The 57,671-nt window shown below is 73.7% G+C and carries 27 protein-coding genes (2 of these 27 only partly in view); 14 read left to right on the top strand and 13 right to left on the bottom strand.

What is annotated here, in order from left to right; translation table 11 throughout:
• The 4 genes from ABZX11_RS10470 to ABZX11_RS10455 all read right to left on the bottom strand — a co-directional run.
• Positions 1-10,907 carry the 5' portion of a non-ribosomal peptide synthase/polyketide synthase gene (locus tag ABZX11_RS10470; protein ID WP_354911773.1) on the bottom strand. 8,740 nt of this gene lie to the left of the window's left edge, so only the first 10,907 of its 19,647 coding nucleotides appear in the window; its start codon is at positions 10,905-10,907; the stop codon falls past the left edge of the window.
• Positions 10,908-11,165: 258 nt separating this feature from the next.
• Entirely contained in the window at positions 11,166-12,509 is a 1,344-nt protein-coding gene (locus ABZX11_RS10465) for a serine hydrolase domain-containing protein (RefSeq protein ID WP_354911770.1), read from the bottom strand.
• Between the two features lie 85 nt (positions 12,510-12,594).
• Entirely contained in the window at positions 12,595-12,795 is a 201-nt protein-coding gene (locus tag ABZX11_RS10460; protein ID WP_176176526.1) for an MbtH family NRPS accessory protein, read from the bottom strand.
• A 46-nt stretch (positions 12,796-12,841) separates the two neighbouring features.
• Complete coding sequence (locus tag ABZX11_RS10455) at positions 12,842-30,487, bottom strand: non-ribosomal peptide synthase/polyketide synthase (protein ID WP_354911766.1); 17,646 nt, start codon at positions 30,485-30,487, stop codon at positions 12,842-12,844.
• 1,452 nt (positions 30,488-31,939) lie between these two features.
• On the opposite strand from ABZX11_RS10455, the gene ABZX11_RS10450 reads away from it, so the two are divergent.
• Positions 31,940-32,338 carry an Lsr2 family protein gene (locus ABZX11_RS10450; protein WP_354911764.1) on the top strand — a complete coding sequence of 133 codons (399 nt, stop codon included), beginning with the start codon at positions 31,940-31,942 and terminating at the stop codon, positions 32,336-32,338.
• 363 nt (positions 32,339-32,701) lie between these two features.
• The gene (locus tag ABZX11_RS10445) at positions 32,702-34,096 is read left to right on the top strand and encodes an alpha/beta hydrolase (protein ID WP_354911761.1); all 1,395 of its coding nucleotides are present in this window, start codon (positions 32,702-32,704) and stop codon (positions 34,094-34,096) included.
• Positions 34,097-34,136: 40 nt separating this feature from the next.
• Here the strand turns inward: ABZX11_RS10445 and ABZX11_RS10440 are convergent, their stop codons facing one another.
• Together ABZX11_RS10440 and ABZX11_RS10435 are read right to left on the bottom strand one after the other, a co-directional pair.
• On the bottom strand, positions 34,137-36,152 hold the full coding sequence (locus ABZX11_RS10440; protein WP_176176522.1) for an AMP-binding protein: 2,016 nt from the start codon (positions 36,150-36,152) through the stop codon (positions 34,137-34,139).
• A gap of 351 nt (positions 36,153-36,503) precedes the next feature.
• Positions 36,504-37,526 carry a LacI family DNA-binding transcriptional regulator gene (locus ABZX11_RS10435; RefSeq protein ID WP_176176521.1) on the bottom strand — a complete coding sequence of 341 codons (1,023 nt, stop codon included), beginning with the start codon at positions 37,524-37,526 and terminating at the stop codon, positions 36,504-36,506.
• 500 nt (positions 37,527-38,026) lie between these two features.
• Here ABZX11_RS10435 and ABZX11_RS10430 point away from each other — a divergent pair, with 500 nt between their 5' ends.
• The 6 genes from ABZX11_RS10430 to ABZX11_RS10405 all read left to right on the top strand — a co-directional run bounded on the left by ABZX11_RS10430 (position 38,027) and on the right by ABZX11_RS10405 (position 43,289).
• Complete coding sequence (locus tag ABZX11_RS10430; protein WP_354911757.1) at positions 38,027-40,273, top strand: glycoside hydrolase family 3 N-terminal domain-containing protein; 2,247 nt, start codon at positions 38,027-38,029, stop codon at positions 40,271-40,273.
• Between the two features lie 77 nt (positions 40,274-40,350).
• Positions 40,351-40,479 carry a hypothetical protein gene (locus ABZX11_RS10425; RefSeq protein ID WP_303247006.1) on the top strand — a complete coding sequence of 43 codons (129 nt, stop codon included), beginning with the start codon at positions 40,351-40,353 and terminating at the stop codon, positions 40,477-40,479.
• A gap of 385 nt (positions 40,480-40,864) precedes the next feature.
• Complete coding sequence (locus ABZX11_RS10420; RefSeq protein WP_354911754.1) at positions 40,865-41,233, top strand: VOC family protein; 369 nt, start codon at positions 40,865-40,867, stop codon at positions 41,231-41,233.
• Positions 41,234-41,308: 75 nt separating this feature from the next.
• Complete coding sequence (locus tag ABZX11_RS10415) at positions 41,309-41,584, top strand: hypothetical protein (protein ID WP_354911751.1); 276 nt, start codon at positions 41,309-41,311, stop codon at positions 41,582-41,584.
• Between the two features lie 46 nt (positions 41,585-41,630).
• Positions 41,631-42,449, top strand: coding sequence for a hypothetical protein (locus tag ABZX11_RS10410; protein ID WP_354911748.1), 819 nt, complete (start codon positions 41,631-41,633; stop codon positions 42,447-42,449).
• A gap of 123 nt (positions 42,450-42,572) precedes the next feature.
• Positions 42,573-43,289, top strand: coding sequence for a FadR/GntR family transcriptional regulator (locus ABZX11_RS10405; RefSeq protein WP_354911745.1), 717 nt, complete (start codon positions 42,573-42,575; stop codon positions 43,287-43,289).
• Between the two features lie 6 nt (positions 43,290-43,295).
• Here the strand turns inward: ABZX11_RS10405 and ABZX11_RS10400 are convergent, their stop codons facing one another.
• Genes ABZX11_RS10400 through ABZX11_RS10370 form a run of 7 tightly spaced genes read right to left on the bottom strand, consistent with a single transcriptional unit; the run spans position 43,296 to position 52,100 of the window.
• The gene (locus tag ABZX11_RS10400) at positions 43,296-45,539 is read right to left on the bottom strand and encodes an alpha-L-fucosidase (RefSeq protein WP_354911742.1); all 2,244 of its coding nucleotides are present in this window, start codon (positions 45,537-45,539) and stop codon (positions 43,296-43,298) included.
• Between the two features lie 26 nt (positions 45,540-45,565).
• Entirely contained in the window at positions 45,566-46,423 is an 858-nt protein-coding gene (locus tag ABZX11_RS10395) for an aldo/keto reductase (protein ID WP_354911739.1), read from the bottom strand.
• Positions 46,423-47,442 carry an ABC transporter permease gene (locus tag ABZX11_RS10390; protein WP_176176514.1) on the bottom strand — a complete coding sequence of 340 codons (1,020 nt, stop codon included), beginning with the start codon at positions 47,440-47,442 and terminating at the stop codon, positions 46,423-46,425. Before ABZX11_RS10390 ends, ABZX11_RS10395 begins: the two co-directional genes overlap by 1 nt.
• A complete protein-coding gene (locus tag ABZX11_RS10385) occupies positions 47,435-48,934 on the bottom strand; it encodes a sugar ABC transporter ATP-binding protein (RefSeq protein ID WP_354911735.1) in 1,500 nt (499 codons plus the stop codon). The genes ABZX11_RS10390 and ABZX11_RS10385 overlap by 8 nt, the downstream gene beginning before the upstream one ends.
• A 24-nt stretch (positions 48,935-48,958) precedes the next feature.
• Positions 48,959-50,026: a sugar ABC transporter substrate-binding protein gene (locus ABZX11_RS10380; RefSeq protein WP_354911732.1), complete on the bottom strand. Its 1,068-nt coding sequence runs from the start codon at positions 50,024-50,026 to the stop codon at positions 48,959-48,961.
• Positions 50,023-50,793 carry an SDR family oxidoreductase gene (locus tag ABZX11_RS10375; protein WP_354911729.1) on the bottom strand — a complete coding sequence of 257 codons (771 nt, stop codon included), beginning with the start codon at positions 50,791-50,793 and terminating at the stop codon, positions 50,023-50,025. The genes ABZX11_RS10380 and ABZX11_RS10375 overlap by 4 nt, the downstream gene beginning before the upstream one ends.
• Positions 50,790-52,100 (bottom strand): enolase C-terminal domain-like protein, encoded by a 1,311-nt coding sequence (locus ABZX11_RS10370; protein ID WP_354911727.1) that lies wholly within the window; start codon positions 52,098-52,100, stop codon positions 50,790-50,792. Before ABZX11_RS10370 ends, ABZX11_RS10375 begins: the two co-directional genes overlap by 4 nt.
• A gap of 192 nt (positions 52,101-52,292) precedes the next feature.
• On the opposite strand from ABZX11_RS10370, the gene ABZX11_RS10365 reads away from it, so the two are divergent.
• The 6 genes in view from ABZX11_RS10365 to larE are tightly spaced (each overlapping or abutting the next) and all read left to right on the top strand, a layout consistent with a single transcriptional unit that may run on beyond the window.
• On the top strand, positions 52,293-53,144 hold the full coding sequence (locus tag ABZX11_RS10365) for a fumarylacetoacetate hydrolase family protein (RefSeq protein WP_176176509.1): 852 nt from the start codon (positions 52,293-52,295) through the stop codon (positions 53,142-53,144).
• On the top strand, positions 53,141-53,986 hold the full coding sequence (locus ABZX11_RS10360; protein ID WP_354911724.1) for an amidohydrolase family protein: 846 nt from the start codon (positions 53,141-53,143) through the stop codon (positions 53,984-53,986). Before ABZX11_RS10365 ends, ABZX11_RS10360 begins: the two co-directional genes overlap by 4 nt.
• Complete coding sequence (larA, locus tag ABZX11_RS10355; protein WP_354911721.1) at positions 53,983-55,257, top strand: nickel-dependent lactate racemase; 1,275 nt, start codon at positions 53,983-53,985, stop codon at positions 55,255-55,257. Before ABZX11_RS10360 ends, larA begins: the two co-directional genes overlap by 4 nt.
• Positions 55,254-55,925 (top strand): nickel pincer cofactor biosynthesis protein LarB, encoded by a 672-nt coding sequence (gene larB / locus ABZX11_RS10350; protein WP_354911718.1) that lies wholly within the window; start codon positions 55,254-55,256, stop codon positions 55,923-55,925. The genes larA and larB overlap by 4 nt, the downstream gene beginning before the upstream one ends.
• The gene (gene larC, locus ABZX11_RS10345) at positions 55,922-57,055 is read left to right on the top strand and encodes a nickel pincer cofactor biosynthesis protein LarC (protein ID WP_354911715.1); all 1,134 of its coding nucleotides are present in this window, start codon (positions 55,922-55,924) and stop codon (positions 57,053-57,055) included. Before larB ends, larC begins: the two co-directional genes overlap by 4 nt.
• Positions 57,055-57,671: the 5' portion of an ATP-dependent sacrificial sulfur transferase LarE gene (larE, locus tag ABZX11_RS10340; RefSeq protein WP_354911712.1), read on the top strand. The gene runs 187 nt beyond the window's last position; 617 of the gene's 804 nt are visible here — the first part of the coding sequence; the start codon lies at positions 57,055-57,057; its stop codon lies off the right edge, out of view. Before larC ends, larE begins: the two co-directional genes overlap by 1 nt.

Here is a 57,671-nt window from a genome sequence, read left to right as displayed (position 1 = left end):
AGGGCGTCGTGGCGGGCCAGCACCGCACCCAACGCGGTTTCGAGTGCGGGGATCGAGACGCACCTGTCGAGCTCGGCGAGCGTGGACATCGTGAAGTGGTCGTGGCCGCCGGTTTCGAAGAACCACCGCTGGATCGGCGTGAGGGGCGCCGAGCCGGTGAAGGCGGCTTCGGGTTCGGCGGACGGCTCCGCGGCGACGAGCGCGAGTTCGGCGATGCTCTGGTGGCGGAAGACGTCACGGGAGGTCAGCCGCAGGCCGCGGCGCCGGGCGCGGGAGACGACCTGGATGCTGAGGATGGAGTCCCCGCCGAGTGCGAAGAAGTTGTCGTCGGTACCCGGCTCTTCGATGCCGAGGACGTCCGCCCAGATCTCCGCGAGCAGCCGTTCGGTGCCGGTCCGCGGCGCGGTCCGGCCCTCGGCGGGCGCCGGGTGGGCGGCGGGCGCGGGCAGCGCCCGGCGGTCCACCTTGCCGCTGGTGGCCAGCGGCAGCCGGTCCAGGGGCACGAACACCGACGGCACCAGGTGGTCGGGCAGGGTTTCCTTCAGCGCGGTCCGCAGCCGCATCGGATCCGCCGCGGCACCGGGGACGACGTAGGCGACCAGGCGGCCGTCCCGGGCGACGACCACCGTGTCGGCGACTTCCGGCAGGGCGCGCAGGGCCGCCTCGACCTCGCCGGGCTCTATGCGGAAGCCGCGGATCTTGACCTGGTCGTCGGCGCGGCCGAGGTACTCCAGGTGCCCTTCGGCGGTCCAGCGGGCGCGGTCGCCGGTGGTGTACATGCGGCTGCCGGGCGGCCCGAACGGGTTGGCGCGGAAGCGATCCGCCGTCAGCCCGGGCCGGTTCAGGTAGCCGCGGGCCAGCTGGACGCCGGCCAGGTACAGCTCGCCCGGCACGCCGATCGGGGCCGGGCGCAGCCGGTCGTCGAGGACGTAGGCCCGCACGTTCCCGAGCGGGCGGCCGATCACTTCGCGCGCGGTCTCCCCGATCCGGCAGAGGGCCGCGTCGACCGTGCACTCGGTCGGGCCGTAGAGGTTGAACGCCGTGACGCCGTCGTGGTCGCTCAGGTCGCGCCACAGTGCCTCGCCGACGGCTTCGCCGCCGAGCAGCAGCACCGACGGCCCGTGGTCGCCGAACCCGGTGTCCAGCAGGTGCCGGACGAACGACGGTGTCGAGTTGACCAGGTCGATCCGGTGCTCGGTGACGTACCGGGCGAGCAGGGCCGGGTCGAGCCGGGTGTCGGCGCCGATCACGTGCAGTTCGTGCCCGGCGGTGAGCGCCAGCAGCACGGCTTCCCAGGACGCGTCGAAGGTGAACGCGGCGGTCAGCGCGACCCGCAACCGGTCCTTCCCGGCCGCGGCGGTGAACCGGTCGGCGTGGTCGACGGCGAAGTTCGCGAGCGCGCGGTGGGTGACGAGGACGCCCTTCGGCGTTCCGGTGGAGCCGGAGGTGTAGATCGCGTAGGCGACCTGGTCCGGGGTGATCGGGGTGCGGAGGTTCGCGTCGGTTCCGTCCGCGGCCACCACCGGTTCGGTGAGCACGAGGACGGGCCGGGCGTCGGCCAGCAGCGCGTCCCGCCGCCGGGCGGGCAGCTCCGGGTCCAGGGGCAGGTAGCCGGCGCCGGCCTTGAGGACGGCGAGCAGGGTGACGACCTGTTCGGCCGAGCGCGGCAGGGCGACGGCGACCAGGCGCTCGGGCCCGGCACCGCGGCCGATCAGGACGCGGGCGATCCGGTTGGCCCGCGTGTTCAGCTCGGCGAAGGTCAGGGTCGTGCCGCCGGAGACCACCGCGGTCGCGTGCGGGGTCCGGGCGGCCTGCGCCTCGAACAGCCCGACGACTCCTGCGGCAGGCTCCGGCCGCTCGGTGGCGTTCCACGCCGTGACGACCCGGTCGTGTTCGGCCGCGGGCAGCGGCAGGGTGTCGACGGGCCGGTCCGGGTCGGCCACGACGGCGGTGAGCAGGACCGTGAGGTGCTCGGCGAACCGCTGCACGGTGGCCGCGTCGAACAGGTCCGTGTTGTAGTTCAGCAGGCCCCGCAGGCCGTCCGCGCGTTCCTCGAACTCGACGCTGAGGTCGAACCCGGCGGTCGTCATCGGCAGCGCCAGCTCGGTCGCGGTGAGCCCGGCGAGCGCGGGCAGGTGGGTGCCGGCGTTCTGCAGCGTGACCATGACCTCGAACAGCGGGGTGCGGCTGGGGTCGCGGTCGGGGCTCAGCTCGTCGACGATCCGCTCGAACGGCACGTCTTGGTGGGCGAAGGCGTCCAGGACGGTCCGGCGGACCGCGCCGAGCAGCTCGCCGAAGCCCCGGCGGCCGTCCACCCGGGACCGGAGGACGACGGTGTTGACGAAGAGGCCGACCAGGTCCTGGACGCCCGCCTGGTCGCGGCCCGAGGTGACCGTGCCGACCGCGACGTCGTCCTGGGCCGACCAGCGGCGCAGCACGAGCTGGCAGGCCGCGACCAGGGCCGTGAACAGCGTGGTGTCCCGGTCGTGGCTCAGCCGGCGCAGGCCCGCGAGGGCTTCCGCGCCGAGGGTGAACTCGTGTTCGGCGCCGTTCGACGTCCGGGTGGCCGGGCGCGGGCGGTCGGTGGGCAGGTCCAGCGGGCGCAGGCCGTCGAGTTCGCGGCGCCAGAAGCCGAGCTGTGCGGCCAGGAAGTCGCCGGTCAGGCGCTCCCGCTGCCAGGCGGCGAAGTCGGCGTACTGGATCGGCAACGCGGGCAGCTCGGCCCGTTCGTCGCCGTAGAGGGTGGCCAGTTCGCCGACCAGGACGCCCATCGACCAGCCGTCGGTGATGATGTGGTGCAGGGCCAGCACCAGCGCGTGCTCGTCCGGGGCCAGGCGGACCAGCCGCGCCCGGAGCAGCGGGCCGCGGGCCAGGTCGAACGGCCGCGCGAGGTCCTCGGCCAGCAGCCGCCGCAGCTCCTCCGGGCCGGAAACCCCGGTGACCGGCAGCGCAAGCTGCCACGGCTCCCCCACGACCTGGCGGGGACGGCCGTCGACGGCCGGGAACGTGGTGCGCAGCGACTCGTGCCGGGCGATCAGCGTGGTGAGCGCCCTGGCGAGCGCGTCCGGGCGCAGGTCGCCGTGCAGCCGCACGCCGAAGACCGTGACGTGGTCGGTGCTGCCGGGGGCGAAGTCGTCGAGGAACCACAGGCGCTGCTGGCCGAACGACAGCGGCAGCTCGCCGTCGCGGGCCACCGGGGTGATCGCCGCGGGCCGCGCGGTCGCGGACGCGGACGGCAGCGCGGCGGCCAGCGCGGCCACCGTCGGGTGGTCGAACACCGTCCGCGGGGACACGTCGACGCCGAACGCCTCGCGCAGCGCCGAGGTGAACCGGATGCTGAGGATGGAGTCCCCGCCCAGCTCGAAGAAGTGGCCGTCGGCCCCGACGCGGTCCAGGCCGAGGGTGGCGGCCAGTACCGCCGCGACCGTCCGCTCGGTCTCGGTGCGCGGCTCGGCGAAGCTCCCGGCCTCCGTCGCGGCGGGTGCCGGCAGCGCCCGCTGGTCGAGCTTGCCGTTGCGGGTCAACGGGAGCTCGTCGAGCAGGACGAACGCCGAAGGCACCATGTACTCCGGCAGCGACCGGCCCAGGTGCTCGCGCAGCCGGGCCGGGCTCGGCGGGGCGTCCGGGCCGGCCGGGACGACGTAGGCGACCAGCCGCTTGCGGCCGGGTTCGTCCTCGCGGGCCAGCACCGCCGCCGAGCCGACGTCCGGCAGGGCGAGCAGGCCGGCCTCGATCTCGCCCGGTTCGATCCGGAAGCCGCGGATCTTGACCTGCTGGTCGGCGCGGCCGTGGTAGCGCAGGCCGCCGTCGCGCGTGCGGGACACCCGGTCACCCGACCGGTACATCCGGGAGCCGGGCGGGCCGAAGGGATCGGCGACGAACCGGGCCGCGGTCAGCCCGGGACGGCCCAGGTAGCCGCGCGCCAGGCCGTCGCCGGCCACGTACAGCTCGCCGGGCACCCCGGCCGGGACCGGGTTCAGGTCGGTGTCGAGGACGTACCCGGCCAGGTCGGGCAGCACGGTGCCGATGCCACCAGGACTGTCTCCATCGGACTCAAGATCGAACTCGGTGACGTGCACGGTGGTTTCGGTGATGCCGTACATGTTCACCAGCCGCGGCGCGCGGTCGCCGTGGCGGGCGAACCAGCCGGCGAGCCGGCGCGTGTCCAGTGCCTCGCCGCCGAAGACCACATACCGCAGCGCAAGCTGGGCGCCGGGGTCGTCCTCGTCGGCCCGGACGAGCTGGTAGAACGCCGACGGCGTCTGGTTGAGCACGGTGACGCGCTCTTCGGCCAGCAGGCGCAGGAACTCCCGCGGCGAGCGGGACACCGCGTGCGGCACGACGACGAGCCGGCCGCCGTGCAGCAGCGGGCCCCAGATCTCCCACACGGAGAAGTCGAAGGCGTAGGAGTGGAACAGCGTCCAGACGTCGCCGGAGCCGAAGCCGAAGCGCGCGGTGGCGGCGAACAGGCGGGTGACGTTGCGGTGCGGGATCACCACGCCCTTGGGCAGCCCGGTGGAACCCGAGGTGTAGATGACGTAGGCCGGGTGGTCCGGGGTGCAGCGCAGCGGCGGATCGGTGTCCGGGCCGGTGGGCACGTCGACGTCTTCGGGGCCGAGGACGGCGACGGGATCGGTGTCGGCGAGCATCCGCTCGACGCGTCCGTCCGGGGTGGCCGGGTCGATCGGCAGGTAGGCGGCCCCGGCCTTGAGCACGGCGAGCACGGCGACGACCTGCTCGGGTGAGCGCGGCAGGCGCAGCGCGACGAACCGTTCGGGCCCGGCGCCGAGCGCGATCAGCCGGTGGGCCAGGCGGTTCGCCCGCGCGTTCAGCTCCGCGTAGGTGAGCCCGGTGCCATCGGCGGTGAGCGCGACCGCGTCCGGGCGCGCGGCCACCTGGGCGGCGAACAGCTCGGTGATGGTCGGCGCGGGCAGCGACACCGGAGGCGCCGCGACCAGCCGCGCGCGGTCCTCTGTGGACAGCCAGGGCAGCCGGGCGATCGGGCGGTCCGGGTTTTCGGCCAGCCCGAGCAGCAGGGTCTCCAGCCGGGCGGCCAGCGCGGCGGCGGTGTCCTCGTCGAACAGCGCCGGGTCGGTGCCCAGCTCGAAGCCGAGGCGGCGATCGACGTAGGCGCGCAGGGTGACCGGGAACGTGGTGGCGTCGAGCGCGGTCACCTCCCGCAGGGTGACCCCCGCCTGGGCGGCGGCGTTCTCGTCGAACGGGTAGTTCTCGAACGCGACCATGCTGTCGAACAGGTTCTCCCCGGCCGGGACGGCGCTGAGGGCGCGCAGCCTGCCGAGCGCGAGGAAGTCGTGGCGGCGGGCCTGGTTCTGCTCGTCTTGCAGCCGCCGCAGCCACGGCAGCAGCGCCTCTGCCGTGTCGACCTGCACGCGCGTCGGGACGGTGTTGATGAACATCCCGATCATGGTTTCCACGCCCGGCAGGTCGTCGGGGCGGCCGGACACGGTGGTGCCGAACACGACGTCGGACTCGCCGCTGGAGTGGGCCAGCAGCAGCGCCCACGCGCCCTGCACGAGGGTGTTGACGGTCAGGCCGTGCCGCCGGGCCACCTCCCGCAGCCGGTCGGTGTCCCCCGTGGACAGTGCCACCCGGATCGTCCGCGACGAGCGGGTCCGGTGCGCGCTGGCCGGCGGCCGGTCCCACGGCAGCGGGGTCGGAGCGGCGAAACCGGAAAGCACGCTGCGCCAGTGGTCTTCGGCCGCGGCGAGGTCCTGGGCGGCGAGCCAGCCGAGGTAGTCGCGGAAGGGCCGGTGGGCGGGCACCCGCGGGACCCGGTGCTCGGTGAGGGCGGCGTACTGCTCGCACACCTCGGTGAAGAGCTGGGCCAGGCTCCAGCCGTCGAGCACGATGTGGTGCGAGGTCCACATCAGCAGCACGCGGTCGTGGGTGAGCGCGACGATCGCGAGCCGCATCAGCGGCGCGGTGGTGAGGTCCAGGCCGGTGGCCGCGTCCTCGGCCGAAAGCCGCTCCAGCTGTTCGGCCTGCTCGGCCTCGGACAGGCCACGCCAGTCGTGGCGGGCGACCGGGACGACCGCCCGGTGCCGCACGAGCTGCAGTGGTTCTTCGACACCCTCCCAGACCAGTTCGGTGCGCAGCACCGGGGTGCGGTCGGCGACCTGCTGCCAGGCGACCGCGAACGCGTCCGGGTCGCGGACGCCGTCCAGGAGCATCCGGGCCTGGTCGACGTAGGCGTCGGTGTTCCCGGCGTCCAGCAGGCTGTGGAACAGCATGCCCGCCTGCAGCGGCGTCAGCGGGTAGACGTCGTCGACGTCCCGGCCGTCGCCGACCAGGCGGTCCACCCCGGCCTGGTCGAGGCGGGCCAGCGGGAAGTCCGACGGCGTGCGGCCGCCGCTGCCCGGGTGCGCGCAGTGGGCGACGATCTCGCGCAGCGCCGTCAGCATCGCCTCGGCCAGCTCGCGGACCGTGGTTTCGTCGTTGACCTGGTCGGAGTAGGACCAGGTGAGCGACAGCGCGCCGGCTTCGACGACGCCGGTCACGTCCAGCTGGTAGGTGCTCGCCTCGCCGGGGGCGATGTCGGCGCCCGGGCTGTCGTGCCGTCCCCGGAACAGGCTGGCCGCGCCGGCCTGGGCGTCCCAGCGGCCGTGGTAGTTGAAGCAGATCTGCGGCAGCGGGAACGCCTGCAGCGCGTGGCCCGGCGCGCCGGGCTCGCCGAGGTAGCGCAGGGCCTCGTAGCTCAGGCCGCGGCGCGGGACGGCCCGCAGCTGTTCCTTGACCGCCTTGAGGGTGGCACCCCAGTCCCCCGACGGCGGCAGGTCGAGCGCCACCGGGAACTGCGTGGTGAACCAGCCGGCCGTGCGCGAGAGGTCGACACCGTCGAGGACGTCCTCGCGGCCGTGCCCTTCCAGCGCGACCAGGACGCCGTCGTCCCCCGTGCGGTCGGCCAGCGCGCGCCCGAGCGCGCTCAGCAGCACGTCGTTGACCTGGGTGCGGTAGGCCGCGGGAACGCGGTGCAGCAGCGCGTCGGTGTCTTCGGCGCCGAGGGTGACGGTCAGGGTGCGGGTCGAGCCGGTGGTGCCCGCGCCGGTGCGGTCGGCGGCCAGCGCCGCCGGGACCCGGCGGGCCACCCGCGTCCAGTGCTCGAGGTCGTCGTCGAAACCGCCCGCGCGGACGTGCTGCTCCAGCAGGTGCGCCCACTGGGTGAACGGCGTGGCGGTGGCCGCGAGCCGGACCGGAGCACCGGCCACGACCTGGCCGTAGGCGGTTTCGAGGTCGCCGAGCAGCAGCCGCAGGGACACGCCGTCGGCGACCAGGTGGTGCACGGCCAGGAACAGCAGCGGCGGGCGGGTGCCGCGCAGCAGCAGCGCGGCCCCGGCGAGGGTGCCGGTGGTCAGGTCGAGGCCGGCGCGGACCTGCGCGGCCGCGGCTTCGACGCCGGCGCGCTGCCCGGCGTCGCCGAGCGAGGAGAGGTCCCGGATCCGCAGGACGCCGGTCGGCGCCGTGGGCGTGACCTCCTGCCGCCACCGGCCGTCGACGGTGAAGAACCGGGTGCGCAGGGCGTCGTGGTGCGCGACGACCGCGTCGAGGGCGGTCCGCAACGCCTGCTGGTCGACGTCGGCGGGCAGCTCCAGCAGCTGCGACATGGTGAAGTGGGCCAGCGGCCCGTGGGTGGCGAAGAACCAGTGCTGGATCGGGGTGAGCGGCGCGGGGCCGGCGACCGGCCCGGCGGCCGGGGCGTGCACCGCGGCCGTCTGCACCGCGGTCGCGAGCCCGGCGATGGTCTGGTGCAGGAAGATGTCCCGCGAGGTCAGCCGCAGGCCTGCCTGGCGGGCCTGGGCGACCACCTGGATGGACAGGATCGAGTCGCCGCCGAGGCCGAAGAAGTTGTCCTCGACGCCGATGCGGTCGTTGCCGAGCACCTCGGACCAGATCGCCACCAGCTGGTGTTCGATCGCGGTCCGCGCGGGGACGTAGGCCGGGCCGCCGCCGGCCGGGACGTCAGGCGCCGGGAGGGCGCGGCGGTCGACCTTGCCCTGCGGGGTCAGCGGGATCGCGTCGACCGGGACGAACGCCGAGGGCACCAGGTAGTCCGGCAGGGTGGCCCGCAGGGCGGTCCGCAGCCCGTCCGGGGTGGCTTCCCCGACGACGTAGGCGACCAGCCGGGCGTGCCCGCCGTCGGGCCGGTGGGCCACGACGACGGCCGCGGTGACGCCGGGCAAGCGGACCAGCGCGGCCTCGACCTCGCCCGGTTCGACGCGGAAACCGCGGATCTTCACCTGGTCGTCGAGCCGGCCCAGGTACTCCAGCTGCCCGTCGGCGGTCCAGCGGACCCGGTCGCCGGTGCGGTACATCCGCTCGCCCGGCGCGCCGAAGGGGTTCGCGACGAAGCTGCCGGCGGTCCGGCCCGGCCGGCCGAGGTAGCCGCGGGCGAGCTGGGCCCCGGCGAGGCACAGCTCGCCGGGCACGCCGGCGGGCACCGGCCGCAGGTCCTGGTCGACGACGTGGGCGCGGGTGTTGGCCAGCGGGCGGCCCAGCACCGGCCGGGCCGTCTCGCCGACCCGGCACGACACGGCGTCCACTGTGTACTCGGTGGGGCCGTAGAAGTTGTGCGCCACGGTGACTTCGGCGGCGGCGAGGTCGCGCCACAGCGTGTCGTCCAGTGCCTCGCCGCCGAGCATGAGGATCTTCGGCCGGTGCCGCGGGTCGGTCAGCAGCCCGGCGGGGATCAGGCGGCGCAGGTAGGTCGGGGTGAGGTCGAGGAAGTCGATCCGGCGCTCGGCGATGTGGTCGACGAGCGCGTGGGCGTCGAGCCGGACGTCGTCGCCGACCAGGTGCAGCTCGTGGCCGTCGGCCATGAGCAGCGGCCCCTCCAGGGACGTGTCGAACGACAGGGTGGCGGTCAGGGCGACCCGCAGCCGCCGCCCGGGCGGAGCGAAGTCGTTGCGGTGGTTGAAGAGCAGGTTGGTGAGGTTGCGGTGCGGGACCGCCACGCCCTTCGGGCGGCCGGTCGACCCGGAGGTGTAGATGACGTAGGCGGTGTTGTCCGGCCGCAGCGGCGCGATCCGGTCGGCGTCGGTGAGGTCGGCGGCCGAGTGGTCCGGGTCCGCCGCGGCGATGTCCGCCGGGCCGAGGACCAGTTCCGCCCCGGAGTCGCGCAGCAGCAGCTCTTTCCGGTCGGCGGGCAGCGCCGGGTCGATCGGCAGGTACACCGCACCGGCCTTCAGCACGGCGAGGAAGGCGATGATCGCCTCGGCGGTGCGCGGGAGGGCGAGCGCCACGACCCGCTCGGGGCCGGCGCCCAGCGTCACGAGGTGACGGGCCAGGCGGTTGGCGAGCGCGTTCAGCTCGGCGAAGCTCAGCGCAACTTCGCCGGCGACGAGCGCGGTCTCGTCCGGGCTGCGCTGGGCCTGCGACTCGAACAGCTCGGTGACGGTGGCCGCGGGGACGTCGAGCGCGGTGTCGTTCCACTCGGTGCGCAGCCGGCGTTCTTCCCCGGCGGTGAGCAGCGGCAGCTCGCCGACCGGGCGGCGGGCGTCGGCGGCGATCGCGGTGAGCAGCACGGTGAGGTGCTCGCCGAGCGCGACGGCGGTCCGCGTGTCGAACAGGTCGGTGTTGTACTCCAGCGAGCCTTCGAGCGCGTCCGCGGCGGGCTGGAATTCGACGGTCAGGTCGAAGTTGGCGGCGCGGCGGGCCACCTCGACCGGCTCGGCGGTCAGCCCGCCGAAGTCGGCGGGCCCGCCCTGGCTGCCGTGCAGCAGGACCATCGCGTCGAACAGCGGCGTGCGGCTGGCGTCGCGGTCGAGGCGCAGGGCTTCGACGAGCTTCTCGAACGGCGCTTCGGCGTGCTCGAAGGACTCCAGCACGGTCGTGCGGACGGCGTCGAGGAAGGCGGTGAACGGCGTTCTTCGGTCCACAGTGGACCTGATGACGACGGTGTCGACGAAGAACCCGACGGTCCGCTGCAGCTCGGGCCGGTTCCGGCCGGAGACGACGGTGCCGACGGCGATGTCGGTGCGGCCGGTGTAGCGGGCGAAGAGCACCTGGCAGGCGGCGACCAGCACGGTGTAGAGCGTGGTGTCGTGGACGCGGGCCAGCTCGGCCAGTCCGGCGGCGGCCTCGGCCGGGACGCGGAAGTGGTGCACGGCACCGGCGGTGGTGCGCACCGCGGGCCGCGGCCGGTCGGACGGCAGGTCGAGGGGTTCGACGCCGGCCAGCTGCGTGGTCCAGTAGGCGAGGTGCCGGTCGAGGGCAGGCCCGGTGAGCCGGTTCCGCTGCCACACGGCGAAATCCGCGTACTGCACGGCCGGTTCGGGCAGGGCGGCGGCCTCCCCGCGGACGGCGGCCGCGTAGAGCGTGCCGAGCTCGCCGACGAGGATGCCCATCGACTCCCCGTCGGTGACGACGTGGTGGGCGGTGACGAGCAGGACGTGGTGTTCCGCGTCGACCCGCACCAGCAGCAGCCGCACCAGCGGCCCGCGGCGCAGGTCGAAGGCCCGGCCGTACTCCGCTTCGAGGACCTCGTCGAGATCGCCGGGCCGCAGCGCGGGATCGGCGGCGAGGTCGACGACCCGCACCGGGATGTCCGGCGCGGGGTGCACGACCTGCACCGGGGTGCCACCGGCATCGTCGATGGTGGTGCGCAGGGCCTCGTGCCGGCTGATGAGCTGCTGCAGCGCCCCGGTGAGCGCGCCGGTGTCCAGCGGCCCGGTCAGCCGCAGCGCGACGGCGCTGTTGTATTCGGCATCCCCCGGCCGGAACTCGTCGAGGAACCACAGCCGCTGCTGCGCGAAGGAGAGAGGCAGGGCCGCCTCCCGCGACGCCCGGCCGATGACATCGGACCGCTCCGCCCGCCCGGCCAGTCGGCGCTTGAGCGTCTCCCGCAGCTCGGCGGGCAACGCATCGATGCGGCTCTTCCTCGAGGTGGTCATGCTTTCGTTCCTCACACGCAAGTCGGAATGGCTGGGTGGCCGGAGGGGTGCGCCGGCCGGGCGGAGCGGGGGTTCAGGAAGCGCGGCGCCGTCGCCGGGCGACGCGGCCGGGCGACAAGCTCGCCTCCGGCCGCACTCGGGCCCGGCGCCCGAGCGCCTCCCGCCGCTCGGCGGGCAACGCGTCGATACGGCTCTTCCTCGAGGTGGTCATCGCTTTCGTTTCCTCACGACACAAGTAGGGCCGGGCAGAGCGGCAGCTCAGGAAGCGCGGCGCCGTCGGCGGGCGACGCGGCCGCCGGCCTGCATTGCGCTGATCGCTCCCGTTGCCGGGTCGGTCAGGAAGCGGCCGCCGATGATGCGGCGGCCCGTGGCCGGCTCGCGGACCGAGAACGCGCCGTCGCGCAGCAAGGCCAGCTCCGGGTAGACCTCGCCGTCCACGACCAGGACCGCGTCGCCGTCCGGGCGGACGTCCACTTCGTACTCCAGGTCGCCGTTGGTGTAGTGGCCGGTCAGGTCGGCCGCCGGGCGGGCCGCGCGGTCGAGGTCGGCCGGCAGCTCGTAGTCGCCCACCGGGAGACCTTCGAGCCGCAGGGCCGCCACCAGGTCCGTCCACAGCGCCGAACCCGTGCTCCCATTGGTCGTCAGCGCGACCACCCGGCCGTGCGCCGCGTCGATCCGCAGGTGGCAGGACGTGCCGTCCGCCGTGCCGTCGTGGCCGGTCCAGTCCGCGTCGGCGCCGCGGTAGCCGGCCAGGCCGAGGCCCCAGGTGTCGGCCAGGCCGAACGGCTCCGCCCCCGGCACCGGCCGCCCCATCGCGGCCGCCAGGTCCGGCGGCAGCGGCCCGTCGCCCCCGCAGAACATGCTCCCGAAGGCGGCGAGGTCCCCGGCACTCAGCGCCAGCGCCCCGGCCGCGGCCTCGGCCGGGCTCAGCGTCTGCGCAACGGACCGGGCGCGGCCGGTCGCCGCGTGCACGGCGTGGCCGCTGACGTGTCCCTCGGTCCGGCGCCGGCCGCCCGGCTCCACGACGAACGCGGCGCCGACGCCGAGCTCTTCGAGCAGCAGCGCGTCCACCGCCTCCCACCAGCTCATCCCGGTGACGGCCTCGACCAGGTACCCGGTGAGCACGTACCCGACATTCGAATACGAGAAGCACTGGCCGGGCGGCTGGACGAGCCCGGCCTCGCGGCAGGCCCGCAGGTACCGGCGAGCCGAGCCGGCCCCGTCGGCGGCGGCGCCGAGCGCGGCAGGCAGCCCGCCGGTGTGGCTGAGCACCTGCCCGACGGTCGGTCTGCCGACCAGCGGGCCGAGACCGTCCAGGTGCTCGCCGAGCGGGTCGTCCGGGTCGAGGTCGCCGTCGGCGACCAGCAGCATCGCCAGTGCCGCGGTGAACGCCTTGGTGATGGAACCGACCGGGAACTTCGCTTCGGCGGTGACGTCGCCTGCCGTGGCGGTGTCCGTCCGGCCGCCGTCGGTGACGACCAGCTGGGCGGCCGGGACGCCGTGCTTGTGGGCCAGTCCGGTCAGCAGCCGCTGCAGCCGGCCCTCGGCCGTCGGCAGCGGAACGCGCAGGGAGGACTGGGAAAGCGTCGTAGGAGAGGGCATGGGAGACCTTCCGCGTCGGGTCAAGGGGATGGCCGGTCGTGGTGGGCAAGGCGGGTGCGAGCCCGCCTTGCCCCACGCGACGGGCTCAGCCGTCGGCGGCCATCTGCCGCTGCAGGCTCAGCGGCCGCATGTCGGTCCACACCTCGTCGACGTGGTCCATGCACTCCTGGCGGCCGCCGCGGAAGCCGTCGGTGCGCCAGCCCGCGGGTACCTCGTTCGCGACCGGCCACAGCGAGTACTGGCCCTCGTCGTTGACCAGCACCTGGAATTCGGCGTCGTCCTGCATGGGATGCTTTCCTTTCGAATCAGGGGTATCAGGGGTATCAGGGGTTTCAGCGGTCTTGGCCGGCGGCGAGCCGTTCGAGGTCCTGCAGGACCCGTTCTTCGACGAGCTCGGCCAGCGCCAGCACGGTGCCGGCGGTGAGCACGTCCTTCGGCGTGAGCTCGACGTCGAAGGCGGACTTCGTCATCGACGTGATCCGCAGGCTGCGCAGCGAATCGCCGCCGAGTGCGAAGAAGTTGTCCTCGACGCCGACCCGGTCGAGGTCCAGCGCTTCGGCCCAGATGGCCGCGAGGACCTCTTCGGTCTCGGTTTCCGGGGGCACGTACCCGGTGGTCTCCACCGGGGCCGCCGGCGCCGGCAGCGCCCGCCGGTCGAGCTTTCCGTTGGCGGTCAACGGAAGCGCGTCGAGCCGGACGAACGCGGCGGGCACGTGGTGCGCCGGCAGGGTCGCGGCGACGTGCTCCCGCAATCCGGCACCGGCCTCGCCGACGACGTAGGCGATCAGCCGCTGCCCGTCCGCCACGACGGCGGCGTCCCGGACGTCCGGGTGCCTGCGCAGCACCGCCACGATCTCGCCGGGCTCGATCCGGAAGCCGCGGATCTTGACCTGGTCGTCGGCCCGGCCGAGGAACTCGAGGGTGCCGTCGGCCCGCCACCGGACCAGGTCGCCGGTGCGGTACATCCGCTCCCCCGGCGCCCCGAACGGGTCGGCGAGGAACCGCGACGCGGTGAGCCCCGGCCGGTCCAGGTAGCCGCGGGCGAGCCCGGCCCCGGAGACGTACAGCTCCCCCGCGACGCCGATCGGCACCGGCCGGAGCGCGGGGTCGAGGACGCGGACGCGGGTGTTGCGGATCGGGCGGCCGATCGGCGGGGTGGCCCCCGGCTCGAGGGGGTCGCTCCAGGTCGCCACCACCGTGGTTTCGGTGGGCCCGTAGGCGTTGATCATCCGGCGGCCCGGCGCCCAGCGGGCCACCAGGTCGGCCGGGCAGGCTTCGCCGCCGACCACCAGGGTGCGGAAGGCGGGCAGCTCGACGTCGGGCACGCTCGCCATCGCCACCGGCGGGATCAGCGCGTGCGTGACGCCTTCGTCGCGCAGCACGGCGGCCAGGTGGTCGCCGAGCAGCGGCCCGGGCGGTGGGACGACCAGCGCGGCCCCGGCGGGCAGCGCCATGCACAGCTCCAGCACCGACGCGTCGAAGCTCGGCGAGGAGAACTGCAGCACCCGGTCGCCGGGCCGGACGTCGAAGTGGGCGATCTCGGCGCTCGAGAAGCTCGCCAGGCCGGCGTGGGTGACGACGACACCCTTGGGGGTGCCGGTCGAGCCCGAGGTGTAGATGACGTACGCGGGCGCGGCCGGCGGCACGGACCGCCCCAGCGGGGTGGCCGGGCCGTGGCCTTCCGAGCCGGCGAGGACGAGCACGTTCCCACCCGGCACCGGCGTGCCGGGCAGCGTCACCACGACGACCGGCTGGGCGTCGGCGAGCATGAACGCGATCCGCTCGGCCGGGTAATCGGGGTCGACCGGCAGGTAGGCGGCACCGGTCTTGAGCACCGCCAGCTGTGCGACGACGATGTCCACCGAGCGCGGCAGGGCGAGGGCGACGATCCGCTCCGGCCCGGCTCCGCGCGCGGCCAGCAGCCGCGCCAGCCGGTCGGCGCGGGTGTCGAGCTCGGCGAAGGTGAGCCGTTCCCCGTGCGAGACCACGGCGACGGCGTCGGGCGTGCGGGCCGCCTGGGCCTCGATCAGCTCGGTCAAGGTGACCGGCGGGACGTCGTGGCCGGTGTCGTTGAACGCGACCAGGACCTGCTCGCGTTCGGCGGCGTCGAGGACGTCGAACTCGCGCAACGGCCGGGCCGGGTCTTCGGCGATCGCCTCGAGGAGGTGTTCGAGCTGCCGGGCCAGCCGCTCGACCGTCGGCTCGTCGAACAGCGCCGGGTCGTAGCCGAGGCCGAGCGACAGGCGCGGGCCGGGGGCGGCCACGACGCTGAGCGGGTAGTTGGTCGTCTCCATCGCCTGCAGTTCACGCAGCCGCACGCCGTGGGCCGCGACGTCGTCCGCGGTGACCGGGTAGTTCTCGAACACCACGAGGCTGTCGAACAGGTTCCGGCCGCCCTCGACACCGCTCCAGGCCTGCACCGCGGTCAGCGGCACGTGCTCGAACCGGCGGGACTCGGCCTGCGCGGTCTGCAGACCGCGCAGCCAGGCGGCGACCGGGGCCGCCGGGTCGGCGGTGACCCGCACGGGCAGGGTGTTGATGAAGATGCCGGTGATGTCGTCGACGCCGGCCAGCCCGGCCGGGCGGCCGGACACGGTGGCCCCGAAGCAGACGTCGTCTTCGCCGCTGAGCCGGGCCAGCAGCAGCGCCCAGGCACCCTGCACGACGGCGTTGACGGTGAGCCGCTCGCGCCGGGCGAACGCCGCCAGCCTGCCGGTCGCCGCCTCGCCGAGGTCACGGCCGACCCACGTCGAGGAGCTCGATTCGTGGGTGGCCGCGGGCGGCCGGTCGTAGGGCAGCGGTGTCGGCTCGGTGACACCGGCGAGTTCTCGCCGCCAGTAGTCCTCGGCGCCTTCGGCGGTCTGCTCGCGCAGCCAGGTGACGTAGTCCCCGAAGGGCCGCCGGTGCGGCAGGGCGGGCGGTGTGCCGTCGCGCAGGGCGGCGTAGGCGGTGCAGACGTCGGAGAGCACCTGGAAGACGCTCCAGCCGTCCAGCAGGACGTGGTGGAACGTCCAGACGAGCTGGACGGCGTCGCCGGGCAGCCGGGCCAGTGCGACCCGCAGCAGCGGCGCGGCCGCGAGGTCGAACGGCTTCGCCCGGTCGTCGGCGAGGAGCGCGCTGAGGGCTTCCTCGCGGTCGCGGTCCCGCCAGTCCAGCTGGGTGACCGGCACCCGGGCGGCGCGGTGGACCACGAGCAGCGGCTCCGGCACGTCCTCCCAGACCACGCTGCCGCGCAGCACCGGCGTCCGGTCGACGACGTGCTGCCAGGCCTGCGCCAGCAGCTCCGGCTCGGCCACGCCGTCGAGGACGGTGGTGACCTGTTCGAAGTAGACGCCCTGTGCTTCCTGGGACAGCCCGTGGAAGACCATCCCGGCCTGCATCGGGGTGAGCGGGTGGACGTCGGCCACGCCGCGGCCGTCGCCGGCGATCCGGTCCACCTGCCGCTGGTCCAGCCCGGCCAGCGGGAAGTCGCTCGGGGTCCGGCCGCCCGCTCCGGGCTCGGCGCAGTGCGCGACGGCTTCGCCCAGCGCGGCCACCAGTTCGGCGGCCAGCTTTTCGACGGTGGCGGCGGTGTGCGTGTCACGCGAGTAGTACCAGGTCAGTTCCAGGCTGTCCCGGTCCACCCGGCCGACGACGTCGAGCAGGTGCGCGCGGCCCGCGCCTTCGCCGACCGACGAGTCGAGGCTGCCGGCCGCGCCGTCGAGGCGGCCCAGGTAGTTGAAGCTGATCTGGGGCCGCAGCGCGGGCGCGGTCCCGGTCAGGTAGCGCAGCGCGCCGAAGCCCACCCCGCGGCGGGGCACGGCCCGCAGCTGTTCCTTGACCGACTTGAGCAAGGCGCCCCACTCGTCGCCGATCCGCAGCGCGACCGGGTACAGCGAGGTGAACCAGCCGACCGTGCGGGACAGGTCGACGTCGTCGAACAGGTCCTCGCGGCCGTGGCCCTCCAGGTCGACCAGGACGCCGTCGCGGCCGGTCCAGCGGGCCAGCACCCGGCCGAGTGCGGCCAGCAGCACGTCGTTGACCTGCGTCCGGTACACGCCGGGGACGTCCTGCAGCAGTGCCCGCGTCAGCTGGGCGTCCAGGCGGGTGGTGACCGTGCCGGTGCCCACGCCGCCGTCGGTGTCGTCGACCGGCAGGGCCGGGTCGACGGCGAGGGCACTGCGCCAGTACGGCAGTTCGTCGTCGAAGCCGCCGGCCTCGGCGTGCGCGGCGAGCCGGTTGGCCCAGTCGCGGAACGAGGTCGTCTTCGGCGGCAGCGGGCCGCCGCGGTAGGCGGTTTCCAGGTCCTCCAGGAGGATTCGCCACGAGACGCCGTCGACGACGAGGTGGTTGACGGTCAGCCGCAGGGCCGTGGGGCCGGTGAGTTCGGCGGTCAGCAGCGGCCCGCCGGTCACGTCGATCTCGGCCCCGAGCACCTCGGCCGTCCCTGCCGGGGCGTTCTCCTGGCCGCCGCCGGTGAACCGCATGCGCAGGGCGTCGTGGTGCTCGACCAGCGTCGCCAGTGCCGCGCGCAGCGTCTCGACGTCGAAGGGCTCGGCCCGCTCGACGCGCACCGACTGCGTGAACCCGTCGGGGTCGCCGAAGTCGCCGGCGAAGAACCAGTGCTGGATCGGGGTCAGCGCGGCGGAACCGGTGACCGGGCCCTGTTCGGCCACGGTGACGGCGGCCGAGCCCGCGGCCACGGCCAGCGCGGCGACGGTCTGGTGCGCGAACAGGTCCCGCGGGGTGAGCGCGAGGCCGTGGCGGCGGGCCCGGGAGACCACCTGGATGGACAGGATCGAGTCGCCGCCGAGTTCGAAGAAGTTGTCCTCGGCGCCGACGCCGGGGACGCCGAGCACGTCGGCCCAGACCTCGGCGAGCACGCGTTCGGTCTCCGTGCGCGGCGGCACGTACCCGGTCATCGGCTCCGCGACCGGCTCGGGCAGCGCCTGGCGGTCGACCTTCCCGTTGGCGCTCAACGGAAGCGCGTCCAGCGTCACGAACGCCGAGGGCACCATGTAGTCGGGCAGGTCCCGCCGCAGCCACGCGCGCAGGTCCGGTTTTCCGGTCGTGACGACGTAGGCGACGAGCCGCCGGTCGCGGGCGACGACCACCGCTTCGGTGACGTCGGGGTGCGCGGCCAAGGCTGTTTCGATCTCGCCCGGCTCGATCCGGAACCCCCGGATCTTCACCTGGTCGTCCGCGCGGCCGACGAACTCCAGCACGCCGTCGCCGGACCAGCGGACGACGTCACCGGTGCGGTACATCCGCTCCCCCGGCGCCCCGAACGGGTTGGCCACGAACCGTTCCGCGGTGAGTCCCGGCCGGCCGAGGTAGCCGCGGGACACACCGGCGCCCGCGATGAACAGTTCCCCGCTGACACCCGGCGGGACCGGCCGCAACCCGGCGTCCAGGACGTAGGCGGCCATGTTGTCCAGCGGCCGCCCGATCGGCATCGCCTCCGGGACCGGGTCGCCGGGGGCCAGGAAGAACCGGCTGGCGAAGGTCGTCGTCTCCGTGGGGCCGTAGCCGTCCACGACGGTCAGCCCCGGGCACGCCTCCCGCACCTGGCGGACGGCGGCCGCGGGCACGACGTCGCCGCCGGTCCACACCTCACCGGCACCGCGCAGGCAGGCCGGGTCCTCCTGCGCCAGCAGCCGGAACAGCCCGGCCGTGAGCCACAGCGCCCGCACCCCGCGGCGGCCGACCACCTCACGCAGCACCTCGGCGTCGACGTCCCCCGGCGGCGCGACGACGACCCGGCCGCCGTTGAGCAGCGGCACCCACACCTCGTAGGTCGAGGCGTCGAACGCCTGCGGCGAGTGCAGCAGCACGCTCCGGTGCGCGTCGCCCGCGAACGAGCGGTCCGAGGCCAGTGCCACGATGTCGCGGTGGGTCACCGCGACGCCCTTCGGCTTGCCGGTCGACCCGGAGGTGTACATGACGTACGCCAGGTTCGCCGGGCGCACCGGGACCTCCGGCGCCCCCGCCGGGCCGGTCTCGGCCACCCCGACCACCGGTCCACTGTGGATGTCCTGATAGGACTCCCCGGCGATGACCACCGTGACGCCCGCTTCGGCCAGGACCACGCGCATCCGGCTCGCCGGGGCCCGCAGGTCCACCGGCACGTAGGCGGCACCGGCCAGCAGCACCGCCAGCTCGGCCACGACGAGGTCGGCCGAACGCTCCAGCAGCAGCCCCACCCGGTCCTCGGCCCCGACACCCAGCTCGATCAGCCGCGAGGCGAGTCCGTCGGCGCGGGCGGCCAGCTCCGCGTAGGTCAGGTCGTCGACCGCCGGGGCGTCCGGCGTCCGGCGGACCTGGTCGGCGAACCGGCTCACCACGGTGGCCTCCGGCAGCGGGTGCGCGGTGTCGTTGAACGTCCGCAGCACGCGCTCGCGGTCTTCGCCGGTGAGCAGGTCGAGCTCGCCGACCCGCGTTCCGGGGCTCGCGGCGAGGCGGTCCAGCGCCCGCAGCAGCTGCTGAGCGAGCCGGTCGACGGTGACCCGGTCGAACAGGTCCGGGTCGTGGTCGAACGACACTTCCAGGCGCTCGCCCGGCGTGACGACCACGCTGAGCGGGTAGTTGGTCGGCTGCAGCTCGCCGTCCTCGTGCAGGCCGATCCCGTGCGCGGCCACGGCTTCGGTGTCGAACGGGTAGTTCTCGAACACCAGGATGCTGTCGAACAGCGTGCTGCCGCCCGCCCAGGTCTGCAGCTGGGCCAGTGACACGAAGTCGAACCGGCGCGAGCGCGCCTGGGCCGTCTGCAGCTCGCGCAGCCAGTCCGCCACGGTGAGTCCGTCGTGGACGGTCACCGGTGCGGGCAGGGTGTTGATGAACAGCCCGGCCATCGCCTCCACGCCCGGCAGGTCGGCGGGCCGCCCCGACACCGTGGTGCCGAAGACGACGCCGGTTTCCCCGCTGTAGCGCGACAGCACCAGCGCCCACGCGCCCTGCACGATCGTGTTGAGGGTCAGGCCGGCGCGGCGCGCCAGGTCGCGGAGCCCGTCGGCGGGCGCCGACACCCGGACCGAGGCGGCGGACCGCGCGCGGTGCGCCTCCACCGGACGGCGGTCGTAGGGCAGCGGCGTCGGCGTCCGCAGGCCCGCGAGCTGGTCGCGCCAGTGCGTTTCCGCGTCCGCGGTGTCCTGCTCGCCGAGCCACCGCAGGTACTCGCGGAACGGCGGGCGGTGGCCCGGCACGGCGGCGCCCGCGTACCGGGCGCAGACCTCGCCGAACACCTGCGCGGCGCTCCAGCCGTCGAGCAGCACGTGGTGGAACGTCCACACCAGCAGCACGTCGCCGCCGGGCAGCCGGGCGATCGCCAGGCGCAGCAGCGGGGCGGTCGCGAGGTCGAAGCCCGCGGCCCGGTCCGCCTCGAGGAACCGCTCCTGCTCGCGGGCGCGCTCGTCGTCGCTCAGCGCGGTCCAGTCGAGGTGGACTACCGGGACCGTGACAGCTCGGGCGACCACCTGCACGGGCTCGTCGAGGCCCTCCCAGACGACGCGGGTGCGCAGCACCGGCGTGTCCGCGACGACCTGCTGCCACGCACGGGCCAGTCGCCCGGGGTCGGTGATGCCGGTCAGCCGCAGCCGCACCTGGTTGAGGTAGGTCCCGGCCGCGCCGTCGACGAGGCTGTGGAAGACCATGCCGGCCTGCATCGGGGTGAGCGGGTAGATGTCCTCGACGTCGCGGCCGGTGCCGGCCAATCGGTCTACAGTGGATTGGTCGAGCCGGGCCAGCGGGAAGTCCGAGGGCGTGCGGCCGCCCGCGTCCGGCCGGGCGCAGTGGTCGACGATCCCGGTGAGGGCGTCGAGGAGCGCGCCGGCCAGCCGGCGCACGGTGGCCTCGGTGTGCACGCCGTCCGCGTAGTGCCAGGTCAGTTCCAGTTCGTCGCCGACGACCGCGCCGACGACGTCGAGCTGGTGCGCGCGGACCTGCTCCGGGTGCGCCGCGCCGCCGAGGCCGCCACCGTGGTCGAAGCGGCCCAGGTAGTTGAAGCTGATCCGGGGTTCGACGCGCGGGGCGGTCCCGGCGAGGTAGCGGAGGGCGCCGTAGCCGAGGCCGCGGCGGGGAATCGCGCGTAGCCGCTCCTTCGTCGTCTTCAGCGCCCCGCCCCAGTCCTCGCCGGAGGCGGTCAGCTCGACCGGGAAGATCGAGGTGAACCAGCCGACCGTGCGGGAGAGGTCGATGCCGCCGAACAGGTCTTCCCGGCCGTGGCCTTCGAGGTCGACCAGCACGCGGTCGCGGCCGGTCCAGTCGCCCAGCACCCGGCCGAGCGCGGTCAGCAGGACGTCGTTGACCTGCGTCCGGTAGGCCGCCGGCACGTCGTGCAGCACCGCCCGGGTCGCCGCCGCGGGCAGCCGGACGACCACTTCGCGCGCGGAACCGTAGGTGTTTTCGCCCGTGCCGTCGACCGGCAGGGCCGGGTCGGCGTCGATCGCCGCCCAGTGGGCGAGTTCGTCGTCGAAGAAGCCGTCGGCGGTGTGCCGGGCCAGTGCGCGGGCCCAGTCGCGGAAGGACGTCGTCCGGGCCGGGAGCTCACCGCCGTCGAGGAGGGTTCGCAGGTCCTCCAGCAGGATCCGCCACGAGACGCCGTCGACGACCAGGTGGTGCGCGGAGAGCGTCAGCGTCGTGCCGGACAGTTCGGCGCTCAGCAGCGGCCCGTTCTGCAGGTCGATGGTGGCGCCGAGGACGTCCGGGGCGTCGGGCGCGTGGTGGGCGCCGTCGGCGGTGAAGCGCAGCCGCAGGGCGTCGTGGTGCAGCTGGAGGTCGCGAAGCGCGCGAGGCAGCGCCGCGGCGTCCGCCACCTCGACCGTGACGGTCTGGACGAACCGCTCCGGGTGCACCGGCCGCGGGTCGAGGTACCAGTGCTGCACCGGCGTCAGCGGCAGGTCGCCGGTCACCGGCCCGGCGGCGGCCGCGGCGGGCGCGGCCGGGGTGGCGGCGAGGGCGAGGGCGGCGACGGTCGGGTGGTCGAAGACCTGGCCGGGCATCAGGTTCAGCCCGGCCCGGCGGGCACGGGAGACCACCTGGATGGACAGGATCGAGTCGCCGCCGAGCTCGAAGAAGTTGTCGTCGGCGCCGACGCGGTCCACGCGCAGCACCTCGGCCCAGATCCCGGCGAGCAGCCGCTCGGCGTCCGTCGCGGGCTCGCGGTAGCCGAGCCCGGAGACGAAGTCCGGTGCGGGCAGGGCCCGGCGGTCGACCTTGCCGTTGTCGTTGAGCGGCAAGGCGTCCAGGGGCACGAAGACGGCCGGGACCAGGTAGTCCGGCAGCGTCCGCAGCAGGAACTCCCGCAGGTCCGGCGTCCCGGTCGCGACCACGTAGGCGACGAGCCGCTTGGCCCCGCCGTGCTCGGCCGCCACGACGACGGCTTCGGTCACCTCGGGGTGGGCGGTCAGCGCCGTTTCGATCTCGCCGAGTTCGACGCGGAAACCGCGGATCTTCACCTGGTCGTCGGCCCGGCCCGCGAACTCCAGCACGCCGTCGTCGATCCAGCGGACCAGGTCACCGGTCCGGTACATCCGGGCGCCCGGCGCGCCGAAGGGATCGGCGAGGAACCGTTCGGCGGTCAGCGCGGGCTGCCCGAGGTAGCCGCGGGCGAGCCCGGTGCCGGCCAGGTACAGCTCGCCGACGGCGCCCGGTGGCACCGGCCGCAGCCCGTGGTCGAGGACGTAAGCGGCCATGGCGTCCAGTGGCCGCCCGATCGGCACCGCTGCGGGCACCGGCTCGTCCGGCCCGACCACGAACCGGGTGGCGAACGTCGTGGTCTCGGTGGGGCCGTAGCCGTCGACGACGGTGAGGTCCGGGCACGCGGCCCGCACCTGGCGGACGGCTTCGGCGGGCACGACGTCCCCGCCGGTCCACACCTCGGCAACGCCGGCCAGGCAGCCCGGGTCTTCCTGGGCCAGCAGGCGGAACAGCCCGGCGGTGAGCCACACCGCGGTGACGCCGTGCGCGCCGATCAGGCAGCGCAGGACGTCCGCGTCGACGTTCCCCGGCGGGGCGACCACCACGCGGCCGCCGCTCAGCAGCGGCACCCACACCTCGTACGTCGACGCGTCGAAGGCCGGCGGCGAGTGCATGAGCACGGTCCGGTGCGCAGGCCCGGCGAAGGACCCGTCCCGGGCCAGGCCGACGATGTCGCGGTGGCTGACCGCCACGCCCTTGGGCGTGCCCGTCGAGCCGGACGTGTACATGACGTAGGCCAGGTTCCCGGGCCGGAGCGGGATTTCCGGCGCCCCGGCCGGCTCGTCCCCGAGCTCGCGGACCGCGACGATCGGTCCATTGTGGATCTCGGCGGCGAGTGCCCGGCCGGCGTCGTCGGTCACCACCACGCGGACACCGTCGAGCAGCGCGGCCAGCCGGCTGCGGGGCGCGCGGGCGTCCAGCGGCAGGTAGGCACCGCCGGCCTTGAGCACCGCCAGTTCGGCGACGACGACGTCGGCCGAGCGGCCCAGCAGCAGCCCGACCAGGCCGTCCCGCTGCGCGCCGAGGGCGAGCAGGCGGTGCGCCAGCCGGTTCGCCCGTGCGTCCAGTTCCGCGTAGGTCAGGGTTTCTCCGCCGGTGACGGCGATCGCGTCCGGGGTGCGGCGGACCTGCTCGGCGAACAGCGCAGGCACGGTCGTGTCCGGGTGGTCCTGCGCAGTGCCGCGCCCCCGGGCCAGGACGGCCCGCTCGTCGCCGCCGGTGAGCATGCGCAGCCGGGCGAGCGGCTCGTGCGGCCGGGTCGCGAGCTCGGCCAGCAGGGTTTCCAGGTGGCAGGCGAACCCGGCGATCGTCTCGGCGTCGAACAGGCCGGGGTCGTAGCCGAACAGGAACTCCAGGCGCTCCTCGCCGGGGTAGGCGACGACGCTGAGCGGGTAGTTGGTCGTCTCGACCCCGCGCAGGTCGCGCAGCCCGAGCCCGGCGGTCACCGGGTAGTTCTCGAACACGAGCAGGGTGTCGAACTCCCCGCCCCAGCTCTGCAGGCGGGCCAGGGAGAGGTGGTCGAACCGCCGGGCCTCGGCCTGGGCCTCCTGCAGGCCGCGCAGCCAGTCCACCGCCGCCGCCCGCTCGCCGACGTCGGCGACGACCGGCAGCGTGGTGATGAACATGCCGGTGATCTCGTCCGCGCCGGGCAGTTCGGCGGGCCGCCCGGCGACCGTGGTGCCGAAGCAGACCTCCGGACGGCCGGTGTGGCGGGCCAGCAACACCGCCCAGGCGCCCTGGACGAGCGTGTTGAGGGTCAGCCCGTGCCGTTGCGCGGCGGCGCGCAGCGGTCCGGCGGCCAGCTCGATCCGCAGCGAGGCCGTCGACTCGACCGGGTGCCCGCCGTCGGCGCGGTCGGTGCGCAGCCGGGCCGGCTCTTGCCGTCCGGAAAGCCTCTCCCGCCAGTACTTTTCCGCCGCCGGGGTGTCCTGTTCGGACAGCCACCGGAGGTGGTCGCGGAACGGGCGGCGGGTGGGCAGCGGACGTCCCGCGTGCGCCGCGGCGACGTCGGAGAGCACCTGGAAGAGGCTCCAGCCGTCGAGCAGCAGGTGGTGGAACGTCCAGACGACCCGGACCTCGGTCGCCGAGACGCGGGCGAGCAGCAGCCGCATCAGCGGGAGCTCACCCAGGTCCAGGCCGGTGTCCCGGTCGGCGGCCAGCACGGCGTCGAGGTCCTCCGGCGCGGTCGTCCAGTCGCGGTACTCGATCGGCAGCGCGACCTGCCGGTGGACCACCTGCACGGGCTCGTCGAGGCCGTCCCAGACCACCCGGGTGCGCAGCACCGGGGTCCGGTCGACCACCCGCTGCCAGGCGCGGCCCAGCGCCGCGGGATCCGGGACGTCGCTCTGCACGAACGTCACCTGCTGGAGGTAGGCGTGCCGGCCACCGCCGGTGAGCCGGTGGAAGAGCATGCCGGCCTGGGCCGGGGTGAGCGGGTAGACGTCCTCGACGTCGCGGCCGTCGCCGGCCAGCCGGTCCACGGCCGCCTGGTCGAGCCGGGCCAGCGGGAAGTCCGACGGCGTCCGGCCGCCGGCGTCCGGGGCGGTGCAGTGCGCGACGATCCCGGCGAGGCCGCGGACGAGGTCGTCGGCGACGGTCCGGATGGTGGCTTCGGCGTGGAGCCGGTCGGAGTAGAACCAGGTGATCTCCAGCCGGCCGCCCGCGACCCGGGCGACGACCTCGACGGCGTGCGGCCGGATGTCGGCCGGGTTCTGCACCAGCTCCAGTTCCCGCTCGAGGCCCCGGTACAGCTCGCCATCGGCCTCGAAGCGGCCGAGGTAGTTGAAGCCGAGCCGGGGCCTCACCGCGGGAGCGGTCCCGGTGAGGTGGCGCAGCACGCCGTAGGACAGGCCGCGGGCCGGGATGGCGCGCAGCTGCTCCTTGACGGACTTGAGCAGGTTCGCGACGCCGTCGGCCGGCACCTCGAGCCCGACCGGGAACAGCGACGTGAACCAGCCGACCGTGCGCGAGAGGTCGACGTCGTCGAACAGGTCCTCCCGGCCGTGGCCTTCGAGGTCGACGAGCACGCGCCCGGCCCCGGTCCAGCGGCGCAGGGCGTCGCCGAGCGCGGCCAGCAGCACGTCGTTGACCTGCGTCCGGTAGACGCCGGGGACCTCCTGCAGCAGCGCCCGGGTCAGCTCGGCGTCCAGCCGGGTGGTGACCGCGCGGGTGCTCGCCACCGTGTTGGCGCCCTCGGTGTCGAGTGGGATGTCGGCGCCCGCGACGGCCTGCCAGTACGGCAGGTCGCCGTCGAAGGGGTGCCCGGCGAGCCGGGCCGCCCAGTCCCGGAAGGACGTCGTCCGGGCGCTCAGGTCCCGGCCGTGGTAGGCGTGCTCGATGTCCTCCAGCAGGATCCGCCACGAGACGCCGTCCACCACCAGGTGGTGGACGGCCAGGCGCAGGGTCGTGCCGGTGAGTTCGGCGCTGACCAGCGGACCGTGCCCGATGTCGATCTTCGCGCCGAAGACGTCGGTCTCCCCGGGCTCGGCGTGTTCCTGGGCCCAGCCGTCCGCGGTCCGGCGGAAGCGCAGCCGCAGGGCGTCGTGGTGCGCGACGACGGTGTTCACCGCCGCGCGCAGGCGGCCGGAGTCGACGTCCCCGGCGAGCCGGACGCTCAGCTGCTGGACGAAGTGGTCAGGGTCGGCCGGGTCGGTGTCGAGGAACCAGTGCTGGATCGGGGTGACGACCACTTCGCCGGTCGCCGCCTGCCGCTCGGCCGCCGGCTCGGCCACTCCGGCCGCCGCGGCGAGCGCGGCGATCGTCTGGTGCCGGAAGACGTCCTTCGTGGTGATCCGCAGCCCGGCCTTGGCCGCTTCGGACACCAGCCGGATGCCGAGGATCGAGTCGCCGCCGAGCTCGAAGAAGTTGTCCTCGACGCCGACCTCGGGCAGCCCGAGCGCGTCGGCCCAGATGCCCGCCAGCAGCCGTTCGGTCTCGGTCCGCGGGGCGACGCGGGTGGTGCCGCCCGCCCAGTCCGGGGCGGGCAGGGCACGCCGGTCGAGCTTGCCGCTGGGGTTGAGCGGCAGCGCATCGAGCGGCACGAACGCCGAGGGCACCAGGTGCGCGGGCAGCGTGGCGGCCAGGAACTCCCGCAGGCCGGCGGGTGCTTCGGGGACGACGTAGGCGACCAGCCGCTGGTGCCCGCCGTCGGTGCGCGCGACGACCACCGCCTCGGTGACTCCCCTGTGCTTCCGCAGCGCGGCCGCCACCTCGCCGGGCTCGATCCGGAAGCCCCGGATCTTGACCTGGTCGTCGGCCCGGCCGAGGTACTCCAGCTCGCCGCGGGTGTTCCAGCGGACGACGTCCCCGGTCCGGTACATCCGGGCGCCCGGCGCGCCGAACGGGTCGGCGACGAACCGGCCGGCGGTCAGGCCCGGCCGGCCGAGGTAGCCGCGGGCCACCCCGGCGCCGCCGAGGTGCAGCTCGCCCGGCACGCCGACCGGCACCGGCCGCAACCCGCGGTCGAGCACGTACGCGCGGATGCCGGCGATCGGGCGGCCGATCGGCGGCGTGCGGTCGGTGTCGTGGTACCACGCGGTGGCGTACACAGTGGACTCGGTGGGCCCGTAGATGTTCGCGATCCGGCTGCCGGGCACCGCTTTCCGGATGTCGAGCAGCGCGTGCCGGGTCAGTGCCTCGCCGGCCAGGACCACAGTGGACGGCCGCACCGACACCGCGCCCTGAGCCAGCAGCTGGGCGAACGCCGAGGGCACCCCGCTGACCAGGCCGACCGGACGGCCGGTGTGCTCGCCTTCGCCCAGTGCCAGCACGTCCCGGACGATCTCGACGGTCGCGCCGGTCGTCAGCGGCGCGAAGATCTCGAACACCGAGACGTCGAAGTTGAGCGACGTCGAAGCGACCACCGTGGACCCCGGCCGGAAGACGTCCCGGAAGTCGTGCGCCGCCCAGGCCATCAGGTTCGCGGCGCTGCGGTGGGCCACCACGACGCCCTTGGGGCGGCCGGTCGAGCCGGACGTGTGGATCACGTAGGCCGGGTGGTCCGGGTTCGTGGTGCGCCCCGGCGCCGCGGCGGAAGCGCCATCGAGCAGCGCCGGGTCGTCGAATGCCAAGGTGGGCACGGTTCCCGGGCCGTGCCCGTCCGGGGTGAGCAGCAGGGCCGGGCGGGCGTCGTCGAGGATCAGCTCCTGCCGCTCGGCCGGGTAGGCCGGGTCGACCGGGAGGTAGGCGGCGCCGGACTTCAGCACGCCGAGCAGCGCGACGAGGATCCGTTCGGTGCGCGGCAGGGAGACGGCGACGAACCGCTCGGGTCCGGCGCCCCGCCCGGCCAGGACCGCGGCCAGCCGGCCGGCCTGCTCGTCGAGTTCGGCGTAGGTGAGCGAACGGCCGTCGCAGACGACCGCGACGGCGTCCGGCGTGCGGGCGGCCTGGGCCTCGAACAGCTGCGGCAGCGTGGTTTCCGGCGTCTCGAGCACCGGACCGCGGGACAGCCCGGCCAGGTGGGCCAGCTCGGCGGGGGTCAGGATCGGCAGCTCGGCCACCGGCCGGTGCGGTCCGGCGACCACGGCCTCGGCCAGCACCCGCAGGTGCCCGGCGAAGCGGTCGATCGTCTCGGCGTCGAACAGGGCGGTGTCGTACTCGATAGCGAAGCCGCGGGCCTGCGGCCGGAACTCGAGCACGAGGTCGAACCGGGCCCGGGGGCGGGGCAGATCGTGCTCGCCCATGCGGAGGGCGCCCGCCTCCCGGGGCCGGACGAGGTCCTGCTGCAGCACCAGCAGGACCTGCACCAGCGGGGTCCGGCTCGGGTCACGAGCCGGCCGCAGGTCGTCGACGACCTGGTCGAAGGGCACTTCGGCGGCGGCGAAGGCCGCCAGCACGGTTTCCTTGACCCGGCCGAGGAAAGCGTCGAAGGGCAGTTCCGGGTCGACCGCGGACCGCAGGACCAGGGTGTTGACGAAGAAGCCGGCGAGCCGTTCGAGCTGGTCGTGGTCGCGGCCGGAGACCGCGGTGCCGATGGCGACGTCGTCCTGCCCGGTGTAGCGGGCCAGCAGCAGCTGGACGAGCGCGGTCAGCGTCGTGAACAGCGTCGCGCCGGTGTCGTGCCCCAGTTCGGCGAGCTGCCCGGCGAGCTCCGCCGGCAGCTCGTAGCGGCGGATCGCGCCCTCGGCGGCGCGGACCGGGGGGCGGGGCCGGTCGGTGGGCAGGTCCAGCGGCTCGAGGCCGGCCAGCTGCGTGCGCCAGTACGCCAGCTGCCGCTCGCGCAGCCCGGCCAGCCGGTCGTGGTGCCAGCGGGAGTAGTCGCGGTAGCCGATGTCCGGTGGCGCGGGCTTCTCCCCCGCGTAGAGCGCGGCGAACTCGTCGACGAGCAGGCCGACCGACCAGCCGTCGGTGACGATGTGGTGCTGGCAGAGCAGGAGCAGGTGCTCCTCCGGGCCGCGGCGGAGCAGCGTGGCCCGGGTGAGCGGGCCGGTCGTCAGGTCGAAGGGGCGATCGAGCTCGGCCGCCAGCTGCGCGTCCAGGTCCGCCTCGGCGTCGGCTTCCCGCAGCGGGATGGTGCCTTCGCCGGCGACGACCTGGACGCCTTCGCCGTCGACGCTGCGGAAGGTCGTCCGCAGCGCCTCGTGCCGGGCGGCCAGGCCGTCCAGCGCGGCGCGCAGGGCGTCGCGGTCCAGCGGGCCTTCGAGGGTGAGGCCGACGCCGGCGTTGTACTCGGTGCTGCCCGGCTGCTGCCGGTCGAGCACCCAGAGGCGGCGCTGGACCGGCGAGAGCGGCACCACGGCCGCGTGCGGCGCGGGCTCGATCCGGGCGGCCGGGGCACTGGGGAGAGCCGGCAGCAGCTCGGCGAGCTTCGCGATGGTGCGGGCGTCGAACACCACCCGCGGGGACAGCTCGGCCCCGAACCGGGCGCGGATCCGCGCCAGCGCCCGGGCGCCGAGGACGGAGTCCCCGCCGAGTTCGAAGAAGTCCGCGTCGACGCCGATGTCCGGCACGCCCAGCACGTCGGCCCAGATTTCGGCGAGCGCGTGCTCGGCCTCGGTCCGCGGCGGGGTGTGGGCGGCCCGGACCTGGGCGGCCCAGTCGGGTTCGGGCAGCGCGTCGCGGTCCAGCTTGCCGTGGTGGGTCAGCGGCATCGCTTCGAGCGCGACGAACGCGGCCGGGACCAGGTACGGCGGCAGCCGGTCGGCCGCGGCCGCGCGCAGGTCCGCCGGATCGGCGTCCCCGGCGAAGTAGGCGACCAGCTGCTTGACGCCGGGCCGGTCCTCGCGGGCGACGACGACCGCCTCGCGGACGCCCTCCCGGGCGAGCAGCAGCGCCTCGACTTCGCCGGGTTCGATCCGGAAGCCGCGGATCTTGACCTGGTGGTCGGCCCGCCCGGCGAACGCCAGCTCGCCGTCGGCGGTGCGCCGGACGAGGTCGCCGGTCCGGTACATCCGGGCGCCGGGCGCGCCGAAGGGGTCGGCCACGAACCGGCTCGCGGTCAGCCCCGGCCGGTCGAGGTAGCCGCGGGCCAGCCCGGGGCCGGTGACGTAGAGCTCGCCGGCATCGACCGGGCGCAGCGCCTCGTCGAGCACGTAGGCGGTGGCGTCCGGCAGCGGACGGCCGATCGGGGGCGGGCCGCCGGGGACCAGCGGGTCGCTCCAGGTGGCGACGACGGTGAACTCGGTGGGGCCGTAGGAGTTGATCATCCGGCGCCCGGGCGCCCAGGTCCGGACCAGTTCGGGCGGGCAGGCGTCGCCGCCGACGATCACCGTGCGGAAGTCCGGCAGCGCGTGCGCGGGCAGCGTGGCCAGCGCGACGGGCGGGATGAGCGCGTGGGTGATCCGGTGCTCGGCCAGGACGCCGGCGAGCCGGTCGCCCAGCAACGGGCCGGGCGGCGGCACCACCAGGGCGGCCCCGTGCGGCAGCGCCATGCCGAGCTCGAGGATCGACGCGTCGAAGCTCGGCGAGGAGAACTCGAGGACCCGGTCGCCGGGCCGCACGTCGTACTGCTCCCGCATCGCGGCGAAGAAGCCGGCCAGGCCGCGGTGGGTGACGAGCACGCCCTTGGGGACGCCGGTCGAGCCGGACGTGTAGATGAGGTAGGCCGGGTGGTCCGGGCGCAGCGGGCGTGCCCGGTCGGCGTCGGTGGGGTCGGTGGCCGCGAAGCCGTCGAGCAGGCCGGGTTCGCCGAGGTCGAGGGCGCTTTCCGGGGTCCCGCGGCCCACGACGAGCACGGGTTTGGCGTCCTCGAGCACGAAGGCGAGGCGCTCGGCGGGCTGGTCGGGGTCGACCGGCAGGAAGGCGGCCCCGGCCTTGGCCGCCGCCAGCTCGGCGACGACGAGGTCCGCCGACCTCGGCAGGACCAGCGCGACGACCCCTTCCGGGCCGGCACCGCGGGAGATCAGCAGCCGCGCCAGGCGGTTCGCCCGTGCGTTCACCGTCGCGTAGGTCAGCGTGCCGTCCGCGCCGGTCAGCGCCGGTGCCGAGGGGGTACGGGCGGCCTGGGCCTCGAACAGCCCGGCGAGGGTACGCGCGGGTACCGATCTGTCGTCGTCGGCGTCGGGCACCGAGACGTCGTATCGCGGCATTGCGGAAACCTTTCGAGCACGGATGACGTCAGCGCAGGGCAGTCCACGCGCTGGGAGATGGCAGGCAGGCGCGGCCCGCGACCAGGGAAATCGCCGAATTCGGCGGCCGGCCGCTTTCGCCGCGCCCGGCTTTTTGCCACTCGTTCAACAAATCCGCCCGGTGTGCCACCCACCGGGTAAACCCGCAGGAACGAGCCCAAGACACAGTGATCCTTTCCACCGCGAAGCCGCGTGGCGACACCCGGAAACTGTTCCGATTTCGACGGCCCCCCGCGGCGCTGATTGGGCGCCAACGACCGCCGAACGCGCGCGACAACCGGCGTTCTTCGTGCAACAGGTCGGTCACCCGGCGGTCGAGTCGCCCCCAAGACCAGCCGGATTCGCATCACGCTACCCAGTGAACGCAAAGCTCGTACCGCCGAACGGAGCATTGGCGAAAATGTCCAAAAATCGCTGCGGTTTGCCCGGACAGCGAGTAGTTCGACGTCGGTTATTGTTCACTCTTCTGCCGGAAAATGTTACCTCGATTGGGAGGTTTGACTTTACTGCGACGCGCTCACCTGCGAAGACACCGCGTCACCCGGGTGACGAACGGGGGTGATGCCCGGAGTAAGCCGGTTTCGGAAGTTGTGCTTCAGCTTACGGCACGTCACCCGATTGGCGGGTAACGCGGGAGACGCGGCCGGATCGGTGAAATGATCGAGTGAAGAAGGGGTTGCCGTACCACGTTCCGGGATCCCGGCAAGTGGGCAGCACCCGAACCGGGAATGCGGCGCCCGTCGATTGCCACTTTGCTGAACAGTGTTCAACCCGGCGGGGCACACGGTACCGCTCCGACGCCGTCGGCGGGAGGTCGTCGGCGGGAGGTATAGCCGAAAACGCATGTTTGGTCCGTCCGCACTGGCGGCCGGGGCTCGGCGCGCTCCGCCGGGTGCAGCTCACCGGCCCACCTGCGCAGCCGGCGCCGGGCCCGTCCGGCACGGCCGGCGATGGTCGGCATTCGGACCGCGCCCCCACGCCGCCGACCGGGAACGGCCGGAATTGCGACCGCGCACCCCGGGGCGGCCGCCCGGCCCGGCCGCGGGACGGCATTCGGAAACACCCTCGCCACCGATCCGCACCCGGAAGCGACCGCGAATACCGCCACGCCCGCACCCGTCCGGATTGGACGTCCACAGTAGACCGCAAGCCACCTGCGCCGGGAAGCCGCCGCCCTGGCGAAGTCGTTCTTCACCCATTGAGGCGACACCGGTCATTTCCGCACCCCGGTCACGCTTGGCCGAACCCCGGGCTTCCGGCTGGCGATGCGGGCAATTACGCCGAACGGACCCGCCCCTTTTCCCGCGAGTTGAATTCCCTTTCGGGCCGGTTGTGGATACACTTCCTCGCGAACGCCGTGCATTGTGCTTGTTCGCGTTCGGAGAGCGCACATCCACCCGACAGGAGCACCCAGTGGCCCAGAAAGTCTCGGTCGAGATCCTCGACGACATCGACGGCAGCGCCGCCGCACAGACCGTCCAGTTCAGCCTCGACGGCGTCACCTTCGAAATCGACCTTTCGGACCGCAACGCGGCCGCCCTGCGCGACGAACTGGCCCGCTACATCGGCGCCGCCCGCCGGGTCGGCGGCCGGAAGGTGCGCGTGGCCACCGGCCAGTCGACCACCGCCTCCGACCGCGAGCGCAACCAGCGGATCCGGGCCTGGGCGAACGAGAACGGTTTCGACGTCTCCGAACGCGGCCGCCTCTCCTCCGAAGTCGTCGCCGCCTACGAGCGCGCGCACGGCACCGAGACGGAATCGGCGGCGCCGTCCGCGCGAAAGCGCGGTGCGCGCAGGAAAGCCGCAGCCTGACTCCCGATTGCGGCGGGCCGCGCCGCGCGGGGTGAAGGCGCCGGAAATGGAACAAGGCCGTTTCCCCGCCGAAACCGAACCGGCATCCGGCGTCGCGCAGGAATATCCGACCACCCGGCCTGCCACGCGAACGGGCCGCGGTCCGGCCTGTCCGGCGAGTGGCCGTCGGCGAACGGCGCGGCACCGGGTCGGTTCGCCGGGGAAGCGGGTGAACGAACTGGTCCGCGACGCCGCCGAGGCCCGCCCGGGCGCTGTTCACCGCGGCCGGGGTCCGTCGAGGACCCCGCCTGATCGGCTCTTGTGATCCGGACCGCCCACCCCCTACGGTCGGCGGGGCCGGGTCGTCGCGGGGAGGAGCCTCGGGTGCTGGGAACCGTTCTGGCGAGCGCACTTCTGCTGACCGGCACCGCCCCCGCGGTCGCGGACACCGGCTGGGCACCGGCCCCGATCGCCTGGACCGCCTGCCCCGACGACCCCGAAAGTCCTCCCCCGGACGGCGAATGCGGCACGCTGCGGGTGCCGCTGGACTGGAACGCCCCGCACGGGCCGGCGATCGCGCTGGCGGTGGGCCGGCACCGCGCCACGGATTCCGCCCACCGGCTCGGCGTGCTGCTGGCCGATCTGGGCGGCCCCGGCTCGGCGAGCGCGGAATTCGCCGTGACCCCGGGCCTGCTCAGCCCGGAGGTCCAGGCCCGGTTCGACGTCGTGGGCTTCGACGTGCGAGGCACCGGCCGCAGCGAGTTCATCGAGTGCGCCGGCGCGGGTGAGCCGCCGGACGACGTGCCCACCGACCGCGCCGGATTCGCCGCGCTGCGGGACTACCAGGAGAAAGCCGTCGCCGACTGCCGCGCCCGCAACCTCCCGGTGTTCGACCACGCGGACACCGCGACCAACGCGCGGGACATGGAGGCGCTCCGCCGCGCGCTCGGCGAGCCGGAGCTCAGCTTCCTCGGCATCTCCTACGGCACGCTGCTCGGCCAGGAGTACGCGGAACTGCACGGCGACCGGGTGCGGGCGATGGTGCTCGACAGCACCATCGACCACAGCGCCGACCTCGAGCGGTTCCTCGGCGACCGCGCCGCCGCCGCGGACGACGCGTTCCGCCGGTTCGCCGCGTGGTGCGACGGGACGCCGACCTGCGCGCTGCACGGGCAAGACGTCTTCGCCGCCTGGCGGAAAGCCCTGACGGTGACCGCCGGTGTGCCACAGCAGCAGAACGGCCTGCGCGACCGGGTGCTCAAGGACATGTACGGCCCCGACTGGGCCGACGTGGGCCAGGTCATCGCCGACGCCGCCGCCGGCCGCCCGCCGGTCAGCGCCCAGTTCGCCTACAACTACGACTCGATCCGCATGGCCGTCATCTGTCAGGACTTCGACCTCCGGATCCGCGGTTTCGCGCAGTATTCGGCCTTGCACGCCGAAGAACTGCGCCGCGGGCCGGTCATGCGCGGCAGCACGCTGGGCCACGGCGAAGCGATGGCTTGCCTGGGTGTGCACGGCCTGCCGGCGAACCCGCCGCACCGGCTGGACATCCGGCGGGCCCCGCGGATCCTGCTGCTGAACTCCCGCCACGATCCGGCGACCCCGTACGCCTGGGCTCTCTCCCTCCACCGCCAGGCACCGGCGAACACGACGTTGCTGACGTGGGAGGGCGCCGGCCACGCGGTCTACCCGAAGAGCACCTGCGCCCGTTCGGCCGCGGACCGCTATCTGCTGACGCTGGAGGCACCCCGGGACGACGTCGGCTGTCCGGCCTGAATCCGTCCATTCCGGATCACCAACGTCGGCGCAATCCGGTTCACCAGCGGTAGTTGCGGCGCAGGGCGCGTTTCACGACCTTCCCCGTGGCGTTGCGCGGCAGTTCCTCGACGAACACGACGTCCCGCGGCACGGCGAACCGCGCCAGGCGCTCGCGGACGTGGGAGCGCACCGTGTCCTCGTCCAGCTGCGCGCCCGGGGCCAGCACCAGGTAGGCCGCCAGGCGCTGGCCGTACTTGGCGTCCTGCACGCCGACCACCGCCGCCTCGCGGACTTCCGGCAGGGCCAGCAGGACTTCCTCCACCGGTGCCGGGGCCACGTTCTCGCCGCCGGAGACGATCATCTCGTCTTCGCGGCCCTGGACGAACAGCAGCCCGTTCGCGTCGACGTACCCGCGGTCGCCGGTGTCCATCAGGCCGTCGCGGACGTCCAGCTGCTCGCCGTCGGTGTACCCGTCGAACAGCAGGCGATTGCCCACGTAGAGCCGGCCCGTCGCGCCGGGCGGGACCGGGGCGCCCGCCCGGTCCAGGACGCGGATCACCGTGCCGATCGGGGCGCGGCCGGCCGTACCGCGGGCCGCGCGGAGGTCGCGGGGTCCGGCGATCGCGGCCCAGGACACCTCGGTCGAGCCGTACAGGTTGTAGAGGATGTCGCCGAAGGCGTCCATGAACTCCTCGCCCAGCCGGCCCGGCAGCCCGGCGCCGGAGCTGGCGACCACGCGCAGGGAAGACAGGTCGTAGCGGGCTCGCGTGCGCTCCGGCAGGTCCAGCAGCCGCCGCAGCATCGTCGGCACCGCGAACAACGCCGTGCAGCGCTGCCGTTCGATCATCGCCAGCGTCGCTTCGGGGTCGAACCGCCGGGGCAGCACCAGACCCGCCCGCAGCGCCATGCCGAGCTGGAGCGCGGCCAGGCCCCAGGTGTGGAACAGCGGGGCGGCGACCAGGATCGGTTCCCCGGCCCGCAGCGGGATTTCCGACAGCACCGCGGCGGCGTCGGCGACGTTGTTCGGGGTCGGGCGGCGCGCGCCCTTCGGCGGACCGGACGTGCCCGAGGTGAGCACGACGAGCCGGCCCGGCTCGGCGGGCGGGGCGATCCGGGTGGGCGGCTGCGCTTCGATGAGGTCTTCGATCGTCGCGCCGTGCCACCCGTCCCCCGGCGGCCACGTCCACAGCTGCGGCACCTCCGGCGGCAGCCGCCGGCGCAGCGCGGCGAACTCGGCGTCGGCGAGCACGAGCCGGGAACCGTGCCGCAGCGCGAACTCGGCGACCTGCCCGAGCGCCAGCCCGGTGTTCATCAGGGCCACGTCCGCGCCCAGCTTGCTGCAGGCGATCATCGCCTCGACCATCGCGTTGTGGTTGCGGCACATCAGGAGCACGCGCGAGCCCGCGGTGACGTCGTGGCGCTCCAGCACGGCGGCCAGCCGGGAGGTGCGGTCGTCGAGCTCGCCGAAGGTCCGCTCGGAGCGCTCGTCGCACAGAGCGAGGGAATCCGGCGCGCGCCGCGCCACCGCCTCGTAGCCTCCGGCCAGCGTCGAGCCCCAGCGGCCGACCGAGCGCAGCTGCCGCAGCGTCCCGGCCGGCTGGGCCGGGGTGAGGACGCCGGCCTTCACCAGGATCCGCGCGAACTCGCGCTTGGACGGCCGCGACGACGGCGGATCCGCCGCGGGGACGCCGCCGAGGTGGTCGCTGATCGCGGCGACCGCGTCCAGGATCCGCTGCCGGATCCGCGGCATCGCCGGCGAGCGGCCGTCGAGCAGGGTGAGCAGGATGGTGAGCGCGCAGCCGCCGGGCACCGGCCGCAGCACGACGGACATCCGGTGCTGCCGCCCGGACCAGGCCAGCTGCTCGTCCCGCCGGTGGACGAAGATCTCGGCCTCGCCCTCGCCGCCGGCGCGGTACCGGTAGCGCGCGCCCCGGCCGGTCGCCTCGGAAACGGGCTCGCACGAGGTGATCCCGCGGACGAACCGCGGGTAGAGGTGCGGGCTGCCGACGATCGTCCACACGGCCGCGGGACTGTGCGGAACGGTGACGGTGAGCTCGAGCAGTTCCGGTTCCATCAGCCCACCACGGGAGCCGACGCCGACGCACTGGTCATGACTCGGCTCCCCCTTGTCGCCTCCTCCGGTGGAGGTTCGGCCGTTCGGCCGGTCCGCCGAGCATCCGTTTGCGCCGCCGGTCGTGTCAACAAGGGCGCGCTCGATTCGACGTATTCAACCGTGGGGAGCGCGGGAAAACCAGCGAACCGCCGGCTGCTTCACGCAGTTCTCACGCCGGCACGGATCACCACGGTGGTGTCGACCGCCCGGCCGCGTGCAGGCGCGTGCGGCAACGCCGGCGCCAATTGGTCGTTGCCCGGCGAAGGCGCCAGGGGCGCCCGGAAACCGTGATTACAGTCGCCGAGCGCCCGCTCAGGCGGACTCCCGGACCACCAACGTGGTCCCCAGCACCACCCGCCGCGGCCGCCGGGCCGTCCCGTCGATCGCCGCGAGCAGCTCGCCCGCCGAGCGGGCGCCGAGGGCGTCGACCGGCTGGCTCACCGTTGTCAGCGGTGGGTCGGTCGTCCGCGAGACCGGTGAGTTGTCGAAGCCGACCACCGCGACGTCGTCGGGCACCCGGCGGCCGGTGCGGCGCAAGGCGCGCAGTGCGCCCACCGCCATCATGTCCGAGGCGACGAACACCGCGTCCAGGTCCGGCCGCCGGTCCAGCAGGCGCCGCATCGCGTGCTCGCCGGAGGCCTGGCCGAAGTCGCCGTGGGCCACCGCGCCCGCGTCGATGGGGCCCGCTCCGGCGATCGCGGTGAGGTAGCCGGTGAGCCGGTCGCGGCCCGGCGCCATGTCCTTCGGGCCGGCGACCGTCGCGATCCGCCGTCGTCCGGTGGCCTGGAGGTGGCGCACCGCCGCCTCGGCGCCGCCGCGGTTGTCCACGTCCACGTACGTGTACCGGGCGGGGTCGGGGACCACCGGCCGGCCGGCGCTGACGACCGGGAGGTCCACGCAGGACAGGGCCGTGGTGGACCGCGCGTGCGTGCTGACGAACAGCGCCCCGTCGACGTGCCCGCCGGCGAGGTAGCGGAAGGTGGTGTCCTGGGCGGCCGCCTGCATCATCAGCACCACGACCTGGATGCCCGCCGCGGTGAGCGTGCGGTCGATGCCGCCCATGATGCGGCCGAAGAACGGGTCGGAGAACAGCCGCAGGCCGTCCTCGCACAGCACGACGGCGACCGTGCCGGTCCGTTGCGCCTCCCCCGCCCGCGCCGCTCGCTGCCGCACGTAGCCGAGGGCGCGCACGGCCTGTTCGACCTGGCGCCGGGTCTCGGCGCGCACCTGCGGGAACCCGTTGAGCACCCGCGACGCCGTCGCCGACGAGACACCGGCGGCCCGGGCCACGTCGGCCAGGGTCGGCCGCGGATCGGAAAGGTCGAGAACGGTCATGGTCACCTCCGTGGGGACAGCACGAACCGAGGCGCGCTCCCACCCGGAAGACATTTCCGGGAAGCCGCGCCGAAGCCGTATGTTAACGCTAACATTCGAGGGGAGCGGGATCCGGACCGCCGCTGGTTTCGACGGTCTCTTCGGTCACCACTGGTCAGCGGGGGCCGGCGCGACGATGGCCGGGGTACCGGTTCTTGGTCACATCCGCACATCCTTGGGCGAGAGTGGGTCGAACGGGTGAGCCGCGGCCGCGTCCGGTGATCTTTTGACCGCTTGCTCGGCAGCCTTGATGCTGGAACCAGGCGACCCGGTGTGTCAACCGGATGACCGAAAGTGCCCCCGGAAAGTCGTGCCCCGCCGTCGAAATCCGTCGAATCGAGCCGGCGCGCGCGACACCCGCGCTTTTCTGCGGACGTGTCCGCCCGGGTCTAGGCTGACCTCACCAGACCGATCAAAGGAGTCCGCCACCCCGCTTGCCGCCTCGCGAAAGGGTCCCCGCCATGCAGCTGCGTCACGAAACCACGGCCGCGGGCGGGGTGAACCGGCGCAGCGTGCTCGCCGGCCTCGCCGGTTCCGTTGCCACCGCCGGGCTGCTCGCCCCTTCGGCGGCCGAGGCGCAGACCGCGCGGCCGGAACGGGATCCCCGCGTCGAGGCGCTGCTCGCGCGGATGACCCTCGCCGAGAAGATCGGCCAGCTCCAGCTCGTCGGCGACGAGACCACCGCCCGCGCGGCGCTGGCCGCCGGACGGCTCGGCGGGGTGTTCTCCGTCGTCGGGGCCGCGAAACTCAATGCGCTGCAACGCATCGCCGTCGAGCAGACCCGGCTGAAGATCCCGCTGGTCTTCGGCCTCGACGTCATCCACGGCTACACCACCAACTTCCCCATCCCGCTCGCGCAGGGCGCGAGCTTCGACCCCGCCGTCGCCGGCACCGACGCCGCCGTCTCGGCGAGGGAGGCGCGCCGCAGCGGGATCCACTGGACCTACGCGCCGATGATGGACGTCACCCACGAGCCGCGGTGGGGCCGGATCGCCGAGGGCTACGGCGAAGACCCCTACCTGGCCACGCAGTTCGCCGTCGCCAAGGTGCGCGGCTACCAGGGTGACGACTACTCCTCGCCGGACCGGGTTGCCGCCTGCGCCAAGCACTTCGTCGCCTACGGCGGGGCCGAAGGCGGGCGCGACTACAACACCGTGGACGTCTCCCTGCAGCGGCTGCACAACCTCTACCTGCCGCCGTTCAAGGCCAGTGTCGAAGCCGGCGTCGCCACCGTCATGGCGAGCTTCAACACCGTCAGCGGCGTTCCCGCGCACGGCAACGGTTACGTCCTGCACGACGTCCTCAAAGGCGCCTACGGCTTCCGCGGTTTCGTCGTCAGCGACTACACCGGCATCGAGGAGCTCATCCTGCACGGCCTGGCGGGCGACGGCGCGGACGCCGCGGCGGCCGCACTGCCCGCCGGTGTCGACATGGAGATGGTCAGCACGAACTACGCCCGGTTCGCCGAGCGGCTGCTGGCCGACCGCCGGATCACCCGGGACCAGCTCGACGACGCCGTCCGCCGGATCCTGCTCGTCAAGGTCCGGCTCGGCCTGTTCGAACGTCCCTACGTCGACGAAGCCGGCGAGGTGAAAGCGCCTTCACCGGCCGCGCTGGCCGCGTCGCGGCAGGCGGCCGCGCGGTGCATGGTGCTGCTCAAGAACGAGGGATCCCTGCTGCCGCTGGCGAAGAGCGTCGGCTCGGTCGCCGTCGTCGGACCGCTCGGGGCGGCGACCTACGACCTCAACGGCACCTGGGCGGGCCTGGGCACCGGCGCCGGGACGACGCCGCCGGTGACCGTCGTGGACGGGATCAAGGCCGCGGCGCCCGGCGCCACCGTCGGCTACAGCCCGGGCTGCGCGGTCGAGGGCACCGACACCAGCGGCTTCGCCGCCGCGCAGCAGGCCGCGCGCGCCGCCGACGTGACGGTCGTGGTCGTCGGCGAAACCGCCGCGATGAGCGGCGAGGCGGCGGCCCGCAGCAGCATCGACCTGCCCGGGGTGCAGCAGCAGCTGGTGGCCGCGGTCAAGGAGACCGGGAAGCCGTTCGTGGTCGTGCTCGTCAACGGCCGCCCGCTGACCATCCCGTACCTGCACGACAACGCGCCCGCCATCCTCGAGGCGTGGGCACCGGGCGTGCAGGGTGGCCACGCGGTCGCGGACGTCCTCTTCGGCGTGGTCAACCCGGGCGGCAAGCTGCCGGTGAGCTTCCCGCGCGCGGTGGGCCAGATCCCGATTTACTACAACCACGAGAACACCGGCCGCCCGGCCGACCCGGCGAACAAGTACACGTCCAAGTACCTGGACCTGGCGAGCGGACCGCTCTACGAGTTCGGTCACGGCCTGTCGTACACGACCTTCCGCGTCGACGGCCTGCGGCTGTCGGCCACCCGCCTCCCGGCCCGCGGCGGCCGGATCGAGGTGAGCGCGACGGTGACCAACACCGGCGGCCGCGCCGGCGACGAGGTGGTCCAGCTCTACCTGCGCGACCCGGTCGCGAGCATCGTCCAGCCGGTGCGCAGGCTGCGCGGCTTCCGCCGGGTGACGCTGGCCGCGGGCGCCTCGACGACGGTCTCGTTCCCCCTCACCCCGGACGACGTCGGGTTCTACGACAACACCGCCCGCTTCCGCGTCGAGCCGGGCGAGATCCAGGTGTACGTGGGCACCAGTTCGGCGGCCACGCTCTCGGCGAGCTTCACCGTGGTCTGAGCCCGGCCGAGGCGTGCCGCGGGTCACTGTTCGGCACGCCGGCGCCCGGGTAATCACGGGTCGTCGAAAGGACGGACGTGAACGACAACCCCACCCCCACCATCGTCGCCAACCCGAACCGCATCCGGATCCGCACCGAAGCGGATCTCCGGCGCAGCGCGCCGCCCGTGGAGCCGGCCACCGAGCCCACGCCCCGGGACCGCTGAGCCGGTCAGCCGGCCGGTGCGTGGCCGGCCGGGACGTGCAGCCACGCGCGGGTCGTGGTCTCCTTCACCGCGGCGAACACCGAGGCGTGGCTGCTGAAGGCGATGTCGAGCGTGCCCGTCCGGAGTCCGCGGACCGCTGGCCAAGGTGATGACCTGGACGGTAGAAGGCCGCGCCGTCGACGAGGGGCAGCCGCCACGGCACCGGGGTTGCGACGACGTCGTCCGGGTCCACGCGACGGTTGCAGCGGCACGGAGATCGGCGCCTATTCGGTCCTTCGCGCAATTCAGCAGGCGCGTTCGGCCCACCGCCGCCGGGCAGGTGCGCCGGCGGCGGGTGCGCTGGGAGGATGGACCGGTCCGACCCCGTGGTCGTCTGGAGGCTTCGATGAGTGAGACCGGCAGTGAGATCGGCAGTGAGATCGGCAATGTGCTCTACCCCGTCCCGGACGTGGCGAAGGCCATCGAGTTCTACCGGGACGGCCTGGGCCTGCCGCTGAAGTTCGCCGACGGCGACCGGTACGCGGCGCTGAACGGCGGCCGCACCACCTTCGCGCTGGCCGGCCCCGAGGAAGACGTCACGGGTGGTAAGCCCGCGGCGTCCTTCAAGGTCGCCGACGTCCCCGCCGCGATCGCCCAGTTGCAGGAGGTGGGTGCGACGGTGCTGTCCCCGGCCGCCGAAGGGCCGCACGAGATCCGCGCGGTGCTCGCCGACCCGTGGGGCAACGCGTTCGTGGTCTACGGCCCGAAACCGTGACCGGGGCTGGGCCGTTGGGGCGATTCCGCGGCCTCGGCGGTTACGGACGTGCGGATCCCCGCGACTGTCCCGAACGTGAGATCCCTGATCCGCGCGGTCGCCGCCGGTGCCGCTCTCGGGCTGCTGCCCCTGGTGGCGGCCGCGAAGTGCGATGACTCGCCGGCCCCGGCGACGTCGGTCACCGCCCCGGTCGGCGGTGACTCGCTGCCGCCGGGGGCCAGTTCGTCGCCGCAGGCGGCCGAGCCGAGCGGGCCGTCGATGACGCTGCCCGAGCCGACCATGACCCAGCCGCCGTCCAGCACGTCGGAGCCGAGTGGTGCGCCGAACCCGACGACCGGCTCCACCCCGTAGCGCTCGCCGGCCGGAGGAGGCCAGGGGCGGGTGGTGGACGCGGGCGATGGCGGTGCTCTCGCAGACGGTCCTGCTCTCGTCGGTGCTCTTCTACTTCGGCTGGGTGCGCACCCAGGCGACCTGGGGGTACTTCGGGATCGACGTCGGCCTGCTGGGCTACTCGACCGCCGACTTCGCCCTGCGCAGCATCAACGCGACGTTCCTGCCGCTGATCGGGATCGGTGTCGTGGCCCTGCTCGCGGTCGCGTTCCACCGCGGCGTGCTGCTCCCGGCGGTGCTGGGCGCGCGGACCGTGCGCGGGCGCAGGATCGTCGAGACCGCGATCCGGGCGGCGCACGCCCTCGGTACGGCGGCGCTCGCGGTGCTGGCGATCGGGCTCCTGGTGCCGCCGGCGGTCTCGTGGGCACCCGCTGTCACCCTGCCCCTGGTCCTGCTGCTGTCGGCCGGGCTGCTCGCCTACGCCGACCGGCTCCGCGCGGCGCAGCGGCCGGCGTCACCGGGGAAGCCGGGACTGCGGCCGCTGATCCTCGCCGTGCTGGCGCTGATCGGCCTGCTGTGGTGCGTGGCCGCGTACGCGCGCCGGACGGGGGAAGAGGCCGCGGCCGGGGTCGCGGCCAGCCTGCCGTCCCGCCCCGCGGTCACCCTTTACAGCGCCGAGCGGCTCGCGATCGCCGGGCCCGGGGTCGTCGTCGCCCCGCTGGCGCAGCCGGACGCGAAGTACAAGTTCCGGTACAGCGGACTGGTGCTGCTGCAGCCGGTCCAGGGGCGGTACCTGCTCCTGGCCGCGCAGTGGCGCAAGGGCATCGACCCGGTGTACGTCGTCCCGGCGGGCGACGACGTCCGGATGGACATCGTCGGCCACTGACCGAGACATCACACGTCTCGGCATCGAAATAGGTGAATCAATTCACGATATGCAACAGCCTCCCCACCCAGACTAATAGACATCATACGAATGATAGAATGGCGCTTCACGAGAAGGAGTGCCATGGCGAGGTCGTTGACCGACGAAGCGATCGACCGGATCCGGGAGTTCGTCCGGTCCGGCCGGTTCCCGGCGGGCGCCAAGCTGCCCCCCGAGCACGAACTGGCCACCGAGCTGGGGATCTCCCGCAGCCCGACGCGCGAGGCCGTGAAGGCGCTCGCGCTGGCCCGGGTGCTCGAAGTCCGCCGCGGCGACGGCACGTACGTCACCAGCCTCGCCCCCAGCCTGCTCCTCGAGGGCCTCGGCAACGCGGTGGCGCTCATGCAGGACGGGAGCATCCTCGAACTCACCGAGGTCCGCCGGCTCCTCGAGCCGGCGGCGACCGGCCTGGCCGCCACGCGGATCACCGACACGCAGCTGCGGGCCGTGGGCGAGCTGCTCGACGCCATGCACGAGGCGATCGAAGACGTCGAGCGCCTCACGGTGCTCGACGCGGCCTTCCACCGCGCGGTCGTCAGCGCCGCCGGCAACGAAACCCTCACCGCACTCCTGGACGGGATCTCCTCGCGCACCCTGCGCGCGCGAGTCTGGCGGGGCACCGTCGAACGCGGTGCCACGCACGTGACGCTGTCGCAGCACAAGGCCATCTACGACGCGCTGGCCGACCGCGACCCGGCGGTGGCCACCGCCGCCGCGCTGATGCACGTCGACACCTCCGAACGCTGGCTGCGGGCGCACCTGGCCGACCTGAAGGACATCGACGGCCGGCCAGGCGCGTGATCGCCGTCAGACCACCCCGAACAGCCACCGCAGGTTCGGGCTGCCGTCGTCGTTCCACACCTTCAGCGGTGATCCCGAAGGCACGTTCCCGCCGCCGTCGAGCATCAGCCCGGTGACCCGGTTGGCGATCACGAAGACGCCGCCGCCGGTGTCGGTGACCGACCACTGCTGGCTCGCCGCGCCGGTGTAGGCCGCCTGCACCGGGTTGCCGCCCGCCGAGGTCGCACCGGCACCGTCGATCACGAGACCGTTCGTGCGGTTGGTCAGCTTGGCGAACCCGTCGCCGACGTCCTCGACGCCGAACTGCAGGTTCGTGCTGCCGTCCGGGGTCCAGACCTTCAGCCCGCTGCCCGCCGCGACCGCGCCGCCGCCGTCCACGGCCAGCCCGCTGGTGACGTTGACGATCCGGAACCACCGGGCGGGGTCGAACGCCACGCGCATCGAGACGACGGCGGCCGGCGGCACGTCCGGCGTGGCCGCGACGAACCGGCTCGGGGTGCCGGTGAAGTCGTCGGCCGGGTAGCCGAGGGCCTGGTAGCCGTCCCCGGGCCAGATCGCGGACACGGGCTGGGGAAGTGCGGCCTTGAGCTGGGCCGCGGTGTAGCTGCCGATCCCCAGCGCCGCGCTCGCCCCGCCGTAGTTGCGGACGGCGAACACCTTCGCGCCGGTGGCCGGACCCACCACCGGGATCTTGCCCGCGAACGTCAGCTTCAGCACGTAGGCGGGCGAGTCGTACGGCTTGGCCGGCAGCGTGACGCGCAGGGCGGCCGCGTCCTGGGTGTACTTCAGCGCACCGGGCGCGCCGAGCAGTTCGACGCGCCGCAGGCTGCTCAGGTCGATCCGCTTGCCGGACAACGTGGTGAGGTCCGCGGTGGCCCCGGGCCAGGCCAGCACGGTCGCGTAGAGCACGCGGCCCGCCTTGTCCCGGGTGAACCGGAAGTCCTTGGCCGTGCCCACCTTCGGGGAGACGAACGAGCCGCCGCCCATCTTGGTCGGGCCCTCGCCGTAGACGTCCCAGACACGCGTCGAGTAGATCGACTCGCCGACGCGCCCGAGGTAGGTCCCGAAGTCCGCCAGCACCGCGCGCTGCTCGGCCGGGATGGTGCCCTCCAGCGTCGGGGAGATGTTGAGCAGCATGTTGCCGCCCTTGCTGACCCGGTCGATCAGCGCGTGGATCATCTGCGTGCTCGAGTAGTAGCCGATGCCCCGGGTGTAGCTCCAGCTGCTGCTGGAGATGGCGTCGTCGGTGAGCCAGTAGGGCGTGACGATGTCGGCCGGGCCGCCGCGTTCGTAGTCGGCGACTTCGCCGCGGGTGGTGAAGCCGTGGTCGAAGTGCTTGAACGTCGAGACGACGTCCTTGCCCCACTTTTCGGCCTGGTTGTAGTAGTAGGCCAGGAATTCGAGGCGCTGCTGCTCCCCCACCGCGCACGGGCCGCTGTTGATGCAGTAGCCGGGCGAGTTCAGCGAAAAGTCCTGCCAGAGGACGTCGGGCTTCGCGCGGTCGATGACTTCCTTGAGCTTGGCCAGCCAGAGCGCGTCTTCTTCGGCGCGCGGCAGCTGGCCGTACAGCTTCCGCAGGCTCGGGGTGCTCTGCGGCGGGGCGAAGTCGTAGAAGCCGTTGTAGTTGAACGCGTGGTGCATCGCGACCAGCAGCTTCAGGCCCTGCCCGCGGATGGCGTCGGTGAACAGCTTCAGCAGGTTGAGGTGCGGCCCGCGGGCCACCGAGTTCCACTCGTTGACCTTGCTGTCCCACATGGAAAACCCGTCGTGGTGCTCGGCGACCGGGCCGGCGAACTTCGCCCCCGACGCCTTGACCACCCGCGCCCACTCCTCCGGGTCGAACTGCCCGCCGCGGGAGACGAGCTTCGGCGCGAACTGCACGGGGTTGCCCGCCACGTCGGTGCCGCCGTCGATGAACCGGTCGTAGCCCCACACCGCCGGGTCGCCGTAGGTGGCCTTGTGGTGCTTGTTCTCCCCGCTGTCCGGGATGTACATGTTCCGGCCGTACCACTCGCTGCCGAACTCCGGCGTGGTGAAGGCACCCCAGTGCCAGTAGATGCCGAACTTGGCGTCCTGGAACCACTCCGGCGCGGGCGGGTGCCGGTCGACCGACGGCCAGGTCGGTTCGTAGGACTGCGCGGCGGCCGCCGCCGGACCGGCCAGCGCCGGCGGCACGGCCGCCGCGGCGAGCCCGGCGGCGGCGAGGGCACCGAACTGCCGTCGGGAGAACGGGTTCTGGGCAGGGGGCATCGTTGCACGCTCCTGGGTGAGGGGACCTAGCAGGAAATCAACTGGTGCAGCAGGTCGTGCGGCACCTCGCGGTGGAAGGCATCGAGGTTCTCCCGCACCTGGGCGGCGCTCGTGACGCCGACCAGGACGGAGGTGACGGCGGGATGCGCGGCGGCGAAGGCGAGCGCGCACGCGGCCAGGTCGTAGCCCGCCGAAGCGGCGACCTCCCGCATCCGCCGGGCGCGCGCCACCAGGTCCGCCGCCGCCGGGGCGTAGTCGAACCAGGCGCCGGGCCGGGGGTCGATGAGCAGGCCGGAGTTGAACACCCCGCCCAGCACCACGGCCACCCCGCGCTCGGCGCACCGGTCGAGCAGCCGGGCTCCGCTCCGGTCCAGCAGCGTGTACCGGCCGGCGAGCAGGACCACGTCGACGTCGAGCCGTTCGACGAACCGGGCGGGCATCTCCCACTGGTTCATCCCGACGCCGATCGCGGAGACCACGCCTTCGTCGCGCAGCCGGCGCAGCTCCGGCCACGCCTCGGAAGCGGCTTGCTCTTCGTGGTCGTCGGGGTCGTGGAGGTAGGCGATGTCGACGCGGTCGAGGCCGAGCCGGTCGAGACTGCCTTCGATCCCCCGGCGGACGGCGTCCGCCGAGAAGTCGAAGAAGCAGCCGCCGTCGGTGAGCGTCCGGCCGACCTTCGTCGACACGGTGAACGAGCCCGCGGGCCGCCCGGCCAGCGCCCGGCCGAGCCGGCGCTCGGCCAGCCCGAAGCCGTAGTAGGGCGCGGTGTCGAAGTACCGGACCCCGGCGGAGGCCGCCGCGGCGACGACCTCCGCGGCGGCCTCGTCGTCGACCTCGCCGAAGACGTTGCCCAGGCCCGCGGTGCCCAGGCCGAGGTCCGCCATCAGGTCTGCCGCTTGCCGCTGGTGATCCGGGACATCACCAGCGCGATGAGGATGATCGCGCCGTTGAGCGCCCCGATCCACTGCGCGGGCACGCCGGCCAGTGTCAGCACGTTCTGGATCATGTACAGCAGCAGGATGCCGGTGAACGCGCCGAAGAGCGTGCCGCGGCCGCCGTTGAGGCTGACGCCGCCGATCACGGCGGCGGCGAACACCGTGAAGATGTAGCCGTTGCCCTGCGCCGCGGCCACCGAGGCGAGCCGGCCCGAGAGCAGCAGCCCGCCGAGCGCGGCCAGCACACTGGCCCCGATCAGCACGATCCACACGATCCGGTCGGTCCGGATGCCCGCGGCCTTCGCCGCGTCCTCGTTGCCGCCGATCGCGTACAGGCTGCGGCCGAACCGGGTGTAGCCGAGCAGGACGATCCCGCCGGCGAACAGCAGCACGCAGATCCAGATCGACGCCGGGATCCCGGCCCACAGCGTGGTGCCGAGGTAGAGCATCGAATCGGACATGCCGAAGAACGTCTGGCCGCCGGAGATGCCGGTCAGCAGGCCGCGCAGCACGATGAGCATGCCGAGGGTGACGACGAACCCGCTCAGCCCGAACCGGACGATCAGCAGGGCGTTGAGCGCCCCGACCACCACGCCGACGAGCAGCACGACGGGAACGCCGGTCCAGGACGGCAGCAGCCCGAGGGAATGGCCGCCGGTGATCGTCAGCCAGGCCGCCACGCCGGGGGCGAGCCCGAACGTCGATTCCAGCGACAGGTCCATCTTGCCGACGACCAGGACCATCGTCTGGGCGAGCACCAGCAGCGCGATCTCCGACATCGTCTGCAGGATGTTGATCACGTTGTCGTACTGCAGGAACACCGGGTTCACCAGCTGGCCGACGACGGCGATCGCGATGATCCCGGGCACCAGCGCGAAGTCGCGCAGGCGGGCCAGCGCGATGCGCCGGGGCGCGGGCGGGGTTCCGGTCCGCGGCGGGGCGCCCACCGCGGCGGGGCTTTCAGGCATCGAGGTCGACTCCTTCCATGGCGGCCACGACCTCGCGGTCCTGCCAGCCTGCGGGCATTTCGGTGGTGAGGTGGCCGTGCACCACGACCAGCAGCCGGTCGCACAGGCGGAGATCGTCGAGCTCGTCCGAGGCGATCAGCACCGCGGTGCCCGCCGCGGCGGCCTCCGCGACCTTGCCCAGGAGGAACTCCTTCGACCGCACGTCGACCCCGGCGGTGGGGGTGATCAGCACGAGCAGCGCGGGATCGCCCGCGAGGGCGCGGGCCATCACGACCTTCTGCTGGTTGCCGCCGGAGAGCGCGGACACCGGCAGCTCGGGGCCGGGGGTCTTGACCGCCAGCCGGGAGATCAGCTGCCCGGCGAGCCGGTCGCGCAGGCCGGACCGGACGAAGATGCCGGGCCCGAGCCGGTCCATCACGCTCATCGTGGAGTTGTCCGCAATGGACATCTCCGGCACGAAGCCCTGGCGGTGGCGGTCTTCCGGGACGAACCCGATCCCCGCGGCCAGCGCGTCCGGTACGTCGCCGGGCCGGGGCCGGGAGCCGGCGACGAGGACCGTGCCGGCGGTGGGTTTGCGCAGCCCGGCCAGTGCCTCGGCGAGCTCGGTCTTGCCGCTGCTGCCGGAGCCGGCCAGCCCGACGACCTCGCCGGGCGCGATGGCGAAGGAGACGTCCGCGAAGAACGGCGCGAGGGTCAGGTCGTCCACCCGGAGCACGGGTTCGGCGCCGCGGCGCGCCGAGGACACCCGTTCCTGCGTCACGACGGCGTTCTCCCCGGTCATCGCCGCGACGAGGTCGGCCTTCGGCAGTTCGGCGACCGGCGCGGTGAGGACGTGCCGGGCGTCCCGGTACACCGTCACCGTGTCGCAGATTTCGTACACCTCCTGGAGGTGGTGGCTGATGAACAGGAACGTGACGCCCTGGCGCTGCAGCTCGGCGATGTGCCCGAACAGCCGGGTGATGGCGGCCCCGTCGAGCTGCGCGGTCGGCTCGTCGAGGATGACGAACCGGGCGCCGAACGACAGGGCCCGCGCGATCTCGACGAACTGCCGCTGCTCGACGCTCAGCTCCCGGGCCGGCCGGTGCACGTCGACGTCGACCGACCAGCGCTCCAGCAGCTCGGCGGCCGAGCGGCGCAGCGCGGACCAGCGGACGAATCCGCCGCGGGTCTCCTGCCGGTTGAGGAACAGGTTCTCCGCCACCGACAGGTCGGGGATGATCGTCGACCGCTGGTACACGCAGGCCACCCGGGCGCGCCAGGCGTCCCGGTCGGCCAGTGCCGGGGCCGGTTCCCCGTCCAGCCGCACGGTCCCGGCGTCCGGCTCGGTCAGTCCGGTGAGGACGGACACCAGGGTCGACTTCCCGGCCCCGTTGCGGCCGACCAGTGCGTGCGTCTGTCCGGGTAGGACGGTCAGATCGGCGTGGTCCAGCGCCACGGTGGCGCCGTAGCGCTTGACCACGCCGCGTGCCTCGACGACCGGCACGGTGCTCATGTGCGCTTCCTCTCGCCAACCGGGTCAGCTCTTGCTGTTGCCCCACAGGGACTGGTCGTCGACCTTGACGCTGCTGACCGGCCCGAACGTGGCGCCGTCCGCGGTGACCAGCGGCGCGGCCAGCTGGTCCTCCATCAGGCCGTCGCGGACCTGGATGATGGTGCTGTCATGGTCGGTCTTGCCTGCCGTCGGCGTCTTGCCGTCGATGGCGTCCTTGACGTACTGCAGGGCGTACTTGGCGAACAGGTCCGCGGGCTGGGACACGGTCGCGTCCATCTCGCCGGACCGGATCTTGGCCAGTTCCTCGGGGATGCCGTCGTTGGACACGATGAACACGTGCTTCGGGTCGCTCGCCGGGACAGCGAGGCCGCGCTGCTTCAGCAGCTGCAGCGTGCCGGACAGGGCGAAGCTGGACTGCATGTAGACGCCCTTGATGTCCGGGTTCGCGGTCAGCCGCGTCTGCAGCTTCTGGGCGGCGGTGTTGGCGTCCCAGTTGGTGGCCTCGCCGAAGACGGTGATCCCCGGGAAGTTCTTCTTCATGCAGTCGTTGAAGGCCTCGGTGCGGTCGCGGCCGTTGATCGAGGCGAGGTCGCCCTGCAGCATGACGACCTTGCCCTTGCCGGCGAGCTTGGTGCCGAGGAACTGGCAGGCCTTCTCGCCGTAGGCCCGGTTGTCCGCGCGCACGACCATGTAGACGTTGCCCTGGTCGGGGCGGGTGTCGACGGACACGACCGGGATCTTCTTGGTCGCCAGCTGCTGCAGGGTCGGGATGATCGCCGCGGTGTCCTGCGGCGCCATCACCACGCCCTTGACGCCCTGGCTGATCATCGTCTGCACGTTGGCCGTCAGGTTGGCGACGTCGTTCTGCGAGTTGGTGGTCTTGAGGTCGAGGCCGAACTGACCGGCGAACTGGGGCACGTACTTGATGTAGGCGTTCCAGAAGTCGGTGTCCGAGCGCGGGTAGTCGACGCCGACGACGGTCTTGCCGCCCGAAGCGCCGGTGGAGCCGCCGCCGCTGCAGCCGGCCAGTGCGGCCGCGGTCAGGACGCCGGCGGTGACGACGGTCGCGGCGCGCAGGTGCTGGAACTTCATGACCTCTCCTCGTTGACAGGTTTGGGGCGGAGACGGAGGCCGGACATCCCGCCGTCCACGGCGAGATCGGTGCCGGTGGTGGCGCCGGAGTCCGGGCCGGCCAGGTAGCAGATCGCCGCGGCGACCTCCTCGGCGGTGACCAGCCGGCCGGTCGGCTGGCGCGCGGCGAGGGCGGCCAGCTCGGCGTCGGGATCGTCGGCTTTCGAGAGCAGCCGGTCGATCCACGGCGTGTGCGCGGTGCCGGGGTTCACGCAGCACACGCGGATGCCCTCGGCCAGGTGGTCGGCGGCCATCGCGCGGGTGAGCGCGAGGACCGCGCCCTTCGTGGCGCTGTAGAGCGCTCGCTGCGGCAGCCCGGCGGTGGCCGCGATCGAGCAGGTGTTCACGATCGCCGCCGCGGCCGACGCCCGCAGGTGCGGCAAGGCCGCGCGGGTCACCCGCACCATGCCGACGACGTTGACGTCGAACACGCGGTGCCACTCCGCGTCTCCGTTGTCCTCGACCGTCCCCTGTGCCCCGATCCCGGCGTTGTTGACCAGGACGTCCAGGCCGCCGAGGTGCTCGACGGCGGCGGCGACCGCGGCTCGCACCGAGTCGTCGTCCGACACGTCCGCCCGCACGCCGGTCAGCGGTTCCTCGACCTTGTCGTTCAGGTCGAGGCAGACGACCCGGGCACCGCGCGCGGACAGCCGCAGCGCGGTGGCGAGCCCGATGCCGGACGCGCCGCCGGTCACGATCGCGCGGATGCCGTCGAACTCCCCGCTCACGCGACCACCGCGTCCCGCTGCCAGACCGGGCCGTCCGGGAACCGGTACCGCGCCACGGATTCCGCGTGCAGCCGCGCCCCGAGGCCCGGCTCCCGCGGGGCCAGGTAGCGGCCCCGTTCGATCCGCACCGGGTCGACGAAGTGCTCGTGCAGGTGGTCCACGTACTCGATGACGCGGTCGGTCTGCGTGCCGCTCACCGCGACGAAGTCGAACATCGCCAGGTGCTGCACCATTTCGCACAGCCCGACCCCGCCGGCGTGCGGGCACACCGGGACGCCGAACTTCGCCGCCAGCAACAGGACCGCGATGTTCTCGGTGACCCCGGCGACCCGGCTGGCGTCGAGCTGCAGCACGTCGATCGCCTGCGCCTGCAGCAGCTGCTTGAACATCACCGCGTTGTGCGTGTGCTCGCCGGTGGCCACCTTGATCGGCGCCACCGCCCGGCGGATCGCCGCGTGGCCGAGCACGTCGTCCGGTGACGTCGGTTCCTCGATCCAGTACGGGTCGAATTCGGCCAGCGGGCGCAGCCATTCGATGGCCTGCCCGACACCCCACGCCTGGTTGGCGTCGATGGCGATCCGCACGTCCGGCCCGACGACCTCCCTGGCGAGCCGCAGCCGGCGGATGTCCTCGTCGAGGTCGGCGCCGACCTTGAGCTTGATCTGGGTGAAGCCGTCGGCGACCGCCTCCGCCGAGAGCGCCGCCAGCTTCTCCGGCGAGTAGCCGAGCCAGCCGGGAGTCGTGGTGTAAGCGGGAAAACCGGTTTCCAGGAGCTCGGCCTGGCGGGCGGCGCGGCCCGGTTCGGCGCGGCGGAGGATGTCGAGGGCTTCGGCGGGGGTCAGCGCGTCCTGCAGGTACCGGAAGTCGACGAGATCGACCAGCTCCTCCGGCGGCATCTCGGCCAGCAGCCGCCAGACCGGCTTGCCTTCGCGGCGGGCCCGCAGGTCCCACGCCGCGTTGACGATCGCGGCCGCGGCCATGTGGATCGCGCCCTTGTCCGGCCCCAGCCACCGCAGCTGGCTGTCCCCGGTCAGCCGTCGCGAGAAGGCACCGAGGTCGGCGAGCGCCTCGTCCACCGGCATCCCGGCGACCAGGGGCACCAGCGCCCGGACGGCGGCGACCTCGACGTCGTTGCCGCGGCCCACGGTGAAAGCGAGCCCGTAGCCCTCTTCGCCGTCGCTCGTGCGGATGGTCACGTACGCCGCCGAGTAGTCCGGTTCCGGGTTCATCGCGTCCGACCCGTCCAGGCTCAGCGACGTCGGGAAGCGGACGTCCACGGCGTCGATGGCGCTGATCACTTCGGCCAACGGGGCCACCTCTCCTTCGGGGCAGACAACATATGTATGGCTACGCGTCGGCACGCAGAATGTCCAGAGTCGATCCGTAACACGGCAATAACTTGGACTCAACGTGACAGTCGACTACTTTTCGCAGTTTTACGTATGATGACTGGTCAGAGCTTTGAACAAGACATCATATGTCTGCTACCGTCCCCCGCCATGCGCTTCCAACGCCTCGGCGACCCCGGCCACGAGATCCCCGTCGTCCTCGACGAAACCGGTGCGGCGCGGGACCTGCGTTCGCTGACCCCGGACGTCGACGGCGCCTTCTTCGCCGCCGACGGCGTCGCGCGGGCCCGGGCGGCGCTGCGCGAGGGGACCCTGCCGGCGCTGGAGGTCACGGGGCTGCGCGTCGGCGCCCCGGTGGCCCGGCCCGGCCTGCTCGTCTGCATCGGGCTGAACTATTCCGACCACGCCGCGGAAACCGGGGCCGAGCCGCCCGCGGAGCCGGTGGTGTTCCTCAAGGCCACCAACACGATCGTCGGCCCGGACGACACCGTGCTCATCCCGCGCACCAGCACCAAGACCGACTACGAAGTCGAACTCGCCGTGGTGCTCGGCGGCCGGGCGCGGTACCTCGCGTCGCCGGAAGACGCCGGCGCGGTCATCGCCGGGTACGCCGTGTCGAACGACGTCAGCGAGCGCGAGTTCCAGCACGAACGCGGCGGCCAGTGGACCAAGGGCAAGTCCTGCGAGACGTTCAACCCGCTCGGGCCGTGGCTGGTCACCCCGGACGAGGCCGGCGACCCCCAGGAGCTGGGCCTGCGCCTGGCCGTCAACGGGGAGCAGCGCCAGGACGGCACCACGAAGAACATGCTCTTCGACGTCCGGCACGTCGTCTGGTACCTCAGCCAGTTCATGGTGCTGGAGCCGGGTGACGTCGTGAACACCGGCACGCCGGCCGGGGTCGCCTTCGGTGCCAACGACTTCCCCTACCTGTCCGAAGGGGACGAAGTGACCGTGGAGATCGACGGCCTCGGCCGCCAGCACCACCGGATCGGCCGGGCGTGACCGGCCGGCGCGTCGACGCGCACCACCACCTGTGGCAGACCTCCGTCCGCCGTCACGCGTGGCTGGACGGCGACGAGACCGCGGCCATCCGCCGCGACTTCACCCCCGCGGACCTGCGCGCGGCCGCCGAGGGGATCGACGCGACCGTGCTCGTCCAGGTGCTGCCGGACCTGGACGAGTCGGTCGAGTTCCTCGCGACCGCGGCCGCCGAGCCGCTCATCGCCGGGGTCGTCGGCTGGCTCGACCTCACCGGCTCGCCGGCGCGGGACCTCGAACGGCTGCGGTCGGCCCCGGGCGGCGAGCTGCTGACCGGCATCCGGCACCTCGTCCAGGCCGAACCCGACCCGCGCTGGCTGGAACGCGAAGACGTCCTCGCCGGGCTGGCGGCGGTGCGGGACGCCGGGCTGGTGTACGACCTGCTCGTGCTGCCCCACCAGCTTCCGGCGGCCACGGCGGCGGTCCGGGCCCTGCCGGACCTCACCTTCGTCCTGGACCACCTCGCGAAACCGCCGATCGCGAGCGGCGAGCTCGAACCGTGGGCGAGCGGGATCGCGACCCTGGCGCGGGAGCCCAACGTCGTCGCGAAGCTGTCCGGGCTCGTCACCGAGGCCGACCGGGAGCACTGGACGGCCGCGGACCTGCGGCCGTACGCGGAAACCGCGCTCGCCGCCTTCGGCCCGGACCGGCTGATGCTCGGCTCCGACTGGCCGGTGTGCCTGCTCGCCGGGACGTACGCGGAAGTCATGAACGCCGCCGAAAGCCTCCTCGACGGGCTTTCCCCGGCCGAAAGCGATGCCGTCCGCGGCGGAACCGCGTCCCGCGTCTACGGGCTGGCGTCATGACCGCCACCGTCCGGCTCGCGTACGGCGAGACCGGACTGAATCTCGCCATCGATCCGGCGGTCACCACCGTGGTGACGCCGGTGCACCACCCGGTCACCGAACCCGCGGAAGTGCTGCTGCGCCGGGCGTTGCGGGCACCGGTCGCCGGGCCGCCGCTGCGCGAGCGGGTGCGGCCGGGGCAGACCGTCGCGATCTCGGCGTGCGACGGGACCCGGCCGCAGCCGCGCGACCTGATGATCCCGGCGATCCTCGCCGAGCTCGACGGCGTCGTCCGCCTCGAGGACGTCGTCATCCTGGTCGCCACCGGCACCCACCGCGGCAACACCGACGCCGAGCTGCGCGCGATGTTCGGCGACGACGTCGCCGACACCGTCCGGATCGTGAACCACGACGCCCGCGACCGCGCGAGCCTGACCTGGCTGGGCCGTCACGGCGACGACGTCCCGGTGTGGCTGAACAGCGAGTGGGTGGCCGCCGACGTCCGGATCACCACCGGGTTCGTCGAACCGCACTTCTTCGCGGGGTTTTCGGGCGGCCCCAAGCTCGTCGCGCCCGGGCTGGCGGCGCTGGAAACCGTGCTGGTGCTGCACGACGCCCGCCGGATCGGGCACCGCAACGCCACCTGGGGCATCACCGAAGGCAACCCGGTGCACGACGACGTCCGCGCGATCGCCGCGGCCACCGGCGTCACCTTCGCCTTCGACGTCATCCTCAACCGCGACAAGGCGGTCATCGGCGCGTTCGGCGGCGACCTGCTCGCCATGCACGCGGCCGCCGCCCGGGCCGCCCGTGACGTCGCCATGCGGCCGGTACCGGCGCCGTTCGACGTCGTGGTGACGACCAACTCCGGGTATCCGCTCGACCAGAACCTCTACCAGGCCGTCAAGGGGATGTCGGCGGCGCACCGGATCACCAGGCCGGGCGGGACGATCGTCTGCGCCGCGGAGTGCCGGGACGGCTTCCCCGACCACGGCTCCTACCGGGAGGTCCTCGCGTCGGCGAGTTCCCCGGCGGCGCTGCTCGCGGAGATCTCGGCCCGCGCGGTGACCGTGCCCGACCAGTGGCAGGTCCAGATCCAGGCGAAGATCCAGGACGAATGCCGGGTGGTCGTGCACACCGATTTCCTGAGCGAAGCCGACCTCGCGACGGCGCACCTGACCCGGACCACCGACATCGCGGCCACCGTCGCCGAAGCCCTCGACCGGGCCGGGCCGGGCGCGCGGGCCTGTGTGCTGCCGGAAGGCCCGCTCACGATCCCGTACGTGGCATGAGTACCGCCGATCTCGGGTTCGCCCGCGTCGACCTGGACCGCGAAGACCGGCAGGGACTCCCGGAAGTCGTTTACGGGCCGGGGAAAACCCCGGCGCAGGTCGCGGCCATCGTGCAGACGCTGCTCGCGCACAACACCGGTCCGGTGCTGGTCACCCGGGTCGAAGCCGAACCGGCGCGGGCGGTGCTGGCCGAGGTTCCCGGCGGCCGCTACTCCCCCGGCGCGCGGCTGCTGGTCTGGCGCCCGGCTCCGGCGACCGCCTTCACGGTCGCGGTGGCCGCGGCCGGGACATCCGACGGCCCGGTCGCCGAGGAAGCCGCGGAGGTCGCCGCGGCCATCGGGCTCGCGGTGCGGGTGATCACCGATGTCGGTGTCGCGGGCATCCACCGCCTGCTGGCCGAACGGGACCGGCTGCGCGAGGCCGACGCGGTCATCGTCGTCGCGGGCATGGAAGGTGCGCTCGCTTCGGCCGTCGGCGGGCTGATCGCCTGCCCGGTGATCGCCGTGCCGACGTCCACCGGGTACGGCGCGGGCCTCGAAGGGGTCACGGCGTTGCTGGCGATGCACGCCTCCTGCGCAGCGGGGATCACCGTGGTCAACATCGACTCCGGGTTCGGCGCGGCCATGGCCGCCTTCCGGCTCGCCCAGGTCCTGCGGAGGTCCCGGTGACGATCTGCGTCATCTCCCCCTTCACCGGCCTGGCCGGGGACATGCTCCTCGCCGCCCTCGCCGACGCCGGCGCGCCGCTGGAGCGCGTCCGCTCCGCCATCGCCTCCAGCGGGCTGACCGCGTGGGAGCTGCGTGTCCAGTCCTTGCTCACCCACGGGCTGATGGCGGCCCGGGCGCTCGTGGACGTGACCGACGACGCGACCAGCCGGTCCGCGGCCGAGCTGATCGCCATGGCCGGGCGGGTCGAACCCGCGCCGGTCGCGGCCAAGGCGGTCGCCGCGCTGCGCGCCATCGCCGAGGTGGAAGCCAGGCTGCACGGCGAAGCACCCGAACGCGTCCACCTGCACGAACTCGGCGGGCACGACACGCTCGTCGACGTCATCGGGGTCTGCGCCGCGCTCGACGCGCTCGAAGTGTCCACTGTGTACTGCGGGGCGCTGCCGCTCGGCAGCGGCACGGTCCGCACCGCCCACGGCCTCCTCCCCTGCCCGGCCCCGGCGACCGCGGCGCTGCTGCGGGGCGCGCAGACGGTCGGGAGCGACCTCACCGGCGAGACGGTCACCCCGACCGCGGCCGCGGTGCTGCGGGCCGTCGGCGCCCGGTTCGAGCCGCCGCCGGAGTTCCGCCTGCTGGCCACCGGTTACGGCGCGGGCACCCGGTCGCTGCCGGACCGGCCGAACATCGCGGTCGTGCACCTCGGCGAGCTGGTCGGCGCCGGGTCCCGCACGCTGGTGGTGCTGGAGACCAACCTCGACGACGTCACCGGTGAAGTGCTCGGCCACGTCGTGGGCGAGCTGCTGGCAGCCGGGGCGCTCGACGCGTGGCTCAGCCCGGTGACGATGAAGAAGGGCCGGCCGGCGCACGTCCTGCACGTGCTCGCCGAGCCCGGGCACGCCGCCCGGCTCGGGGATCTGATGCTCGCCGAAACCGGCAGCCTCGGCTTCCGCGAGTACCCGGTCCGCCGGACCGCCCTCGAACGGGAGACCGAAACGGTCGACGTCCTCGGCCTGCCGGTGCGGCGCAAGCGCGGGCCGCACGGCGCGAAGCCGGAGCACGACGACGTGGTGGCCGCCGCACGCGAACTCGGGCTGCCGGCGCGGGTCGTCGCGACGATCGCGGCGGGCCGCTGATGGACGGCACCCGGCTCGTGAGCCACCTGGCCGCCCTCGGCCGGCTCGCGGTGGCGTTCTCCGGCGGCGCGGATTCGGCACTGGTGCTCGCGGCGGCCGTCCGCGCCCTCGGCCCGGCGAACGTGCTGGCGGTGACGGCGAACTCGGCGAGCCTGGCCGCGGTGGAACTGGCCGACGCCCGGCGGATCGCGGCGGACCTCGGCGTCCGCCACCTGACCCCGCCGACCGCCGAGCTGGCCGAGCCGGGCTACGCGGCCAACGGCCGGAGCCGGTGCTACTTCTGCAAATCGACGGTGCTCACGACGATCGCCGAGGTGGCGGCCGCCCACGGTTTCCCGGCCGTGGCCACGGGAACGAACGCGGACGACGCCATCGACCCGTTCCGGCCGGGCATCCGCGCGGGCGACGAACTCGGCGTGCACACCCCGCTGCGCACGCTCGGCCTGTCCAAAGAGGACGTCCGCACGATCGCCCGCGGCTGGGGCCTGGTCTGGGCGGACAAACCGGCGGCCCCCTGCCTGGCGAGCCGCGTCCGGTACGGCATCCCGATCACCACGGCCACGCTGGCCCGGGTGGAACGGGCCGAATCGGCGGTGCGCACGTTCCTGGCCGAGCG

The organism is Amycolatopsis sp. NPDC004169 (assembly GCF_040610315.1).
Lineage (GTDB): Bacteria > Actinomycetota > Actinomycetes > Mycobacteriales > Pseudonocardiaceae > Amycolatopsis.
Note: the sequence above shows the minus strand (reverse complement) of the source record. Positions and strands in the feature narration are given on the sequence as shown.

Bases quoted from the DNA above. Each gene is read 5' to 3' on its own strand.
- ABZX11_RS10435 (WP_176176521.1), bottom strand. From the start codon at position 37,526: ATGACCGTTCTCGACCTTTCCGATCCGCGGCCGACCCTGGCCGACGTG.
- larA (WP_354911721.1), top strand. From the start codon at position 53,983: ATGACCGCCACCGTCCGGCTCGCGTACGGCGAGACCGGACTGAATCTC.
- ABZX11_RS10400 (WP_354911742.1), bottom strand. From the start codon at position 45,539: ATGCCCCCTGCCCAGAACCCGTTCTCCCGACGGCAGTTCGGTGCCCTC.
- ABZX11_RS10395 (WP_354911739.1), bottom strand. From the start codon at position 46,423: ATGGCGGACCTCGGCCTGGGCACCGCGGGCCTGGGCAACGTCTTCGGC.
- ABZX11_RS10410 (WP_354911748.1), top strand. From the start codon at position 41,631: ATGGCGGTGCTCTCGCAGACGGTCCTGCTCTCGTCGGTGCTCTTCTAC.
- ABZX11_RS10430 (WP_354911757.1), top strand. From the start codon at position 38,027: ATGCAGCTGCGTCACGAAACCACGGCCGCGGGCGGGGTGAACCGGCGC.
- ABZX11_RS10390 (WP_176176514.1), bottom strand. From the start codon at position 47,442: ATGCCTGAAAGCCCCGCCGCGGTGGGCGCCCCGCCGCGGACCGGAACC.
- ABZX11_RS10455 (WP_354911766.1), bottom strand. From the start codon at position 30,487: ATGCCGCGATACGACGTCTCGGTGCCCGACGCCGACGACGACAGATCG.
- ABZX11_RS10420 (WP_354911754.1), top strand. From the start codon at position 40,865: ATGAGTGAGACCGGCAGTGAGATCGGCAGTGAGATCGGCAATGTGCTC.
- ABZX11_RS10465 (WP_354911770.1), bottom strand. From the start codon at position 12,509: ATGCCCTCTCCTACGACGCTTTCCCAGTCCTCCCTGCGCGTTCCGCTG.
- ABZX11_RS10405 (WP_354911745.1), top strand. From the start codon at position 42,573: ATGGCGAGGTCGTTGACCGACGAAGCGATCGACCGGATCCGGGAGTTC.
- ABZX11_RS10380 (WP_354911732.1), bottom strand. From the start codon at position 50,026: ATGAAGTTCCAGCACCTGCGCGCCGCGACCGTCGTCACCGCCGGCGTC.
- ABZX11_RS10460 (WP_176176526.1), bottom strand. From the start codon at position 12,795: ATGCAGGACGACGCCGAATTCCAGGTGCTGGTCAACGACGAGGGCCAG.
- larB (WP_354911718.1), top strand. From the start codon at position 55,254: ATGAGTACCGCCGATCTCGGGTTCGCCCGCGTCGACCTGGACCGCGAA.
- ABZX11_RS10385 (WP_354911735.1), bottom strand. From the start codon at position 48,934: ATGAGCACCGTGCCGGTCGTCGAGGCACGCGGCGTGGTCAAGCGCTAC.
- ABZX11_RS10440 (WP_176176522.1), bottom strand. From the start codon at position 36,152: ATGGAACCGGAACTGCTCGAGCTCACCGTCACCGTTCCGCACAGTCCC.
- ABZX11_RS10365 (WP_176176509.1), top strand. From the start codon at position 52,293: ATGCGCTTCCAACGCCTCGGCGACCCCGGCCACGAGATCCCCGTCGTC.